55 protein-coding genes (1 of these 55 cut by a window edge) are annotated in these 56,192 nt (G+C 63.1%); 24 read left to right on the top strand and 31 right to left on the bottom strand.

Annotated features, from left to right (window positions below; translation table 11 throughout):
- Together D3242_RS14355 and carB are read left to right on the top strand one after the other, a co-directional pair.
- On the top strand, positions 1–21 hold the 3' end of the coding sequence (locus tag D3242_RS14355) for an SH3 domain-containing protein (RefSeq protein WP_081295861.1). The gene continues 981 nt to the left of window position 1, outside the view; the window shows 21 of its 1,002 coding nt (coding positions 982–1,002); the start codon falls outside the window, past its left edge; the stop codon is at positions 19–21.
- Between the two features lie 243 nt (positions 22–264).
- Positions 265–3,768, top strand: a complete 3,504-nt coding sequence (carB, locus tag D3242_RS14360) for a carbamoyl-phosphate synthase large subunit (RefSeq protein WP_064981626.1) — start codon at positions 265–267, stop codon at positions 3,766–3,768.
- A 107-nt stretch (positions 3,769–3,875) separates the two neighbouring features.
- Here carB and D3242_RS14365 read toward each other — a convergent pair whose 3' ends face one another.
- The 7 genes from D3242_RS14365 to D3242_RS14395 form a co-directional block, all read right to left on the bottom strand.
- Entirely contained in the window at positions 3,876–5,492 is a 1,617-nt protein-coding gene (locus D3242_RS14365) for an RNA-directed DNA polymerase (RefSeq protein ID WP_081295862.1), read from the bottom strand.
- A gap of 47 nt (positions 5,493–5,539) precedes the next feature.
- Positions 5,540–6,328, bottom strand: coding sequence for a type I restriction enzyme HsdR N-terminal domain-containing protein (locus D3242_RS14370; protein ID WP_064980514.1), 789 nt, complete (start codon positions 6,326–6,328; stop codon positions 5,540–5,542).
- Between the two features lie 162 nt (positions 6,329–6,490).
- Positions 6,491–6,883: a RidA family protein gene (locus tag D3242_RS14375; protein WP_064980515.1), complete on the bottom strand. Its 393-nt coding sequence runs from the start codon at positions 6,881–6,883 to the stop codon at positions 6,491–6,493.
- Positions 6,884–7,061: 178 nt separating this feature from the next.
- Positions 7,062–7,454, bottom strand: coding sequence for a Rid family hydrolase (locus D3242_RS14380; RefSeq protein ID WP_064980517.1), 393 nt, complete (start codon positions 7,452–7,454; stop codon positions 7,062–7,064).
- 252 nt (positions 7,455–7,706) lie between these two features.
- Positions 7,707–8,252: a DUF4142 domain-containing protein gene (locus D3242_RS14385; protein ID WP_064980519.1), complete on the bottom strand. Its 546-nt coding sequence runs from the start codon at positions 8,250–8,252 to the stop codon at positions 7,707–7,709.
- A gap of 124 nt (positions 8,253–8,376) precedes the next feature.
- The gene (locus D3242_RS14390) at positions 8,377–9,510 is read right to left on the bottom strand and encodes a YihY/virulence factor BrkB family protein (RefSeq protein ID WP_425374457.1); all 1,134 of its coding nucleotides are present in this window, start codon (positions 9,508–9,510) and stop codon (positions 8,377–8,379) included.
- A gap of 42 nt (positions 9,511–9,552) precedes the next feature.
- A complete protein-coding gene (locus D3242_RS14395) occupies positions 9,553–10,296 on the bottom strand; it encodes a DUF899 family protein (protein ID WP_064980521.1) in 744 nt (247 codons plus the stop codon).
- A gap of 176 nt (positions 10,297–10,472) precedes the next feature.
- Between D3242_RS14395 and D3242_RS14400 the strand changes: the two genes are divergently transcribed.
- Positions 10,473–10,811: a hypothetical protein gene (locus D3242_RS14400; protein ID WP_064980522.1), complete on the top strand. Its 339-nt coding sequence runs from the start codon at positions 10,473–10,475 to the stop codon at positions 10,809–10,811.
- Between the two features lie 250 nt (positions 10,812–11,061).
- On the opposite strand, the gene D3242_RS14405 is transcribed toward D3242_RS14400, so the two are convergent.
- Together D3242_RS14405 and D3242_RS14410 are read right to left on the bottom strand one after the other, a co-directional pair.
- Entirely contained in the window at positions 11,062–11,550 is a 489-nt protein-coding gene (locus tag D3242_RS14405; RefSeq protein WP_064980523.1) for a GNAT family N-acetyltransferase, read from the bottom strand.
- Positions 11,551–11,555: 5 nt separating this feature from the next.
- On the bottom strand, positions 11,556–12,494 hold the full coding sequence (locus tag D3242_RS14410; RefSeq protein WP_081295863.1) for a lytic transglycosylase domain-containing protein: 939 nt from the start codon (positions 12,492–12,494) through the stop codon (positions 11,556–11,558).
- Between the two features lie 181 nt (positions 12,495–12,675).
- Here D3242_RS14410 and D3242_RS14415 point away from each other — a divergent pair, with 181 nt between their 5' ends.
- Positions 12,676–13,245, top strand: a complete 570-nt coding sequence (locus tag D3242_RS14415; RefSeq protein ID WP_064981630.1) for a methylated-DNA--[protein]-cysteine S-methyltransferase — start codon at positions 12,676–12,678, stop codon at positions 13,243–13,245.
- Between the two features lie 37 nt (positions 13,246–13,282).
- On the opposite strand, the gene D3242_RS14420 is transcribed toward D3242_RS14415, so the two are convergent.
- Positions 13,283–13,612 carry a hypothetical protein gene (locus D3242_RS14420; protein WP_027047277.1) on the bottom strand — a complete coding sequence of 110 codons (330 nt, stop codon included), beginning with the start codon at positions 13,610–13,612 and terminating at the stop codon, positions 13,283–13,285.
- Positions 13,613–13,886: 274 nt separating this feature from the next.
- On the opposite strand from D3242_RS14420, the gene D3242_RS14425 reads away from it, so the two are divergent.
- Positions 13,887–14,099, top strand: coding sequence for a cold-shock protein (locus D3242_RS14425; RefSeq protein WP_010910991.1), 213 nt, complete (start codon positions 13,887–13,889; stop codon positions 14,097–14,099).
- A gap of 474 nt (positions 14,100–14,573) precedes the next feature.
- On the opposite strand, the gene D3242_RS14430 is transcribed toward D3242_RS14425, so the two are convergent.
- The 3 genes from D3242_RS14430 to D3242_RS14440 form a co-directional block, all read right to left on the bottom strand.
- Complete coding sequence (locus D3242_RS14430; RefSeq protein ID WP_038648957.1) at positions 14,574–15,182, bottom strand: glutathione S-transferase family protein; 609 nt, start codon at positions 15,180–15,182, stop codon at positions 14,574–14,576.
- A gap of 168 nt (positions 15,183–15,350) precedes the next feature.
- Positions 15,351–16,199, bottom strand: a complete 849-nt coding sequence (locus D3242_RS14435) for an EAL domain-containing protein (RefSeq protein WP_064980525.1) — start codon at positions 16,197–16,199, stop codon at positions 15,351–15,353.
- Positions 16,196–17,089 carry an EAL domain-containing protein gene (locus D3242_RS14440; protein WP_038648962.1) on the bottom strand — a complete coding sequence of 298 codons (894 nt, stop codon included), beginning with the start codon at positions 17,087–17,089 and terminating at the stop codon, positions 16,196–16,198. The genes D3242_RS14435 and D3242_RS14440 overlap by 4 nt, the downstream gene beginning before the upstream one ends.
- 221 nt (positions 17,090–17,310) lie before the next feature.
- Here D3242_RS14440 and D3242_RS14445 point away from each other — a divergent pair, with 221 nt between their 5' ends.
- On the top strand, positions 17,311–18,513 hold the full coding sequence (locus tag D3242_RS14445; protein ID WP_027047279.1) for a pyridoxal phosphate-dependent aminotransferase: 1,203 nt from the start codon (positions 17,311–17,313) through the stop codon (positions 18,511–18,513).
- A gap of 70 nt (positions 18,514–18,583) precedes the next feature.
- Here the strand turns inward: D3242_RS14445 and D3242_RS14450 are convergent, their stop codons facing one another.
- Positions 18,584–20,101 (bottom strand): MFS transporter, encoded by a 1,518-nt coding sequence (locus D3242_RS14450; RefSeq protein WP_064980526.1) that lies wholly within the window; start codon positions 20,099–20,101, stop codon positions 18,584–18,586.
- Positions 20,102–20,219: 118 nt separating this feature from the next.
- Here D3242_RS14450 and D3242_RS14455 point away from each other — a divergent pair, with 118 nt between their 5' ends.
- Positions 20,220–20,879 carry a TetR/AcrR family transcriptional regulator gene (locus tag D3242_RS14455; protein ID WP_081295864.1) on the top strand — a complete coding sequence of 220 codons (660 nt, stop codon included), beginning with the start codon at positions 20,220–20,222 and terminating at the stop codon, positions 20,877–20,879.
- A 26-nt stretch (positions 20,880–20,905) separates the two neighbouring features.
- Here D3242_RS14455 and D3242_RS14460 read toward each other — a convergent pair whose 3' ends face one another.
- On the bottom strand, positions 20,906–21,301 hold the full coding sequence (locus D3242_RS14460) for a (R)-mandelonitrile lyase (protein ID WP_019860539.1): 396 nt from the start codon (positions 21,299–21,301) through the stop codon (positions 20,906–20,908).
- Positions 21,302–21,548: 247 nt separating this feature from the next.
- On the opposite strand from D3242_RS14460, the gene D3242_RS14465 reads away from it, so the two are divergent.
- The 3 genes from D3242_RS14465 (at position 21,549) to D3242_RS14475 (ending at position 26,603) form a co-directional block, all read left to right on the top strand.
- Positions 21,549–23,078, top strand: coding sequence for a putative bifunctional diguanylate cyclase/phosphodiesterase (locus D3242_RS14465; RefSeq protein WP_038648967.1), 1,530 nt, complete (start codon positions 21,549–21,551; stop codon positions 23,076–23,078).
- Between the two features lie 203 nt (positions 23,079–23,281).
- On the top strand, positions 23,282–25,333 hold the full coding sequence (locus D3242_RS14470; protein ID WP_019860541.1) for an elongation factor G: 2,052 nt from the start codon (positions 23,282–23,284) through the stop codon (positions 25,331–25,333).
- 730 nt (positions 25,334–26,063) lie between these two features.
- Positions 26,064–26,603 (top strand): methyltransferase family protein, encoded by a 540-nt coding sequence (locus tag D3242_RS14475; RefSeq protein WP_064980527.1) that lies wholly within the window; start codon positions 26,064–26,066, stop codon positions 26,601–26,603.
- On the opposite strand, the gene D3242_RS14480 is transcribed toward D3242_RS14475, so the two are convergent.
- Together D3242_RS14480 and trxB are read right to left on the bottom strand one after the other, a co-directional pair.
- Positions 26,595–27,491, bottom strand: a complete 897-nt coding sequence (locus D3242_RS14480) for a LysR family transcriptional regulator (RefSeq protein WP_010911008.1) — start codon at positions 27,489–27,491, stop codon at positions 26,595–26,597. The genes D3242_RS14475 and D3242_RS14480 overlap by 9 nt on opposite strands.
- 89 nt (positions 27,492–27,580) lie before the next feature.
- On the bottom strand, positions 27,581–28,555 hold the full coding sequence (gene trxB, locus D3242_RS14485) for a thioredoxin-disulfide reductase (RefSeq protein ID WP_064980528.1): 975 nt from the start codon (positions 28,553–28,555) through the stop codon (positions 27,581–27,583).
- A gap of 247 nt (positions 28,556–28,802) precedes the next feature.
- On the opposite strand from trxB, the gene D3242_RS14490 reads away from it, so the two are divergent.
- Both D3242_RS14490 and D3242_RS14495 read left to right on the top strand, forming a co-directional pair.
- The gene (locus tag D3242_RS14490; protein ID WP_019860544.1) at positions 28,803–29,282 is read left to right on the top strand and encodes an Lrp/AsnC family transcriptional regulator; all 480 of its coding nucleotides are present in this window, start codon (positions 28,803–28,805) and stop codon (positions 29,280–29,282) included.
- A gap of 247 nt (positions 29,283–29,529) precedes the next feature.
- Complete coding sequence (locus D3242_RS14495) at positions 29,530–30,324, top strand: glycosyltransferase family 2 protein (protein WP_064980530.1); 795 nt, start codon at positions 29,530–29,532, stop codon at positions 30,322–30,324.
- A gap of 15 nt (positions 30,325–30,339) precedes the next feature.
- On the opposite strand, the gene gmhB is transcribed toward D3242_RS14495, so the two are convergent.
- From gmhB to D3242_RS14515, 4 genes are all read right to left on the bottom strand, one after another.
- Entirely contained in the window at positions 30,340–30,993 is a 654-nt protein-coding gene (gene gmhB, locus D3242_RS14500; protein ID WP_064980531.1) for a D-glycero-beta-D-manno-heptose 1,7-bisphosphate 7-phosphatase, read from the bottom strand.
- Entirely contained in the window at positions 30,986–31,558 is a 573-nt protein-coding gene (locus D3242_RS14505) for a D-sedoheptulose-7-phosphate isomerase (protein WP_064980533.1), read from the bottom strand. Before D3242_RS14505 ends, gmhB begins: the two co-directional genes overlap by 8 nt.
- Before the next feature lie 7 nt (positions 31,559–31,565).
- Positions 31,566–33,056: a D-glycero-beta-D-manno-heptose-7-phosphate kinase gene (rfaE1, locus tag D3242_RS14510; RefSeq protein WP_019860548.1), complete on the bottom strand. Its 1,491-nt coding sequence runs from the start codon at positions 33,054–33,056 to the stop codon at positions 31,566–31,568.
- Positions 33,057–33,170: 114 nt separating this feature from the next.
- Complete coding sequence (locus tag D3242_RS14515) at positions 33,171–33,803, bottom strand: LysE family translocator (RefSeq protein WP_064980535.1); 633 nt, start codon at positions 33,801–33,803, stop codon at positions 33,171–33,173.
- A 131-nt stretch (positions 33,804–33,934) separates the two neighbouring features.
- On the opposite strand from D3242_RS14515, the gene rfaD reads away from it, so the two are divergent.
- Genes rfaD through waaC form a run of 3 tightly spaced genes read left to right on the top strand, consistent with a single transcriptional unit; the run spans position 33,935 to position 36,836 of the window.
- A complete protein-coding gene (rfaD, locus tag D3242_RS14520; RefSeq protein ID WP_038648977.1) occupies positions 33,935–34,885 on the top strand; it encodes an ADP-glyceromanno-heptose 6-epimerase in 951 nt (316 codons plus the stop codon).
- On the top strand, positions 34,858–35,865 hold the full coding sequence (gene waaF, locus D3242_RS14525; RefSeq protein ID WP_064981633.1) for a lipopolysaccharide heptosyltransferase II: 1,008 nt from the start codon (positions 34,858–34,860) through the stop codon (positions 35,863–35,865). The genes rfaD and waaF overlap by 28 nt, the downstream gene beginning before the upstream one ends.
- The gene (gene waaC / locus D3242_RS14530; RefSeq protein ID WP_064980537.1) at positions 35,862–36,836 is read left to right on the top strand and encodes a lipopolysaccharide heptosyltransferase I; all 975 of its coding nucleotides are present in this window, start codon (positions 35,862–35,864) and stop codon (positions 36,834–36,836) included. Before waaF ends, waaC begins: the two co-directional genes overlap by 4 nt.
- A 139-nt stretch (positions 36,837–36,975) precedes the next feature.
- On the opposite strand, the gene greA is transcribed toward waaC, so the two are convergent.
- Both greA and D3242_RS14540 read right to left on the bottom strand, forming a co-directional pair.
- On the bottom strand, positions 36,976–37,449 hold the full coding sequence (greA, locus tag D3242_RS14535) for a transcription elongation factor GreA (RefSeq protein WP_008877613.1): 474 nt from the start codon (positions 37,447–37,449) through the stop codon (positions 36,976–36,978).
- 269 nt (positions 37,450–37,718) lie between these two features.
- Entirely contained in the window at positions 37,719–38,255 is a 537-nt protein-coding gene (locus tag D3242_RS14540; RefSeq protein WP_064980539.1) for a tetratricopeptide repeat protein, read from the bottom strand.
- 142 nt (positions 38,256–38,397) lie between these two features.
- Here D3242_RS14540 and D3242_RS14545 point away from each other — a divergent pair, with 142 nt between their 5' ends.
- The 3 genes from D3242_RS14545 to D3242_RS14555 all read left to right on the top strand — a co-directional run bounded on the left by D3242_RS14545 (position 38,398) and on the right by D3242_RS14555 (position 41,074).
- Positions 38,398–38,823, top strand: coding sequence for a DUF3775 domain-containing protein (locus tag D3242_RS14545; protein WP_019860553.1), 426 nt, complete (start codon positions 38,398–38,400; stop codon positions 38,821–38,823).
- 661 nt (positions 38,824–39,484) lie between these two features.
- Complete coding sequence (locus tag D3242_RS34475) at positions 39,485–40,072, top strand: extensin-like domain-containing protein (protein ID WP_394811837.1); 588 nt, start codon at positions 39,485–39,487, stop codon at positions 40,070–40,072.
- Positions 40,073–40,267: 195 nt separating this feature from the next.
- Positions 40,268–41,074, top strand: a complete 807-nt coding sequence (locus tag D3242_RS14555; protein ID WP_064980543.1) for an extensin-like domain-containing protein — start codon at positions 40,268–40,270, stop codon at positions 41,072–41,074.
- Between the two features lie 7 nt (positions 41,075–41,081).
- On the opposite strand, the gene D3242_RS14560 is transcribed toward D3242_RS14555, so the two are convergent.
- Positions 41,082–41,801, bottom strand: a complete 720-nt coding sequence (locus D3242_RS14560) for a gamma-glutamylcyclotransferase (protein WP_064980545.1) — start codon at positions 41,799–41,801, stop codon at positions 41,082–41,084.
- A 110-nt stretch (positions 41,802–41,911) separates the two neighbouring features.
- Here D3242_RS14560 and D3242_RS14565 point away from each other — a divergent pair, with 110 nt between their 5' ends.
- The gene (locus D3242_RS14565; RefSeq protein ID WP_038648990.1) at positions 41,912–42,619 is read left to right on the top strand and encodes an LssY C-terminal domain-containing protein; all 708 of its coding nucleotides are present in this window, start codon (positions 41,912–41,914) and stop codon (positions 42,617–42,619) included.
- 158 nt (positions 42,620–42,777) lie between these two features.
- Entirely contained in the window at positions 42,778–44,088 is a 1,311-nt protein-coding gene (locus tag D3242_RS14570; protein WP_019860558.1) for a hemolysin family protein, read from the top strand.
- Between the two features lie 71 nt (positions 44,089–44,159).
- On the opposite strand, the gene D3242_RS14575 is transcribed toward D3242_RS14570, so the two are convergent.
- From D3242_RS14575 to D3242_RS14590, 4 genes are all read right to left on the bottom strand, one after another.
- Positions 44,160–45,479 carry an HlyD family type I secretion periplasmic adaptor subunit gene (locus tag D3242_RS14575; RefSeq protein ID WP_064981635.1) on the bottom strand — a complete coding sequence of 440 codons (1,320 nt, stop codon included), beginning with the start codon at positions 45,477–45,479 and terminating at the stop codon, positions 44,160–44,162.
- Between the two features lie 3 nt (positions 45,480–45,482).
- Positions 45,483–47,228 (bottom strand): type I secretion system permease/ATPase, encoded by a 1,746-nt coding sequence (locus D3242_RS14580; protein WP_064980547.1) that lies wholly within the window; start codon positions 47,226–47,228, stop codon positions 45,483–45,485.
- A 35-nt stretch (positions 47,229–47,263) separates the two neighbouring features.
- On the bottom strand, positions 47,264–48,751 hold the full coding sequence (gene eglC / locus D3242_RS14585) for an endo-1,3-1,4-beta-glycanase EglC (protein WP_019860562.1): 1,488 nt from the start codon (positions 48,749–48,751) through the stop codon (positions 47,264–47,266).
- 332 nt (positions 48,752–49,083) lie between these two features.
- Complete coding sequence (locus D3242_RS14590; protein ID WP_064980549.1) at positions 49,084–50,031, bottom strand: DMT family transporter; 948 nt, start codon at positions 50,029–50,031, stop codon at positions 49,084–49,086.
- 234 nt (positions 50,032–50,265) lie between these two features.
- Between D3242_RS14590 and D3242_RS14595 the strand changes: the two genes are divergently transcribed.
- The 4 genes from D3242_RS14595 to D3242_RS14610 all read left to right on the top strand — a co-directional run bounded on the left by D3242_RS14595 (position 50,266) and on the right by D3242_RS14610 (position 52,756).
- Positions 50,266–50,595, top strand: a complete 330-nt coding sequence (locus D3242_RS14595) for a PadR family transcriptional regulator (RefSeq protein WP_019860564.1) — start codon at positions 50,266–50,268, stop codon at positions 50,593–50,595.
- A 2-nt stretch (positions 50,596–50,597) separates the two neighbouring features.
- Positions 50,598–50,963 (top strand): DUF1048 domain-containing protein, encoded by a 366-nt coding sequence (locus D3242_RS14600; protein ID WP_019860565.1) that lies wholly within the window; start codon positions 50,598–50,600, stop codon positions 50,961–50,963.
- A gap of 150 nt (positions 50,964–51,113) precedes the next feature.
- Positions 51,114–51,518 carry a YciI family protein gene (locus D3242_RS14605; RefSeq protein ID WP_064980551.1) on the top strand — a complete coding sequence of 135 codons (405 nt, stop codon included), beginning with the start codon at positions 51,114–51,116 and terminating at the stop codon, positions 51,516–51,518.
- Positions 51,515–52,756: an RNA polymerase sigma factor gene (locus D3242_RS14610; RefSeq protein ID WP_064980552.1), complete on the top strand. Its 1,242-nt coding sequence runs from the start codon at positions 51,515–51,517 to the stop codon at positions 52,754–52,756. Before D3242_RS14605 ends, D3242_RS14610 begins: the two co-directional genes overlap by 4 nt.
- 43 nt (positions 52,757–52,799) lie before the next feature.
- Here the strand turns inward: D3242_RS14610 and D3242_RS14615 are convergent, their stop codons facing one another.
- The 3 genes from D3242_RS14615 to D3242_RS14625 are packed head-to-tail and all read right to left on the bottom strand — an operon-like array spanning position 52,800 to position 56,012.
- Positions 52,800–54,356, bottom strand: a complete 1,557-nt coding sequence (locus D3242_RS14615) for a DHA2 family efflux MFS transporter permease subunit (RefSeq protein ID WP_019860569.1) — start codon at positions 54,354–54,356, stop codon at positions 52,800–52,802.
- Positions 54,357–54,363: 7 nt separating this feature from the next.
- Positions 54,364–55,467 (bottom strand): HlyD family secretion protein, encoded by a 1,104-nt coding sequence (locus D3242_RS14620; protein WP_064980553.1) that lies wholly within the window; start codon positions 55,465–55,467, stop codon positions 54,364–54,366.
- Positions 55,464–56,012, bottom strand: a complete 549-nt coding sequence (locus D3242_RS14625) for a winged helix-turn-helix transcriptional regulator (protein WP_064980554.1) — start codon at positions 56,010–56,012, stop codon at positions 55,464–55,466. Before D3242_RS14625 ends, D3242_RS14620 begins: the two co-directional genes overlap by 4 nt.
- Positions 56,013–56,192: the final 180 nt, after the last annotated feature.

Raw genomic sequence — 56,192 nt, forward strand, 5'->3', positions numbered from 1 at the left:
ACGGTGGCGTTTGGACGTTAGGGATTTGGCAGTAGGGAATAGGCAGCAGGGGCGTACGTCGAAGGCGCTTGAAAAGCCCTACTGCCTACTGCCCAATCCCTACTGCCTATTTCCTACTCCCCAATCCCGCATTTTCGGGGTTACATCCGCCAAAACTCTTCCCTATAAGGCCCACCTAGCCTGATACCAGAATCGCGAGCACAACCGGCCGGGTCTTCCCGTCCCGGTTTTTTGTGCAAGCCGCCCGCCGAACGGACCTATGACATGCCAAGACGCACTGACATCAAGTCGATCCTGATCATCGGGGCCGGCCCCATCGTCATTGGCCAGGCCTGCGAGTTCGACTATTCCGGAACCCAGGCCTGCAAGGCGCTGAAGGAGGAAGGCTTCCGCGTCATCCTGGTCAATTCCAACCCGGCCACCATCATGACCGACCCGGAACTGGCCGACGCCACCTATATCGAGCCGATCACGCCGGAGGTGGTCGCCAAGATCATCGCCAAGGAGCGGCCGGACGCGCTGCTGCCGACCATGGGCGGCCAGACCGCGCTCAACACCGCTTTGTCGCTGCGCCGCATGGGCGTGCTCGACCGCTACAATGTCGAGATGATCGGCGCCGACGCCACGGCCATCGACAAGGCCGAGGACCGCGCGCTATTCCGCGAGGCGATGAGCAAGATCGGGCTGGAAACGCCGAAGTCGATGCTGGCCAACGCCACCGACGTCAAGAACGCCGACCGCAAGACGCACGAGGCGGAGCGCGCCGCGCTCAAGGCCGAGAAGCCTGACAATCTCGACGCCGAACTCGACGCGCTGGAAACCCGCTGGAACCTCGGCGAAGGCGACCGCAAGCAGCGCTATATCAGCCATGCCATGGCGATCGCCGCCCAGGCGCTCGACCATGTCGGCCTGCCCGCCATCATCCGCCCCTCCTTCACCATGGGCGGCACAGGCGGCGGCATCGCCTACAACAGGGCCGAATTCTACGACATCGTCCAGTCCGGCCTCGACGCCTCGCCGACCACCGAAGTGCTGATCGAGGAGAGCGTGCTCGGCTGGAAGGAATACGAGATGGAGGTCGTCCGCGACAAGGCGGACAATTGCATCATCGTCTGCTCGATCGAGAACATCGACCCGATGGGCGTGCACACCGGGGACTCGATCACCGTCGCCCCTGCCCTCACGCTGACAGACAAAGAATACCAGATGATGCGCAACGCCTCGATCGCGGTGCTGCGCGAGATCGGCGTCGAGACCGGCGGCTCCAATGTGCAGTTTGCCGTCAATCCGGCCGATGGCCGCCTCGTCGTCATCGAGATGAACCCGCGCGTCTCGCGCTCGTCGGCGCTCGCCTCCAAGGCGACCGGCTTCCCGATCGCCAAGATCGCGGCCAAGCTCGCCGTCGGCTACACGCTGGACGAGCTGGAGAACGACATCACCGGCGGCGCCACGCCCGCCTCCTTCGAGCCGTCGATCGATTACGTGGTGACGAAGATCCCGCGCTTTGCCTTCGAGAAATTCCCCGGCGCTGAGCCGGTGCTGACGACAGCCATGAAGTCGGTCGGCGAGGTCATGGCCATTGGCCGCACCTTCCAGGAATCGCTGCAGAAGGCGCTGCGCGGCCTGGAAACCGGGCTCACCGGCCTCGACGAGATCGAGATCCCCGGCCTCGGCCATGGGGCGGCAGTTGCCAACCACGCCGACGACCGCAACGCGATCCGCGCGGCACTCGGCACGCCGACGCCGGACCGGCTGCGCATGGTGGCGCAGGCGATCCGCATGGGCACCTCGCTGGAAGACGTGCACGCAATGTGCAAGATCGACCCGTGGTTCCTCGAACAGATCGCCGGCATCCTGGCCATGGAAGCCCGCATCCGCGAGCACGGCATTCCGCAGGACGCCGTCAATCTGCGCATGCTGAAGGCCATGGGTTTCTCCGACGCTCGCCTGGCGTCGCTGACCAGGACCGATGCCGAAGTGGTCGCGAAAATCCGCGACAAGCTCGACGTTCATCCCGTCTACAAGCGCATCGACACGTGCGCGGCCGAGTTCGCCTCGCCCACCGCCTACATGTACTCGACCTACGAAGTGCCGTTTGCCGGCGCGCTCGCCAACGAGGCGCAGGTCTCGTCGCGCAAGAAGGTCGTCATCCTCGGCGGCGGCCCGAACCGCATCGGCCAGGGCATCGAGTTCGACTATTGCTGCTGCCATGCTGCCTTCGCACTGCGCGATGCCGGCTATGAAGCGATCATGATCAACTGCAACCCGGAGACGGTCTCGACCGACTACGACACGTCGGACCGGCTCTATTTCGATCCGCTGACGGCGGAGGACGTGCTGGAGATCCTGCGCGCCGAGCAGGCCTCGGGCGAACTGGTGGGCGTCATCGTCCAGTTCGGCGGCCAGACGCCGCTGAAGCTGGCCGACGCGCTGGAGAAGGCCGGCATCCCGATCCTCGGCACCTCGCCCGACATGATCGATCTGGCCGAAGACCGCGACCGCTTCCAGAAGCTCCTGCACAAGCTCGGCCTCAGCCAGCCGAAGAACGGCATCGCCTATTCGGTCGAGCAGGCCCGCCTCGTCGCCGGCGAGCTCGGTTTCCCCTTGGTGGTGCGCCCGTCCTATGTGCTCGGCGGCCGCGCCATGCAGATTATCCATGACGAGAGCATGCTGCAGTCCTACCTGCTCGACACCGTGCCCGGCCTGGTGCCGGAGGACATCAAGCAGAAATACCCCAACGACAAGACGGGCCAGATCAATACGCTCTTGGGCAAGAACCCGCTGCTGTTCGACACCTACCTGTCAGGCGCCATCGAGGTCGATGTCGACTGCCTCTGCGACGGCAAGGCGACCTTCGTCTCCGGCATCCTGGAGCACATCGAGGAGGCCGGCATCCATTCGGGCGACTCGGCCTGCTCGCTGCCGGTTCATTCACTGCCTTCGGAGCTGGTCGACGAGCTTGAACGCCAGACGGCGGCGCTTGCCCGCGCGCTCAATGTCGGCGGCTTGATGAACGTGCAGTACGCGATCAAGGACGGCACGGTCTATGTGCTGGAGGTCAACCCGCGCGCGTCGCGCACGGTCCCCTTCGTCGCCAAGACCATCGGTCGTCCCATCGCGAAAATCGCCGCCCGCATCATGGCCGGCGAGACGCTGGAAGACGCCTTCGCCCATTATGGCGCGATGCCCGACCCCAGAAATCCCGGCCACATCGCGGTCAAGGAAGCCGTCTTCCCCTTCGCCCGCTTCCCCGGCGTCGACATCCTTCTCGGCCCGGAAATGCGCTCGACCGGCGAGGTCATGGGCCTCGACCGCGATTTTGCCCTCGCCTTCGCCAAGAGCCAGCTCGGCGCCGGCGTCGACCTGCCGCGCTCCGGCACGCTGTTCGTCTCGGTGCGCGACGAGGACAAGAAAGGCATATTGCCGGCGGTCAAGCGCCTCGCCGGCCTCGGCTTCAAGGTGCTGGCGACGTCAGGCACGCAGCGCTTCCTCGCCGAAAACGGCGTGGTGGCCGAAAAGATCAACAAGGTGCTCGAAGGCCGCCCCCACATCGAGGACGCCATCCGCAACCGCCAGGTGCAGATCGTCTTCAACACGACGGACGGCCAGAAGGCGGTGTCGGATTCGAAGTCGCTGCGGCGGGCGACGCTGATGCAGAAGGTGCCGTATTACACGACGCTGTCGGGTGCGGCCGCAGTGGCCGAGGCGATTGCCGCGCTGAAGGCAGGGAGTTTGGAAGTCAGGCCGTTGCAGGAGTATTTTGCGTGAGGAGTTCCTGACTCCTCTTCCGCGATGCCTCCGCCATAGCGAAGCCGCTTTGCGAGGAAGACCGAGAGCATCCTCACCCAAGTAACAGCAGACTTGGACAAAACTACTTAGAAGTATTCGTCCCACCTACTGGTAATCCATCTAATCTTCCACAATTGCGCCGCAGCTTTCTTACGCTCAGATCGCGTAAACTTTACGTTTCGGTTTTCATCATAAAAATAAACAGATTTCTCAAGAAGCCTCCCAAAATTAGCGTCATTCTTCACATAATCTTTAGATACATTTGGAAGCCACCCCTTCTGCGCAATCTCGTAGGCGAAGAGCCACATACCTGAGCGTAACCCCTCAGCATCGGCAAAGGATTGCCAATATTTTAGATTTAATCCTTTCGGCAGAAGTCCCAAATTTTGCAAATCAATGACAATCAGCGCACACACGGGACTCGTCATATTTAGAACTGGTATCACTTCCTTGCCGCTCAGAGAAATCTTAAGAGCTTTGCACATAAATAAAGCCCAACTGACCTCGTAGTCAAAACCAAGAGGAGAATATTGTTTAATTATATCGATAACTAAAGATTTTGCCTTAGTCATATCAACGCCATGACCCCTAAGAGCCATATCATGATTTCTCTCGATAAGTATCTGAGCCACAGCCGCGAGGGAGTTAGAATTATATCGGGCGCAGCGATAAAGATAATTCTCATACTGCGCCCACTCGTCATCTTCTAAGGAAAATGACCGAGAACGCTTCACCGCATAAGTGAGGACGTTGTCCCTTTCATGATCCGAGGAAAGATAGAAAGCATTTTTGAAATAATCCTCTAGCGCCTCCAGTTTTCGCTTTGTTCCATGCGATATTCGATAATTTCTCAAAATTGACACCCACTCCGGGTGAAAACGTTCTCCTTTTCCAATCACCTTTGTCTTATCGATATTTATCTCTAGTCCAAATTCCGAAAAAGCCGAGGCAACATGGGAAACAAACTGCTCAGGATTGTCTGCAGTTCCAAGCCCGACGACGATATCGTCGACGTAACGAACTGCCTTAGACGAGAAAGATTTGATTTTCTCGGAGATACATTTCTCAATCGCGACGCAAATAATTTCAGAAAGGATTCGAGAGGTATCCGGGCCGATTGGCAGTCCAATGGAATGATTTTCTTGGCAATACCTCACCAACTTGTCTAGGCGATCACCCAAGCTTCCTTTGTAAGATTTGTGAAGATTCGTCTTAACGAACTTCTTTGTATAGAGAGCCCATCCTAGCGAATGGGTATAAACCGTAGGATAGAATCTGGAGATATCGACCCTGACGCACTTGTCGTGCAACGCTTGAAGTCCCGATATCTCTGCCTCCACGTGATCAAAATCTATCCCAAATAATGCACGAGGCCCAGAAATATCGAAAATAGGTCTAAACTCCGACGTGACCGACTGCCGAAGGAATTGCCGAATTTCGATCCAATGATCGCCCAGCTCTCTCGCCAAGAAGAAATAATTTATGGGATTTGGTATGCCGAGAGTTCGGCGAGCCGAATTGTGACGGGGGATCGAATATCGAGCATATGCGGAATGTTGTACATTCGGGTCGAGATTTTTTTTGAAATAAGATCGAAATTTCGCAAATTCTGAACTTACAAATGGCGGCGGTAGCTCCTCGGGTAGATACCCAGCCTCTAGGAGACGCTTTAGACGAATGTCTTTGTTCGGCAGCTTGGCCATACGAACCAATCCTAGGGTCGACAGCTATTGATCCCTTGGATTGAGGACTAGCTCGTAGCCTCAGCGATAACTACTTTAGCGGCCTTGCTCTTGGCCCTGTCCAACTTGTTCATGGCCTTTCGCATTCTGGCTACCGCCTCCTTCGCCTTGTCGCCTTCGATCGTATCCCGCTTGATTACTTCATTTTCAATCAACTGAGACAGGTTCTCGTTGCCGACCTTGATATCGGGAAACAGCTTCCGGATCTCGCGACGCACCACCGAAATTACAGCTTCGGACCTGATGATCGCCGAAACCGTAAACTTGTTGAACAACTGGGCCTGCTGATGAAAGGCATCCATCGCATCGGTTGTCAGCCCCTCCTTGGCGTATAGGAAAAGGCACTGCAGATGATCCTCTTTTTTGGGATTCATATCAGCGAGGACGATGCGGCAAACTTCTTCGTGGCTGATCTGATTTGCCACATAGATACGGACCAGTCTCCATTCGACTGCATTCGTCAGGATGACCCAGTGAATGCCTTGGTGAGCCCCGTAGTCGATAACTTGCCTCAGGTGATTATCAGCCAGGCTGCTGCCTGCTGATTTCACTTCGACAAGCAATCGCAGTTTTCCCGCGATCTTGATCGCGAGATCACAGTATGTCGCCTTGATCTGATGTTCCGACGTTAGTTCGTCATATTTATCGTAACCGAAAACGTCGGCCAAGATATCCTTGACCAACGTAACCGTGTCGGCCTCCGCGACATCGGATTTTTGCTGCGCCAGCGTGATCCGCTGATACTTCTTGAGACTCGACGCAACTCGCTCGATAAATTTCTTCGGTAATTTGTTCAATGACTCGCCCTCCCTATCCCGGAGAGAGTTGAGACGAGTTTACTTGAAAGACAAGCAAAAACTTATGTTAGGACGCACCGGCCCTACGCAGGCTCAGGGCATTCGAAGCTCTAAAAGCCAAGCAATTGGCCTTTCGTCCGCTGCGCGGACCGCCTCTCACCCTCACGCGACAGCCACACACTCGATCTCGATATCAAACTCCATCGGCCAGGACGCCACCGGCACAAACGTCCGCGATGGCGCGTTTTCGGGGAAATGCCTGGCATAGACCCGGTTGATGGCGTTGTAGAAGCCGGCATTGACGGCGTAGATGCGCACCATCACCACATTGTCCAGCGAGGTGCCGGCCGCTTCCAGGCAGTGTTTCAGCGCCTTGAGCGACGCCTCGGTCTGTACCTCGATGTCGCCCTTGACCAGCTTGCCGGTCAAAAGATCGAGCGGTGGCATGCCGGAGACGAAGACCAGCCCGGCAGCCCTGGTCACCAGCGACAATGGCACGCCGAGAGCGCGCACCGCCGCCGACAGCACCGGCACTTCGACGATTTCCTTGGTCATGACGATCTCCCTGTGGTTGCCGCGAGCTTATCGCGCTCCAGGCTGAACGCCAGCGCCCGGCATTGTCGCCCGGAAGCCGCCGCTCAATGGAAACCACGCGTCAGCATGAAGCGGCGTTTTTTGCAGACCCAAAATTTCAGGAAACAACCAGCAGGGATGCTGGTTCGCGAAGGAAAACTCACGCCACCGCTACACACTCGATCTCGATATCGAACTCCATCGGCCAGGACGCCACCGGCACGAAACTCCGCGCCGGCGGGTTGGTGGAGAAATACCTGGCGTATACCCGGTTGATGGCATTGTAGAAGCCGGAATTGACGGCGTAGATGCGCACCATCACCACATTGTCGAGCGAGGTGCCGGCCGCTTCCAGGCAATGTTTCAGCGCCTTCAGCGACGCCTCGGTCTGCACCTCGATGTCGCCGCGCACCATCTCGCCGGTCACCATGTCCACCGGCGGCGTCGCCGAGATGAAGACGAAGCCATTGGCCTTCACCGCTGTCGAACAAGGCAGGCCGAGTGCGCGCACCTTGTCCGACATGACAGGCACTTCGATGACTTGTTTTTTCATGGTGATGCTCCCTGGGTTAGGGGGAGCTTATCGTGGCGGCCAGCGAACGCCAGCGTCGTTCTTCCCTTCTCCCCTTGTGGGGTGAGCAGCCGGTTCGCGAAGCGAATTCATCGTGCCAGTGGCACGATGAAAGGCCGGCGAACGCCGGGACGCTCCGAAGCAGCGGGGACCCGGCAGGTGGATCAGCCTCCCCCGGCCCTTCGCGTGGCTCAGGGCGTTCGAAGCTCGAAAAGCCAAGGGTCAAGCCGCGCCCTAATGCACCGCCGCCAAATCCTTCAAATGCATCTCGTGCATCTTCAGCGTTTCCAGCGTCTTCTTGGCGAATTCCTTCAGCGCCGGGTCGTCGCCGGATTGCGCATAGGTGGAAACCATCGCCACGGCCTGCTTGTGTGCCTGCGTCTGCAAGGTGATGTATTTGGCCTGGAAGGCGTCGCCGTCGAGCGCCTTGAGCTGGTCGAGCATCGCCTGGTCGTTCGGCTCCAACGGCGGGCCTTGCGGGGTGACGGACGCCGTGGTCTGGCTCTTATCAAGCGCCGCCTTGAAATCTTCGCCGGCCTTGGTGTGATCCTTGACCATCAGTGCGGCGAAATCCTTCACATCGGCCGCGACGGCTTTTTTCTCGGCCAGCTTGCCGCTTTCGATCTCGAAGCGGTTGGCGCTGGCCAGGGTCCTGGTGAAGGTTTCGGTGTCGACCTTGTTCTCAGAAACGGGCGGCACGTCGCTGGACGGCTGTTGGGAAAAGGCTGAAGGCGTTCCGGCGAGAAGGGCCAGCATGGCGGTGGCGAGATGCGGTTTCATCGAAGCGCTCCGTGAGAGATGTCCTCGAAGGCCCAACGCGGCAGAGGCGGTGAGGTTGCCGACGCGCCGCTTCTCCAGTCCGAAGGATGAAAAGCGGCCTCACGATTGCAGCCTGACCCCTGCTCTACGGGCGACGAGGCCCCAGCAGGAAGGCCGTCATCGTTGCGCTCACGCACGCCACCGCCAACAACGCAACGACGCCCGAAGCTCCGGTCCTGCGGCGAATTGAAACAAGGTTTTCTGAAGCGGGAGCATTGTGAACCAGTCCGTACAAGTCGGACCTGCTGCCATGCCGAACGGAATAGGCGCGGGTCAACTCCGCACCGAGTAGAAAGATTTCTGATGAATAGTAGACCCAGAGCAGTATGACGAGCAGCCCCCCGGCCGCGCCATATGAGGAAGCGATTGCACTTGTGCCGATATACCAACCGATAAGCGACTTCCCCAACGTGAACAGAGCGGCGGTGACGACAGCGCCGATCCAGACATCCCGCCATTCCAAGGCACGGTCCGGCAGGACTTTGTAGATCGCGGCAAACATCACGGTGATCAGGGAAAAGGATATCAGGGTGTTGATCGCGCTCAGAACAAATTCGCCGAACGGCAATTGAGCGCTGATCAAATTGCCCAAAGCCGAGATCGCCGCGCTCGCCACCAAAGAGACCAGCAACATAAAGCCGAGGGCGGCGACCAGGCCAAGACTTGCCGCACGGGCGCGCAAGAGCCGCGACAGCGAACTCCCTTTCGCTTCAACCTTCCATATTGCATTCAGGGCCTGCTGCATCTCGCCGAACACCGCGGAGGCGGTGACGAGCAAAGTGGCCGTGCCGATGATGGCCGCCAAGGCCCCCGATGATTTGCTGGATGCCCCTTCGAGCGCGGTTTGAAGGACCGCCGCGCTGTCTGAACCCATCAGCCCCGAGATCTGAGCAGACAAAGCCAACTGCGCTGCGTCATGCCCAAACGCAATGCCTGCTATCGCGACGACAATTATCAGAACCGGGGCCAGCGACGTGGCGGCATAAAAGGCCATCGCCGCGCCGTGGCTAAGGGCATTGTCGTTGACAAAGCCAACCAGGCTTTCTCGCACCAAGTCCCACAGGCTGCTGACTGTTGTCGGTCGCATTTCGAATCCGTGAAGGGGGTCGAAACCGTCTCCTATCAATGCGGCGGGCCTTCCGATGTTCCGGCCGAAGCAGGCACCAGCCCCGCCTGGCGCGTCGAGCAGGTGGGATAGCGACCACTTGCCGAAAGCCATTCCAAGCTGAAGCGCGGCGACTGAAGCCGAAACGTCCTGATGTCAGTGACAGCACGCCTCGCCATACTGCAGCTGCTCATTCCAATCCGGCCGGCCCTCCGGCGTGAAATCCATCAGGTTCCACAGGATCTCGCAGGTGCCGATGGCGCGCGGGTCCTGGCCGGGCTCCGGCGGCGCGAAGCCGAGCTCGGACGACCAGAAATGGCGGATAGCGTCGCCGTCACGGTGAAACACCGACAGCAGCGGGATCTGCGCGCCGCCGGCATCCTCGGCATTGTAGTCGCGCTTGAAGCTGTTGGCGGCCGACGACACCAGCCGCATGTTCTTCCAGCCACGATCGCGGCTGAGCGTAACGAGATTTTCCAGCGCGGTTTTCGCCACAACCGCAAAATTGAAGCCGGCGGCTTCGAGATGGCCGACGGCCCCGTCCCACTGGTCGAGCAGCGCCGTGCAGGACGGGCATGGCTGGTCCGGCCGGGCGAGCTTGGCCGTGCCGCCGCTCGCCGCCACGTCGCGCGTTTCCTGGGGATGGCGCGGAAACATCATCTGGTAGAGGATGAGTGAATCCTTGCCCGGCGCGAACAGTTCCGACAGTTTTGTCTTCGCCGGCCTGCCGTCGGCACCGAGCGCATCGAAGACATAGTCCTGGCGGATCAGCCCGCCCGGCGGCAGCGCGCGCCGCGCCTCGGCCACGGCTTCCATGGCGCGGCGCAGCTCGATTTCCTTCTTCAGAAGCTTTTCGCGGGCGGTGCGATATTTCGCGGATTCGTTGGGAAAGGTGATCATGATCGGCTCCCTTAAGTCGGCGCCGGCGTCCCGGCGCTGTTGTTCTGCGACCCAAGGACGTTTGGCGACGACCGGTTCCCGACATTTCTTCGGATGGCGCGGCGATTCATTGCAAGGGAACCTCCCAGGCTTCCCGGCATTCTCACGGCAAGGTAAAGCGAGCCGTGGGGGACAAAATGCACGAAGCCGACGAGATTGACCTGCGCTGCCCGCAAGTGGTGGCCGACAATGCGGCCAAGGGCTTGCGGCTGCGCGGAGAGTTCGGCCGTGGCGGCACCGAGATCGGCGTGGCGCGGGTGACCGAAATGAAGAACCGCGAGAAGCTCGCCCCCTCCATCATCCGCCGCATGGTCAGCTACTTTGCCCGCCACGAGGTCGACAAGCGCGGCAAGAATTACGGCAATGAGGACAACCCGTCGGCCGGCTATATCGCCTGGCTGCTGTGGGGTGGCGATGAGGGCCGCGCCTGGGCGCTGGAGATCAAGCAGAAGATCGGCAACGCGCCGGATATTTAGGGAGAAGATCGCGCATGAAGGCAGGCCCCGAAACCCCAGCGCGGGACCTGCCTTGGAGGCGCCGACACATGCCGGTGCGGCTTCCTCCTGTGCCCAGCTGATCGACGATCCAGATCAGCCGTTTGGCGTCATGACGCTTCGTTAGCATGGACCGACGGCCGCTTATGTGAAGCTGTTCACATTGCGCCGGGTTTTCCGCTCGGCGGCGGGAAAATCGGCCGGCACCAACCGGCAGGAAGCGATCGGCCCTTTAGCCTTCCCAGGCTACCGGCATCATCCCCAGCCGCTCGTAGAGCCGCACGGCGGCGGCATTCTCGACCGTGTTGGTCTTGAGGTCGACATGGGCCGCAGCACGGTCGCGAAAAGTGGCGAAGGCTTGCCACATCAGCGCCTCGCCGATGCCCTTGCCGCGTGCCTCGGGGTGAACGGCGAGATCCTTGATGAAAGCAGACGTCCAGCACAGCGCCGCTGCCGCCAGCCGGCCCTTGCCGTCGATGACGAGGAAGCACAGCGCCGGGTCGAATTCGGGATCATCCGATATGCGTGGCCACCATTCGTCGAACGGGCCGTCGGCGCCGTCGTCGAACACCTCGCTCAGCAGCGCATGAAGGGGTCGTGCGTCGCCTGGCTCGAAGCAGCGCATGGCAAAACCTTCCGGCCAGTGCGGTGCAACGAGCGTCTCGTCGAGGATCTTGCGCAGCCGGATGTCGTTGAGGGCCGGCGGGCGCGGTTCAGGCATCGCGCTCAGGCGTCGGGCTGCGGACGTCGCTTGCGGTCGACACCGAGGCCGGTCGCCTCGAGCAGGCCCTTGCGCTTGGCGTCGAAATAATAGCCGGTCTGGTAGAGCCAGTCGGCCTTCTTGGCGTTGCCGCCGGCCACCAGCCAGGCGCCGCGCAGATATTTGACCGCGTATTTCAGATTGGTCTCGGCGTCGAACAGGCCCTTGGCCGGCCCGTCATAGCCCATGCCGCGCGCCGTCGCGTGCTTGATCTGCATCAGCCCCCAATGGCCATTGTTGTAAGCCTTGGGATTGAAGGTGCTCTCGCGGTTGACGACATGGCGCACCAGATCCACCGGCACCTGGTAGAGCGCGGCGTATTTGACGATCAGACGGTCGACATCGCCACGCATGCCCGTGTGCTCTTCCTGCGCCGGACCAACCGGCGCGGAGGGGAACTGCACCAGGGAAGCCGGGTTCTGCGGCACCACATAGCCGACCTGTTGCACCCCGGGCAGTTTCTGGCCGCCGCCGGCGACCGCCGGCACAATGAGCCCGGCGGTGGTGTAGGTCTCAGCCGTTTGAGCCGCCTTGACGGGCTTACCCGCCCTGGCCGGCGGCGGCGCCTGCCAGGCGTTGGCGGTCATGACAGCGGGCACGGCGGGTGCGGCCGGCGTGGAGCCGGCAAAGGCGGCGGTCGCCATGGCCGGCTGGGCGGCGGGATCAAGCGCCGGCGCGGTCGCCGGCGTCAATTCGGCGGTCTGGACGGGCGGAATACCCGAGGATTGCGGCAGCACCGAAACCGTCTCAGGCAGCGGTATGGTGAAGCCGGCATCGCTGCCGGCAACGGTCGCGGTTTCGGTCAGGGACGGCGCAGGCTTCATCTGCGAGGTCGAGGTGCAGCCGCTGATGCCGGCTGCTGCCACGATCACGCCGATCGCGATAAGGGTTTGTTTTGCTGGCAAGCCGCGCTCGGGTCCGGTTCGTCGGGGTGTTAAGAAATCCCTTACACCAGCGATTCCAGGGTAGCAATCGGGGCCATCTGGTGGTTTTCGGGTGGCGAGACGCGGGCGGTGATGCCATATTGTTCCTGATATGTACCGGCAGGAATCCCGGATTTCGCCACTTTGCGGAAAGGAGCGCATCATGGAAACGACACCGTCGATCACAGCTGGCCACGCAGTGTTAGAAACAGTGATCGGTTTCATGGGCATCGCCTGGAGCGAAAAGGGCCTGATCCGGCTCTGCCTGCCCGAACGCAGCCGTGAATCAGTGGAGCGGCGGCTGATGCGCCATAGCGGTGTTTCCGCCTCCACGGCGCAGCCGCCATGGGTGGTCGAGCTGATCGCCTCGATCAAGGCATACGCCGCCGGCGAGGACGTCGATTTCTCCGACGTTCCGGTCGATCTCGACGGCGTCGACGATTTCCGCCTGGCCATTTACGACGCGGCACGCAAACTCAGCTATGGCGAGACCACCACCTATGGCGAACTCGCCAAGCGCGCCGGCCATGCCGGCCTGCCACGCGAAACCGGCGCCGCCCTCGGCGCCAACCCCGTGCCGCTGGTCATCCCCTGCCACCGCATCCTGGCGGCCGGCGGCAAGATCGGCGGCTTCTCGGCGCCAGGCGGCTCCGTCACCAAGGAGAAGATGCTGGCCATGGAAGGCGTGCGCGTCGGCCCGCCGCCACCGGCGCAGGTATCCTTCGGCTTCTGAGCCGCCGGCGCGGACGCTGCCCCTACTTGGCGTCGCCCTAATTGTTGTGGAAAAATCGCCGGCGGAAATGCCGGTCATTGTCCGGCCGCTTGCAGTTGTAGACCGGGCAGGAACTGGTGTCGGCGCTCGGCACATAGGCGCGCGTCCGCACCTCGCCCATGGTGCAGAATTGCTGGCTCTGCACATAGCGGTCGTAGAGCGGCAGCCCGGGCACGCGTTTCGACTGGTAGCGCAGGATGACCGCGCCTTGCCTGGCGATCGTCGACTGCACCTTGCCGCAGCTCATATGCGTCGGGTCATAGCGCGAGATCGCCTGCGCCTCGGCGGCCACCAGCGTCAGACAGGCGGCAAGCACTATGGTTTTCATGGTTTCCTCCCCTGATCCGCCGCCCACGGACAGCGCGATCTGCCGCGACGGTTCCACCAGATTGGGGCGGCCGTTGGGCAGGCCTTCAATCACAGCTTTCTCACGCAGTCTTGTTTTTGGAACGAAAGCAGCCTATATCAGCCCCATTGATATTTCGGCCGATCGATCCGGGCCTCGCGATCTTCGCGTTTGCTGACGTCTATCTCCAAAATCTCGATGCACACCGGCTGGACTTCGGTCCGGTCAAACCAAAGCAAATGCAAGGACTATTTTTATGGCAACTGGAACGGTCAAGTGGTTCAACGCCACCAAGGGCTTCGGCTTCATCCAGCCTGACGCGGGCGGCGCGGACGTTTTCGTCCACATCTCCGCTGTCGAGCGCGCTGGACTGTCGACCCTGGTCGAAGGCCAGAAGATCAACTTCGAGATCGAGCAGGACCGCCGCACTGGCAAGTCGTCCGCTGGATCTCTGAGCAAGGCAGCCTGATTTTGCGAATGGCGCGCGCCGGGCGAGAGCTCGGGGCGCGCGGCAAGTCACGGATGTACTGACGGTCGCGCGAGAAGCGGGCCCGGAGCGGAAAGACCCGACAAGCTGGAACAGCAGATAGCTGCCAGCCCGGACCGGACGCTCCCAATCAGGCTACCAAGCATGGGAAGGCGGGATTTATCCCGCCTTTTTGTTTGTCTGGGTTCAGCCATTTAACTTTGCAACCCCGATGATCGAGGCCGATGCAAAGGCAGGTCGACTGGACGAGTTTGCCAAAAAGGCGTTGGCCGAAGTTCGAGCCGGAAACTTTCGACGTCTTTAGCCGCAGCGCCGAGGCCTTTTCAAGAATTCGCTCTGGCGAGTCAGATAGCGTGGTTTTCGAAAACGGGGGCGGAGCGTACGTTTAAGACGTGAGCACCGGAAGCGCAGAAAACCGCGCTAGGTGGCCGCCGGAGTAGAATAATTGAGAAGGTCTCAACCCACCCACTCGATTGGCACGTGCCCCGGATCCGCCTCGACGCGGCCAAGCCAGGCCACGACAGCCGGATAGGCGTCGAGCTGGAAGCCGCCCTGCTCGGCCGTGTGCGTGTAGGCATAGAGCGCGATGTCGGCGACGCTGAAGGCAGTGCCGGCGAAGAAGGCGTTGTTCTCCAGATATCTGTTCATCACGCCGAGCGCCTTGTGGCCGCGCTCCAGCGTCATCGCCAGCCGCTCGGGCGTCGCATCCCTGGCGCGTTCGGGAAAGGTCAGGAGGGCCTTGCGCACGGCGATATAGGGCTCGTGGCTGTATTGCTCGAAGAACAGCCATTGATAGGCGAGCCCACGTTCATACTTGTCCGCCGGCAGGAAGCGCGTGCCTTCGGCGAGATAGAGCAGGATGGCGTTGGACTCGGCCAGCCGGCGGCCGTCGTCGAGTTCGAGCAGCGGCACCATGGCATTCGGGTTCTTGGCAACGAAATCGGCTTTGCGCGTGTCGCCGGTATGCGAACTCACCTCGATCGTGGTGAAGGCGAGGCCAAGCTTGGCCATCAGCAGGCGCGGCTTGTAGCAATTGCCGCTGTCGATCATGCTGTAGAGTATCATGGATCGGTCCCCAGAGCTGCCCTGACCAGGCGATTATCGCAGCCGCCGTGCCTTCAACCAATGATTTGTTTTGGTGGGACAATCAGCGGCGCTGATGAGAGCATCCTTCTCCCCGTAGAACGGGGAGAAGGACGCTGTGGCACCGCTTTCGCCAGTCGCCGAAGTCGCTTAGCCGAACAGCGGCACGACATTGTTCTCCCTGCCCAGCAGCGCATCGATAACGAGCGGTTCTTCGTTGAAGATGGTGCCGGCCAGCGCCGGCCGTGCGAGAAGATAGCCCTGCAGCAGGTCGACGCCGCCGTCGAGCGCGACGCGCAGATGGACGGGCTGCTCGATGCCTTCGACAAGCACCCTGGCGCCGCGGTCATGCAGGCTGGAGACCAGCGGGCGGAAGAAGCGTTCGGCGGCGGCATGGCGGCAGAATTCCGCGAACCAGCCGCCATCGATCTTGACGATGTCGGGCTGAAGCAGGCTCACCCGCTCCTCGGTCGAATGGCCGGTACCGAAATCGTCGATGGCGATGCGGATGCCGTCGCGCCGCATTTCACGCACCAGGTGGGCCAGAAGCGCTTCGTCCGCCGCCTGTTCGGTGATTTCGCAGACCAGCATGCCGGGGGCGAGGCCGAGTTCGCCGAGATGCCGGCTCATCAGCCTGATCTCGGCCAGCGCCCGCCCGGAATGGTCGTTGACCATCGGATTGTAGTTGAAGAACAGATCGAGCCCGTCGACGCCGATATTGTGGAAATTCCTGAGATGCAGCACCCGGCACATGGTCTCGACAAACACCCGGTCCTCCGGGGCAACGCTTTCGAAGAACGCCCGCGCCGACCCTGCCCTGCCGGCGCGGTGCGGCTCGATCAGGCCCTCGACCGCCACTGCGTGCAGCGAACGCCCAAGCGGCGCGAAGATCGGCTGGTAGGCGCTGCGCAGGCGGAACTCGCCATGGACGCCGTATTCGATGCCGATCTCGTCAACGAAGATCGCCTCGCCGACATTGCGCCGCCGCTCGATCCTCATGGCGCGACCCTGCGCCCGAAGGCTTTTGCCGGCCGCGCCGTACGCGGAGCGACGGTGGAGGCAGTGGACGCATCACTTGCGGCGGCAACCGGGTCCGGAGTTTTCCCGAAAACACGGAAACTCGTCGGCGCCAGTTCCGGCCGCGCCAGCACGAAACCTTGGACCATGGAAGCGCCGGACTTTTCGGCGAGCTCCAGCTGCCACCCTTCCTCGATGCCCTCGAACACCGTGCGGATGCCCTGTTCTTCGAAGCTTTTGACCATCGTCGTCAACAGCGCGAAGCCGGCGCCGGACTCCATCAGCTGCGTGATCCAGGTGGCGTCGAACTTGACGATGTCGGGCCGCAACTCCTTGATGCGGTTGATGTCGGAATCGTCGGCGCCATAGTCATCGACGGCGATGCGAAACCCGTTGCCCTTGAGTGCGGCGACGAAGCTGTGCAGGGTCTCCTGCGATGCCGATCTCTGCTCGGTCACCTCGCACACGACACGGCCCGGATCGATGCCGGCCTCGTGCAGCACCAGCCGCATTTCGCGCAGGGCATTGTCGGCGATCGACCGCTCGGTGAACACCGACGGGTCGAAATTGACGAAGATCGACGCCTCCTGCGGCAGGCAGGCGCCGGCATTGAGCAGATGCAATGTCCTGGTCAGCGCCTCGACATGCAGGCGGTCGGCGGCCGGACAGGTCGAGAAGAAGGCCATCGGCGATTGCGGCTCGCCGTCGCGAAACGGCCGGATCAGCCCTTCGAAGGCGGCAACCGACAGCTTGCCCTCCTTGAACGCGAAGATCGGCTGGAAGGCGCTTTGCAGCGTGTAGATGCCCCAGACACCTGACGAGGTGCCGTCATCATGACGGATGATATGGGCAAGCCCGATGCTGCGCGACAAGGGTTCCCTCGCTCCGCGAAATGGCGGAATGGATTGCGATCCTGCCACTCAAGCCCTTACCGCCCGTTAATGAATTTTTTGTTGCCGCCTACAGGTGGCAATCACGGCTCGGTGAGGCCTGGATCAGCCGACAATGCTTGCACTGAGCGAAATCATGCGACATGAGAAGCGCCGCGGCCGCTCCTGGCCGCGCCGATCTTCCCAAGGAGAGATATCTGGTCATGGCCTTTCTTGCCGACACCCTTTCCCGCGTAAAGCCTTCCGCCACCATCGCGGTGACGCAGAAAGCGCGCGAGCTGAAAAATGCCGGCCGTGACATTATCGGCCTCGGCGCCGGCGAACCGGATTTCGACACGCCCGACAACATCAAGAATGCGGCGATCGAAGCCATCCGCCGTGGCGAAACCAAGTACCCGCCGGTTTCGGGCATTGTGCCGCTGCGCGAGGCGATCGCAAAAAAATTCAAGCGCGAGAACAATCTCGACTACAAGCCCGAGCAGACCATTGTCGGCACCGGCGGCAAGCAGATCCTGTTCAACGCCTTCATGGCGACGCTGAACCCCGGCGACGAGGTCATCATCCCCCGCCCCTACTGGGTCAGCTACCCCGAAATGGTGGCGATCTGCGGCGGCACGTCGGTGTTCGCCGACACCTCGATCGACAATGGCTTCAAGCTGACGGCCGAAGTGCTGGAGAAGGCGATCACGCCGAAGACCAAATGGCTGCTGATGAACTCGCCGTCCAACCCGTCGGGCGCGGCCTACACGCAAGCCGAACTGCGCGCGCTGGCCGACGTGCTGTTGAAGCATCCGCATGTCTGGACGCTGACCGACGACATGTACGAGCACCTGACCTATGGCGACTTCGTCTTCAAGACCATCGCCGAAGTCGAGCCGAAGCTCTATGAGCGCACGCTGACCATGAACGGCGTGTCGAAAGCCTATGCCATGACCGGCTGGCGCATCGGCTATGCAGCCGGTCCGGTCCAGCTGATCAAGGCGATGGACATGATCCAGGGCCAGCAGACCTCGGGCGCCTGCACCATCGCCCAATGGGCTTCCGTCGAGGCGCTCAACGGCCCACAGGACTTCATCGCGAAGAACAAGGCGATCTTCCAGGGGCGGCGCGACCTCGTCGTCTCGATGCTCAACCAGGCCCGCGGCATCACGTGCCCGTCGCCGGAAGGCGCCTTCTATGTCTATCCGTCCTGTGCCCAGCTGATCGGCAAGAAGACCAAGGCCGGCAAGGTGATCGACACCGACGAGGCCTTCTGTTCGGAACTGCTCGAGGCGGAAGGTGTTGCGGTGGTGTTCGGCTCGGCCTTCGGCCTCGGCCCCAACTTCCGCATCTCCTATGCGACCTCGGAGTCGCTGCTGGAGGAAGCCTGCACGCGCATCCAGCGCTTCACGGCATCGCTGACCTGATCGGATCGATCTGGCGACAAAAGAAACCCGGCGCCATCATCGCCGGGTTTTTGTTGGGAGGCGAGGCTGCTTACGCCTGTTGCTTTGCTTGCCTGGCCGAACGCGCCTCGGCCGGCGCTAGGACCATGATCAGCAGAGCGGCGGTGAGGAAGGCGGCAATCGCCGCCGTCAGCATCGCGGCGTGGAAGCCGCCGGCATAGGCGGTGGCGAACAGCCGATGCACGCCACCCGCGCCGATTGCCGCGTCGGTTGCGAAATCATGCCGTGATATGGCGGCACGAGCCACCGCTTCGGCATTGCCGACACCGGCATCGCGGAGATATCCGGTCAACAGGCTCGTCGCCCGCATGCTCATCAAGGCGCCAAGCAGCGCGATGCCGATGGCCAGCCCGCTCTGGCGGGTGGCGTTGATGACGGCCGACACCATTCCGGAGCGCTCGCGTGGCGCGTAGGACATGGCGGCGGCACTGCCGGTCGGGATCGCCAGCGAATTGCCGAGACCGTTGATGATGAACAGGGCGCAGAGCAACGCGTATGGCGTCGACGGCCCGGCCCAGCACATGCCGAGCATAGAAAGCCCGATCAGCACATAGCCCGCCGTCATCAAGAGCGAATGCCCATAGCGGCCGCTCAGCCGGCCGATCCAGGGTGACACGACAATCTGGACAAGGAAGGCCGGCGCCATGCGCAGGCCGGTCTGCGTCGGCGACCAGCCCTGCACCTGCTGCAGGAACATCGAGAAGAAGAAGACGCAGCTGTAGGAGGTGAAGCCGAGTGCGAACGAGGCGACGTTGGCGACGGCAAAGCGCACGTCGCGGAACAGGCCGAGCGGCAGCATGGGCCGTGGCGTGCGCGCCTCGAAGCCAAGGAAGGCCGCCAGGCCAACGACACCGGCAATGATGGCCGTGATGGTCCAGGCATCGCCCCAGCCGTTCTCGCCGGCAGAGATCAGGCCGAAGGTCAGCGCGCCGAGCCACAGGATCGAGAGCGCCAAGCCGACAAGGTCGAGATGGGCATGTTCGGGATGCGCCGTCTCCTCGATCGACACGGCGCCCAGCGTGATGGTGAAAAGGCCGAGCGGCAGATTGATCAGGAAGATGCTCTGCCAGCCGACTGTCTGCACCAGAATGCCGCCCAGCACCGGGCCGACGACCAGAGAAACGGCGGCGAACGCGGCCCAGCCGCCGATGACGCCGGCCCGCTCGCGTGGATCGGAAAAAGCCTGCGTCAGGATCGACAGCGCGCCAGGAATAAGCAGCGAGCCGGCAATGCCTTGCACCACGCGGCCGGCGAGCAGCGCCGGCAAATTGGGCGCGACGGCACAGATCAGCGAACCGGCAACGAAGATGCCGACGCCCGCCAGCCATGAGCGCTTGCGGCCATAGCGGTCACCGATCAGCCCCGACGACAGCATGAAGGCCGACAGGCACAGCGTGTAGGAATCGACCACCCATTGCATGCCGCCGAAATCGGTGTGCAGCGCCTGTTGGATGGTCGGCAGCGCGACATTGACGATGCTGACGTCGAGCAAGGCGACAAACGTGCCGAGATAGACGGCGGCGACGAGCGGCAGGCGGTTCTTCGGCATGGTCTATCCCAACATGAAACATGCAGCCATCTATGCCACTGACCGACGGTCAGTCAATATGGATAAGTTACTTTGGAATCATTATAAAAAGCTTGTCTCGACCGTTAGAAGCAGGTTAATGAAAATCGATAAGCCAGTGCTGCGGAAAGACCCGAACGGTGAGCCGAACCCTATGCCTGTCATTGCCAGGAAGGCACTGAAACCACGCACCAAGCCAGCCGAGGTGCGCCGTGACGATATCTTGCGGGCCGCCACGTCGCTGTTCGTTGCCAAGGGCGTCGGCACCACGACGATCGACGAGATCGCCACCAGGGCCGAAGTCGCCAAAGGCACCTTCTATCTCTACTTCACCTCCAAGGAGGATGTCGTTGCCGCCCTGCGCGAGCGGTTCGTGGCGGGGTTTCGCGCCCGCATCCTGAGCGCCATGGAGGCCTGCCCGACTGATGACTGGACCGGGCGCCTGAAGAGCTTCGTCAGCGCCGGCATCGAGGCCTATCTCGATGACCATCGGCTGCACGACGTCGTCTTCCACGACCATCGCCCCGACCAGCGGCAGATGAAAGGCGACAACCCGCTGCTCGGCGATCTCTCTGCCTTGCTGGCGGCCGGCACGAAAGCCGGCGCCTGGTCCGTCGACGACCAGGACCTCGCCGCGATCGTCCTGTTCAACGGGCTGCACGGCGCAGTCGATCACGCCATCGAAGGTGGCGTGCGCGACGGCAGCGAACTCGCGGCAAACCTTTCCGCGCTGTTCCTGAGCATGGTGCGACCCAAATAGGCCCGCCGTCCGCGGCTGGTCAGGTCTTAGCTGCCATATTGCTCGCCGGAAACCGCCTCCAGCCAGTCGGCATGGACGCCGTCGAGCGCTTCCTGCATGGCAATATGCGCCATCGCCGTCTTCGGCCCGGCACCATGCCAGTGCTTCTCACCGGGCGCGAACCAGATCACGTCGCCTGCCCTGATCTCCTGGACCGGGCCGCCCCATGTCTGGGCAAGCCCGGCGCCCGAGGTGACATAAAGCGTCTGGCCGAGCGGATGTGTGTGCCAGTGGGTGCGCGCCCCCGGTTCGAAGCTGACCAGTGTCGCTCTCAGCCGCGCCGGCGCCTCCGCCTCGATGATCGGCGTCTGCAGAACCCGGCCGGTGAAGTATTTCTCCGGCGCTATGATGGTCGGCACGCTGCCGCAAGCAATGATCTTCATCGTCTGATCCTGAAACTGGTGGTGAAGCGACCGGCGGTAAACGCCGCTGCTCGTCGAGGCAAAAGCATTGTCCGCCGATATCGCCCGAGGCGCAACCGGCCGTTTCGGCTGTCTGGAGGAAGAAGCGGTTTTCTCTCCTTAACCATGAACCTTTCGCGCATGACGGCACGGGGCGAAGCAACGGCGAATTCAATGTCTTCTTAACGGCTCGCCACTAGCCGTGAGCCTGCATTGCGGGGGCCGTCGGATGAGCATACTGGCGACGATCAAGGACCATAGCGGCCGGATCTATCGCGGCATCCAGGCCCTGCTTTTGCTGAGCATCGGCGCCGCCGCATTCGGCGCTTTCGACATCTCGCGCAACCTGCCCTCGGGCGGCGCCTTCGCCGTCTCGAGCCTGGCCACCGGCCTTGCCTTGCTGGCACTGATGTACATGCGCAGCAGCGTCGTCCATCGCTTGCGCTCGGCGGAAGCGGCGGAAGCAGAAAAACATCATTTCCTGACCAGGGACGCCATGACCGGGGCGATGACCAGGCGCTACTTTCTCGAAGCGCTGCGCGATAGCTTGGGCACCATGCGCGACCGGCGCGAGGCGACTTTGCTGTTGATCGATGTCGATCATTTCAAGCAGCTCAACGACACGTTCGGGCACCAGTTCGGTGACCTGGCCCTGGTGCACCTGGTCAAGACGTCGGAACGCGTCTTTGCCGGTGGCATGGTCGGACGGTTGGGCGGCGACGAATTCGGCGTCATCATTCCGCATGGCGACCTCGCCGCCATCAACAAGGACATCAGGCAATTGCTCGATACGATGCGGGCCGGCAAATCGCATGAAGGCAAGACCATTCCGCTCTCCATCTCGGTCGGCGTGGCACTGGCGCCGGCTCATGCCTCCAACACGGCGGAACTGATGCTGGTTGCCGACCTGGCGCTCTACGAAAGCAAGGCGGCCGGCCGTGGCCGCGTCACCGTATTCGATGAGGAGATGCTGTCCGACAAGCGCTACCGGCGCCTGGTCGAGCGGGAGTTGCGCGCGGCGGTCTATCTGGGCGAACTCGAACTGCACTACCAGCCGATCGTCAATCCGGACGGGTCCGCTTATGCTCTCGAAGGGCTGATCCGCTGGCGTCATCCGGTTCGCGGGCTGATCTCGCCGGCCGAGTTCATCCCCATCGCCGAACGCTCGACCCTGATCGACATGCTCGGCGAATGGGTGTTTAAGCGGGCTTGCACCGATGTCGGCCATTTCCCCGGGCGCCGCATCTCCATCAATGTTTCGGGCGAGCAACTGAAGCGCGACGAGATCGTCACCATGTGCGACCGCGTGCTGAAGGAAACCGGTTGCTCGGCGACGCAGTTCATCATCGAGATCACCGAGACCGTGGCGACCGCCGCCACGCCCGAAATCCTGCGGCGCCTCGAAGTGTTGCGCGGCCTCGGCTTCCACATTGCGCTCGACGATTTCGGCACCGGCCATTGCGGCTTCAACTATCTGAAAACCCTGCCCATCGACAGCATCAAGATCGACCGCTCCTACATACACAGCCTTGCCCATGACCAAGTGGCGCAGATCTTCGTTTCGGCGCTGGCGCAGATCGCGCGCATCCAGGACGTCACCATCGTGGCGGAAGGTGTCGAGACGCAGGAAGAGTTCGCGCTGGCCAAGGCCGCCGGCTGCAACCGTTTCCAGGGCTACTTCTTCGGCAGGCCGGCGCCCCGCGACAAGGTGGCGCCCTTGCGCGCCATCGATGCCGAACCCTTGGCGCTGAGCGCCTGAGACCCCCACCGCACGGCAGCGGATTTCTATTTCCCTTGCCCTGCCGGCAAACAAGTGGGACGATGCTTCAGGGCAGGTGGCAACAGGAAAAGAACCCCGCCCGCGACGGTCGAACAGGCCGGCCGCCGCTCAGGACCGATTGACCACGCCTGAACCATGCATGCCAGTCGGTCCCTAGGGAAACGCCTGAGTGGAGGTCAGCCATGGGTACTCGCGCCGGAGGACGACGCACGGGACCGAAATGCATTGCCATAGTCGGTCCCTTTGCAAGCGGTAAGACGACACTTCTCGAAGCCATATTGGCCCGTACGGGCGCCATCCCCCGACAAAATCCCGTCTCATCAGGCAGCACCGTCTCGGATCATTCGCCGGAGGCGCGCGCCCACGCCATGAGCGTCGAGGCGACGATCGCAACCACCGAATTCATGGGCGAGCAGATCACCTTCGTCGATTGTCCCGGCTCGATCGAATTCTCCTTCGAGGCCGAGCCGGTGCTGGCCGCCTGCGACCTCGCGGTGGTCGTGGCCGAGGCGGACGAAAAGAAGATTCCTGCCCTGCAGCTCATCATGCGCAAGCTCGACGATCTCGGCGTGCCGCGCATCCTCTTCCTCAACAAGGTCGACAAGGCGATATCAGGCGTGCGCGACACGCTGAAGATGCTGCAACCGGCAAGCTCGGTGCCGCTCCTGCTGCGCCAGATTCCGCTGCGCAAGGACGGCGTCGTCATCGGCTCGATCGACCTGGCGCTGGAGCGTGCCTACATCTACCGCGAATATGCCGAAAGCGAAGTGGCTCAGATACCGGGCGACGACAAGGCGCGGGAACTGGAAGCGCGCTTCTCGATGCTGGAAACCCTGGCCGACCATGACGACCAGTTGATGGAACAGTTGCTCGAGGAGATCGAGCCGCCGAAGGACGCGATCTTCGATGATCTCGCCGCTGACCTGCGCGAAGGCGTGGTGACGCCGGTGCTGATCGGCACCGCCGAGAGGGGCAACGGCGTGCTGCGCCTCTTGAAGGCGATCCGCCACGACGCGCCCGACATCGAGGCGACCCGCAAGCGGCTTGGTGCCTCGGACGGCGGCGCCACCGTGGTCCAGGTGATGAAGACCATCCACACCCCGCATGGCGGCAAGCTGTCGGTGTCGCGCATCCTGTCCGGCCAGGTCGCAGACGGCTCCGAGCTGTGGCTGCCCGGCGGCGACACCGCCAAGGTTTCCGGCATCTACAAGATGCTCGGCAAGGATCAGTTCAAGCTCGCCGCCGCCAAGGCCGGTGACACGGTGGCGCTGGGCAAGCTGGACGAGGTCAAGACCGGCCAGACGCTGACCTCGGCCAAGGGCGGCACCAAGCAGCTGTTTACGTTCGAGCCGCCGCAGCCTGTCTTCGCCTTCGCGCTGCGGCCGAAGGAACGCAAGGACGAGGTCAAGATGTCGGCCGCCATCCAGCGGCTGGCCGAGGAAGATCCCTCGCTCAGCCTGCGCCACAACCAGGACTCGGCAGAGACGGTGCTGTCAGGCCACGGCGAAATGCATCTGCGCGTCGTGCGCGAGCGGCTGGAGGGCAAGAACCAGATCCCGGTCGAAGGCCACGCGCCGGCGGTGCCCTATCGCGAGACGATCCGCAAATCGGCGCAGCAGCGCGGCCGCCACAAGAAGCAGTCGGGCGGACATGGCCAGTTCGGCGATGTGGTGATCGAGATCAAGCCGCTGCCGCGCGGCTCCGGCTTCCAGTTCACCGACACCATCACCGGCGGCGTCGTGCCGAAGACCTACATCCAGTCGGTCGAGACAGGCATACGCGATTACCTGAAGAACGGCCCGCTCGGCTTCCCCGTTGTCGACGTCGCCGTCAACCTGTCGGACGGCTCCTACCATGCGGTGGATTCCTCCGACATGGCCTTCCAGATGGCGGCCAAGCTCGCGATGAAGGAAGGCATGGCCGCCTGCTCGCCGGTGCTGCTGGAGCCGGTGATGAAGGTCGAGATCGTCACGCCGTCCGACGCGACGTCGAAGATCATCGCGCTGATCCCGCAGCGGCGCGGGCAGATCCTCGGCTATGATGCGCGGCCGGGATGGCCGGGATGGGATGTCGTCGAGGCGACCATGCCGCAGGCCGAGATCGGCGACCTGATCATCGAACTGCGCTCGGCGACCGCGGGCGTCGCCAGCTATCGCGCCGTCTTCGACCATATGGCCGAACTCACCGGCCGTCTCGCCGACGAAGCGATGAATACCAACGGCAAGGCAGCCTGATCCTGATCTTGACGCACCATCCCCTCGAACCCTTGTTCGAGGGGACAAAAACCAAAAACGACGCCCGGGAAGCCGGACGCCGTTTTGTTTGCGGACCGTTTTCTTGGGAGGGGAAACGGCAGGTCCGCCGCATGTACAGTCGCCGCTTTCGGCGGAAAGGGGTTGGGACGCGGTAGCCGCCTGAGCCCGGGCCGTACGAGTGATGCCCCCATCTCCCGTTCGAACCACACCGCGTCCTGCGCCCTTCATAGCAGCAGAAGCCATCGTTGTCATGTTACCAGAGGTTACATGACACTGTTACGCGGCAACTCTCGTGAAATTCTCAGCCATCCCGGCAGGGTCCGGGCAACAAAAAAGCCGGATCAATGAAGATCCGGCTGAGTTTGATTGGAAGTGCCTGTTAAGGCTAACCTCCAGAGGGGAACACTCGAGGGCGCTAATGGGAGGAGAACGCGCCCAGGAGATGATCTATATATGTGCTCAACATGCCCAAGAAACAAGCATCTATTTTGCAACACACGCATGCAAAAAGACATAGGCTGTGGTCCAACCCACTCCAGAAGCCAATAGGACCAGCAGAATCTTCAAAAATGGGGCGCTCAACCACGCAATCGTCACTACAGAAGCGTGAATCGCGGCCGGTTTTCGCCCCAAGCCACCAAAACTACGCAATGATGTCGAAGCAGGCAGCAGACGTTCATTTCTGAGGCAATCGGAGAGAAAGCAGCCAATGCGGACGTTTTCGGCGATTGCCGGCAGCATGGCCTTCTTCATCGTGGCACCCGGCGTGGTCGCCGGGCTGATTCCCTGGCTGCTCAGCGATCATTATCGCTTGCCCTGGTCCACCGTGCCGGGCTTTGTTCCTGCCGGCGGCGTCCTCATCGCCGCTGCTGCCGCCGTTCTGCTGCATGCTTTCGCCCGTTTCGCGCTCGAGGGGCTGGGCACGCCGGCCCCGGTCGCGCCGACAGAGAAGCTCGTGATCGGCGGCATCTACCGCCATGTCCGCAATCCCATGTATGTCGCCGTGCTGTCGATCATCCTCGGCCAGGCGCTGCTGTTCTCGAGCTGGACGCTTGTCGCCTATGCCGTCATCGGCGCTGTTGTCATGGGCTCCTTTGTCAGGTTCTACGAGGAGCCGACGCTCGCCCGCCGCTACGGCGCCGACTATGAAACCTACCGCCGCAACGTCCCCGGCTGGCTGCCGCGCCTGACGCCCTGGCGGGGCGAACAGATCACCAGTGCCGCCGATCGTCCGCTAGGGCTAGAATGACCAACTGCGCGCTTTCGCTATAATGAAGTCACGGAACACGTGCAGCTTGGCCTGGTTCTTCATCGCATCGGGATAGGCGAAATAGGTGTCGAAGGACGGCACCTCGGTTTCCGGCAAAAGCTGCACCAGGCCGGAGTCCTTGTTGATGACATAGTCGGGCAGCATGGCGATGCCGGCGCCACCCTGCACGGCGCGCTTGATCGACAAGATGTCGTTGATCTGCAGCGACGGCACGCGCTGGCCGCCTTCGAAATCGCCGACCGTCTCCAGCCAGTTCAACTCCGACAGATGCGACGGCACCGGCAGGCCGAAGGTGACGATGCGATGGTTTCTCAGCTCCGAGACCGAGGCCGGCTTGCCATGCTTGGCGACATAGGAAGGGGCCGCATAGAGATGGAAATGCACGGTGAACAGGCGGCGCTGGATCAGGTCCGGCTGCTGTGGCTGGCGCAGCCGGATGGCGCAATCGGCCTGACGCATGGTGAGGTCGAGTTCCTCATTGGCGAGGATCAGCTGCAGGCTGATTTCCGGATAAAGCTCGATGAACTCCTGCACCCGTTCGGTCAGCCAGCCGGCGCCGAGGCCAACGGTCGTCGTCACGCGAAGCACGCCGGAGGGCCGGTCCTTGGTCTCGGTCAGGCGCGATTTGATGGTCTCGAGCTTCATCAGCACGTCATGCGCCGTGCGGAACAGCATCTCGCCCTGTTCGGTCAGCACCAGGCCGCGCGCATGGCGGTTGAACAGCGGCACGCCGACATCGTGCTCGAGCGCACTGACCTGCCGCGAGATCGCCGATTGCGACAGGTGCAATGTCTCGGCCGCGTGCGTAAACGACCCCGCTTCCGCCGCAGCGTGAAACACGCGTAGCTTGTCCCAGTCCAACGCCATGATTCCCCTCGTTCTGTTGGCGTCTGAATGAAAAATCAGGCTTTTACACGGCGTTTCTAAGCCGTTTTTTTAACAGTTCAAAGCGGCCGCTATTCGGCTGCTTCGCGATGCACCTCGATGCCGGCCAGATACTTTTCCGCCTCGAGTGCCGCCATGCAGCCGAGCCCCGCCGCCGTCACCGCCTGGCGGTAGACATCGTCGGTCACGTCGCCGGCCGCGAACACGCCAGGCACGTCGGTGCGGGTCGAATTCGGGGCCGTCCACAAGTAACCGTTCGGCTTCTGCTTCAGCTTGCCCACGAACAGCTCGACCGCCGGCGCATGGCCGATCGCCACGAACACGCCGTCGACCTTGAGATGGCTTTCGACACCGGTCACCGCATGCTTGAGCTTCAGCCCTTCGACCGACGGCGGCAGCGGCGCCTTGCCGGGGCGACCGGTGATCTCGTCGACCACGGTGTCCCAGATGACGCGGACATTGTCCTTCTGCAGCAGCCGCTCACGCAGGATGCGCTCGGCGCGGAAGTCGCTGCGCCGATGGATGACCGTGACGCTCTTCGCGAGGTTCGACAGATAGAGCGCCTCCTCCACCGCCGAATTGCCGCCGCCCACCACCGCGACATCCTTGCCGCGATAGAAGAAGCCGTCACAGGTGGCGCAGGCCGAGACACCGAAGCCCATGAAATCCTGCTCGGTCGGAATGCCCAGCCACTTGGCCTGCGCGCCGGTGGCGATGATCAGCGCGTCGGCGGTGTAGGTTGTGCCGGAATCGCCCTTGGCGCGGAACGGCCGCACGTTGAGGTCGACCTCGGTGATGATGTCGTTAATGATGTCGGTGCCGACATGCTCGGCCTGCTTCAGCATCTGTTCCATCAGCCACGGTCCCTGGATGGGATCGGCGAAGCCGGGATAGTTTTCGACATCGGTGGTGATCATCAGCTGGCCGCCCTGCTGCAGGCCGGCAACCAGCATCGGCTTCAGCATGGCGCGAGCGGCGTAGACCGCCGCAGTATAGCCGGCGGGGCCGGAACCGATGATGAGAACGGGCGCGTGCTTGGTGGTCATCTAAAACCTCTGCGGGGCAGACAGTGCCGTGGGAAAAGACTTGGAATTCGCGCTTAATGTAAGGGTTGCCAACCACGCCAGCAAGACGAACGGGCCGTCGTCCCCGGAAAGCTTCGGCCCAAGCGGTTATTCGCGTCATTGCCGCTTTCGTTACCGTTCAAAAATCGCGTTGATGAGGGCTGGCGCCAACACAAAAGTCGTTTAATTACAAAATCGCGAAAGATTCTTGCGCCGAGCTGAGACCGCCATGCCCCTGAAAGCCGACCTCGACGCCATCGACTGGAAGATCCTGCGCGAGTTGCAGGCGGATGGGCGCATGACCAATGTCGAGCTGTCGAACCGCGTCGGCATTTCGGCCCCACCCTGTCTGCGCAGGGTAAAGCGGCTGGAGGAGGCCGGCATCATCCGCGGCTACCGCGCGCTGCTCAATGCCCCGGCGCTTGGCCTCGATGTCGTCGCCTTCTGCCTGGTCGGCCTGCATCACCAGGCCGATGCCGAACTGCGCACCTTCGCCGAGCGCACGCGCGGCTGGCCGATCGTGCGCGATGCCTGGATGGTCTCGGGCGAATCCGATTTCCTGCTGCACTGCGTGGCAAGCGACCTCGGCGCCTTCCAGACCTTCGTCATCGAGGAGCTGACCTCGACCCCTAATGTCGACACGGTGCGGACCGCGCTCACCATCCGCAGGGTCAAGGATGAAGGCCTGGTTTCCTTCGAGCGTCCCTGAGGTCTGACGAACGCCTGCGCGCCGGTGAATTCCTGGCCTTCGCCACATCGACACCGCGTTGGTATTCGACAGACGCTGATGTACAAGGCTGGACGGCTCTGCCGGACTTCGTCGCTTGACTGACCGCTTGATTGGTTTCTCAAGCGATTCCAGGAAAAGTGTGTAACGGTTTTCCGCGCGGATTTGCTTGGGTACAGATGGCGAAAGCAGCGTTGCTCTGGGGGCGGCCCGCCATGGGAAGGGGACCATGACTCGATTTGCAAGCCCGGTCTCGGCGCTTATCATCTGTGTGAACGAGGCCGATATGATCGGCCCGTGCCTGGAAAGCATCGACTTCTGCGCCGAGATCATCGTCGTCGATTCCGGTTCGACGGATGGCACGATTGAATGCGTGAAAAGCTATATCGCCAAGGGCTACCCGATAAGGCTCTTGCACAATGACTGGCCGGGTTTTCCCCGTCAGCGGCAATTCTCGCTCGACCACGCGACCCAGCCCTGGTGCCTTTCGATCGACCCGGACGAGCGCGTCGACGACCAGTTGCGGCAGTCGATCGTGGCCATCACTCAGGCCGCCGACGACAAGATCCGCGGCTGGTACATCCGCCGCCGCGATTGGCTGAAGGGCTACGGCTATGCGCACCGCTGGGTGCTGCACAACAGGCTGATGCGGCTTTTCCGCCGGGAAGGCGCCACCATCGATCTCACCGCGCGGGTGCACGAAGCCTTCCAGGTGCCCGACGAGACCGGCACGATCGAAGAGGGTGTCCTGCTGCATCGCCGTGAAATATCGGTCGAGGAGGATCTTGCCCGGGCCAACGCCTATTCCAGCCTCAAGGCCGTCACGCTGGTCGAGAAGGGCAAGAAGCCCGGCCTGGTGCGGCTGGTGCTGTCGCCGTTCGGCAACTTCCTGAAATTCTACCTGGCCAAGCGCTATTTCCTGTGCGGCCGGCATGGCTTCGTCTACTCGATGTCGGTGATGATCTATTCCTTCGCCACGGAGGCAAAGCTCTACGAAGCCTCGGAACGCAACGATCCCGTGTGAGCAGTCAGGCCTGGATCAGGACCTGTTGTCCCGGCCTTGCGTTTCAATGGCTGCGAGCAGGTCACCGAGGTCGCTGCTGTCCCGCAAGGGCCTGATGGCGAAGCCGGGCTGGACCGCCGCCTCGCCGTCGACCAGCCAGCCCCGTGCCAGACCGGCGCGCTCTCCCGCCTGCATGTCGGCTGGCTTGTCGCCGACGATCAGCGAGCGCTGGAGATCGAGAGCAAGGCGTTTGCCCGCCTCGATCAGCATGCCCGGATTGGGCTTGCGCATCGGATGATCGGGAATGGCAAGTGGTCCGACACCGGCCTCGTGGTAGGCGCAGGCAAGCACCATGTCGACGAACATGCCCTGATCGCGCAACAGGTCGAGCACGCGGCCATTCACCGCCGCAAAGACGCTCCAGCCGAAATAGCCGCGCGCAATGCCGGACTGGTTGGTGACCACGACAACCGGGATTCCCGCCCGGTTGGCGGCCGCGATCGCCGGCAGCATCTGCGGCCTGAGCTCGATCTCGGCCGGGTCGCTGGGATAGTCGGTATCGACGTTGATGGTGCCGTCGCGGTCGAGGAACAGCGCCGGCAGATGCGGTGGGAAAACCCGGTCTCCAATCCGCTCGATCCACACGCCCGGCTCGGTCAGCGGATGTGGCGTGGCCGTCCTGTCAGCCATTGCTGAGACGCGCTTCGACCACTTCGCAGAGATGATGGTAGAGGCACAGATGCCCTTGCTGGATGACCGGCGTCGAGGTCGAGGGCACGTTGAGCAGGATGTCGCACAGCGGCTTGAGCTTGCCGCCGGTGTCGCCGGTCAGGCCGATCACCGTCATGTCCATCATCCGCGCCTGTTCGGCGGCGGCCAGGATGCTCGGCGAATTGCCGCTGGTCGAGATCGCCAGAAGCACGCCTCCGGCCGCGCCATGCGCCTCGACCTGGCGTGAGAACACCGTGTCGAAGCCGTAATCATTGCCCCAGGCCGTCAGCACCGCTGCATTGGCCGGCAGCGCGATGACATTGTAGGCCTTGCGCTCCTTGAGGAAGCGGCCGACCAGTTCGCCGGCTATGTGGATGGCGTCGCTCGCCGAACCGCCATTGCCGGCGATCAACAAGGCCTTGCCCGACGAGAGCGCCGTCACCACGGCGTTCGCCGCCCGCTCCATCTCGCCGGTCAGGTCACGCTCGACCATCGCCGTGATCGCGGCCGCCGAGCGGACCAGATAGTCGTTCAGTTCAGACATCAAAACCTCAGCTTGTAGAGCCGGCGCGCAATTTGCCGATGGTGCCGGTGGTGCTCTTGCCGGCGACGAGATCGACCAGCACGACGCGCCCGCCGGCCTTTTGCACCACATCGGCGCCGACCACGGTGTCGATCGTATAATCCGCGCCCTTGACCAGGATGTCGGGCAGCAGCGCCTCGATCAGCGCCAGCGGCGTGTCCTCCTCGAAGACAACGACGGCATCGACCGAGGCAAGGGCGGCAAGCACGCAGGCGCGGTCATGCTGGTCGTTGACCGGGCGGCCCTGCCCTTTCAGCCGCCGCACCGAAGCATCGCTGTTGAGGCCGAGCACCAGCCGGTCGCACTGGCTGCGCGCCGCGTGCAGCAGGCTGACATGGCCGGCATGCAGAATATCGAAGCAGCCATTGGTGAAGCCGACGCTCAGGCCCTCTTCCTTCCAGGCCGCCACCATGCGCGCGGCCGACGAGGCATCGAGGATGGCATCCTTGTGGGCGGTCGGTCCGTGCGAGCGAAACAGCGCGCCCGTAAGCTCCTCGACCGTCAGCCGCGCGGTGCCGCGCTTTCCCACCACGACGCCGCCGGCTGCATTGGCGATCGAGGCCGCCGCGACCGGATCAGCCCCCGATGCAAGCGCCAGCGCGAACGTCGCGATCACCGTATCGCCGGCGCCCGAGACATCGAACACTTCGCGCGCCTGGGTAGCGATATGGCGCGCCTCGTCCGGGCCCACCACGCTCATGCCCTTTTCGCTGCGCGTGGCGACGACGAAGTCGAAACCATGCGCCGAAATCAGTTCGCGCGCCGCAGCCACGATCTCGTCATCGGCGAACACCGCATGGCCGACGGCCTCGCCAAGCTCCTTGCGGTTGGGGGTGATGGCGGTCGCGCCGGCATAGCGCGCATAGTCGCGGCCCTTGGGATCGACCAGCACCGGCTTGCCGGCCTGGCGGCAGATGGCGATGAGTTCGGCGGCGACGCCGTCGAGCAGGATGCCCTTGCCGTAATCGGACAGGATGACGATGTCGGCCCCCGTCAGTGCCGCGCGGAAATGCCGGATCAGCCCTGTCCGCTCTGTCTCGTGCAGCGGCTTGATCTCTTCCTCGTCGAAGCGCAGCACCTGCTGGTTGAGCGCGCTGAAGCGGCTCTTCGACGAGGTCATGCGGCCGCGCTGCTGCGAAAGTCCCGCTGTCTCGGCGCCAAGCTCGCCGAGCATGCGCACCAGGCTGTCGCCGGCGGTGTCCGTGCCGATCACCGAAACCGGGATGGCCCGCGCGCCAAGCGAGACGATGTTGGCCACGACATTGCCGGCGCCGCCCATGGCCGAGGTCTCGCCGCGCCCATGCAGCACGGGAATCGGCGCCTCCGGCGAAATCCGCTCGATGACGCCGTTGACGAAGCGGTCGAGGATAAGGTCGCCGACCACCAGCACGGTGACGCCGCCAAAGCGGGCAATGGCTCGATGCAAGGGTTCGGGAGAAGGCGGATTGTGCTTGATCATATCACTGGCAACGCGCGGGGAAAAACAGTCGCTGAAACATATAGGGTGTCGGCTGGCGGTCGTTCATGCCTGCCGATATACCGCAATTCGAACCGGCGCAACGGCGGCGCCGCGTCAGCTCTTCTGCAGGGCAACGTGGACGCCGAGCCCGACCAGCACGGCCCCACCAGCCCGCTGCATCAGCCGCTGCGCCCGGCTCGATCGCCGCAGCCGGCCGATGACGAGGCCGGCCAGGAACACGCAGACGATGTCGGCCGAGGAGAACATCAGGTTGACGATGGTGCCCAGAACCACGAATTGCAGCCACACCGGCAAGGCCGCCGAGGCATCGATGAACTGCGGCAGGAACGCCATGAAGAAGATCGCGGTTTTCGGATTGAGCACCTCGACGGTGATGCTCTCGAAAAAGGCGCGGCGGGCCGATTTGCGCTCGATGGCGGGCAGCGCCACGTCGCCCTCAACACGCTTGCGAAACAGCGAGACACCGAGCCAGATCAGATAAAGCGCGCCGACCAGCTTGACCGCCATGTAGAGCGGCGGCACGGCATGGAACAGCACCGACAGGCCCGCGGCGGCGGCAAAGACATGGACATAACCGCCGAGATGGATGCCAAGTGCCGCCGTCAGGCCCGACCAGCGCCCGCGCGCCATCGTCTGCGCCGCCGCATAAAGCATGGCCGGACCGGGGATGTAGGCGAAGATCGCCGTGGTGGCGAAGAACGCGATGAGCAGTTCGGTCGACGGCATTTTTGTCCCTCATGATCGGTGCTGACTGAGCGGAAGCTTTGCGGCGCCACTGTGACGCCTGCACCTGCTTTGTCGACAGCCCGGCTGGCCTCCCTTATAAGGACCGGAATCGCAAGCAACCAGAGGCCTTCATGATCATCGTCACGGGCGGCGCCGGCATGATCGGCTCCAACATCGTCGCCGCGCTCAATGCCGAAGGCCATGACGACATCCTCGTCGTCGACGATCTCACCGACGGCCACAAGATCGCCAATCTCGCCGATTTGAAAATAGCCGACTATCTCGACAAGGATGACTTCCTGCCGCGCATCGAGGCCGGGTCGCTCGGCCGCGTCGAGGCCGTGTTCCACCAAGGTGCTTGCTCGACCACCACCGAGTGGAACGGCAAGTTCATGATGGAGGTGAATTTTGCTTATTCGAAGCGGCTGCTGCATGCCTGCCAGGCGTTGCGCGTGCCTTTCCTCTACGCCTCCTCGGCTTCCGTCTATGGCGGCGGTTCCGAGTTTCGCGAGGATCCGGCGCTGGAGCGGCCGCTCAATGTCTATGCCTATTCGAAGAAACTGTTCGACGACTATGTCAGGCGCACCGTCTTCGACACCGATCATTCGCAGGTCGCCGGCCTGCGCTATTTCAACGTCTATGGCCCGCGCGAGGCGCACAAGGGCGTCATGGCCTCGGTCGCTTTCCATCTGTTCAACCAGGTCGAGCGCGGCGAGAATCCGAAACTGTTCGGCGCCTATGACGGTTTCGGCCCCGGCGAACAGAGCCGCGACTTCATCCATGTCGGCGATGTCGCCGACGTCAATCTGTGGCTGTGGAAGCGAGGCGCGAACGGCATCTTCAACTGCGGCACCGGCCACGCCCAGCCGTTCCGCGCTATCGCCGAAACCGTCATCGACACGTTGGGCAAGGGCGAGATCGAGTTCATCCCCTTTCCCGACCACCTCAAGGGCAGCTACCAGAGCTTCACGCAAGCTGATATGTCCCGTTTGCGCGCGGCCGGTTACAACGGCCAGTTCCGGACAGTGGAAACCGGTGTCAGAGACTATGTCGAATGGCTGAAAGCCCAACGATCCTCGTGATCGGCCCACGCTGGGTGGGCGACATGGTGATGGCGCAGTGCCTGTTTTCGGCGCTGAAAGAGCTCCATCCCAACGCCGCGATCGACGTGCTGGCGCCGGCCTGGGCGGCACCGCTGGTCAAGCGCATGCCCGAGATCCGCCAGCAGATCGATTTCCCGCTGAAGCCCGGCGCGCTCGAATTCACCCATCGCCGCCGCTTCGGCCGCCTGCTGCGCGGCCGCTACGACATGGCTTATATCCTGCCCGGCAGCTGGAAATCGGCGCTGATCCCCTTCTTTGCCCGCATTCCGCGCCGTGTCGGCCATCTGCGCGAGATGCGCTATGGCCTTTTGACCGACATCGTGCCGCTGCCGGATGCCGTGAAACGGCGCACCGCGCAGGCCTATTTCAGCCTCGCCAAGGGCGGCAGTTTCCGCGCGCCGCATCTGACCGTGGATGCCGGCAACCAGGCCGCCTTGCTCGACCGTTTCGGGCTGGCGCCGCAGAAATTCGCGGCCCTGATGCCTGGCGCCGAATTCGGCCCGGCCAAGCGCTGGCCGAGCGAAAGCTATGCCGGCCTTGCCCGCGAATTCATGGATAAGGGATTGAAGGTCGCCCTGTTCGGTTCGAAGAACGACCGCGACGTCACCGCCGAGATCGCGGCCCTTGCTCGCGGCGTCGTCGACCTCGCCGGCCAGACGCGTCTGGAGGATGCCATCGACCTGATCGCAGCGGCAAGGCTGGCGGTCTCCAACGACAGCGGGCTGATGCATGTCGCGGCGGGCGTCGGCACGCCGATCGTCGCCGTCTACGGCTCGACCTCGCCCGAAAACACGCCGCCGCTGGCGGAGCGGCGCGAGCTGGTCTGGTTGCACCTCTCCTGCTCGCCCTGCCACCAGAAAATCTGCCCACTCGGCCATCGCAACTGCCTGAAGACATTGGAAGTAGGCCAGGTCGCGGCGGCGGCGTGGCGGCTGCTGGAATTCCCGGCCGCGGCATGAAGGTTCTGATCGTCAAGACATCGTCCATGGGCGATGTCATCCATACCTTTCCGGCCGTCGAGGATGCCAGCCTGCACCGGCCCGACGTATCCTTCGACTGGTGCGTCGAGGAGGCGTTTACCGGCATCGTCGCCCTGCACCCGGCGATCGGCAGGATCCACACGGCGGCCATCCGGCGCTGGCGCAAGGCGCTGTTGAAGGGCAGCACCTGGCGCGAGGCTGCCGCGCTGCGCCGAACCTTGCGCGAATGCCGCTATGATCTGGTCATCGACGCACAGGGCCTGTTGAAATCGGCCCTGGTGGCGCGCCAGGCGCGCGCACCGATCGCCGGCTTCGACCGGTCGAGCGCGCGCGAACCCTCGGCCACGCTGTTCTACGACGTCACCTACGGCGTGCCGCGCGACCTGCACGCCATCGAACGGACGCGGCGGCTGTTCGGACTGGCAATGGGCTACCAGCCCGATCTGTCGACGCTCGCTTCAGGCATCGTGCCGCCACCCGGTGCTCTCGCCGCCATCACCGGAAAGACCGCCTTCCTGCTGCACGGCACCAGCCGCGAGGACAAGAAATGGCCTGTAGAAGACTGGATCGGAACCGCCCGCCTGCTGATCAAGCGCGGCATGACACCGGTCACCACCTGGTCGAACGAACGTGAGAAGTCTGTTGCCGAAGCCATCGCCAGGGCCGTGCCGTCCACGGTCGTGGTGCCGAAATCGCCGCTGGCCGACATCGCCGCCATCCTTGGCCGCTCGACGCTGGTCATCGGCGCCGACACCGGCCTGACCCACCTGGCCAGCGCCTTCGGCCTGCCGACGGTCGCGGTGTTTTTGGCGACGGAGCCGGGTTTGACAGGCCCGCGCGGGCAGTTTGCCATGACACTGCTGGCCGCGCCTGGTGAGCGTCTGACGCCGGCTGAGGTAGTGGCGGAGGCGGACAGGCTGCTTAATCTTAAATTACAAGCGCCAGCCTAGGACCTTTTCAGAATTCGCTCTGGTGAGCCGAATAGCGGGGTTTTCGAGAACCGGAGCGGAGCGTACTTTAAAGTACGTGAGCACCGGAAGCTCAGAAAACCGCGCTAGTCGGCCGCCAGAGTAGAATTATCAAAAGGTCCTAAATAAACTGCACCTGGACGATCTCATACCCCCTGGCACCGCCGGGCGCATTGACCTCAATGGCGTCGCCGACTTCCTTGCCGATCAATGCGCGCGCGATCGGCGAGGAGATCGAGATGCGGCCGGACTTCACGTCGGCTTCCTGGTCGCCGACGATCTGGTAGGTCTTCTTTTCCTCGGTGTCCTCGTCGACCAGCACGACGGTGGCGCCGAACTTGACCTTGTCGCCGCTGAGCTTGGTGACGTCGATCACCTCGGCGCGCGCGATCAGGTCCTCAAGTTCGTTGACACGGCCCTCATTGAGGCTCTGCGCCTCCTTGGCGGCGTGGTATTCGGCATTTTCGGACAGGTCGCCATGCGAGCGCGCCTCGGAGATCGCCTCGATGATGCGCGGCCGCTCTTCCTGCTGGCGCCAACGCAGTTCTTCCTTCAATGACGCGAACCCCTCGCCTGTCATCGGGACCTTGTTCATGATGCCTGACCTTTCCTGCCGCCGCCCCCGCGTTTCGGGGGAGGCCTTGTCGTTGGGTACAAAAAGAAAACGGTCCGGCAGCCTCGGGCTAACGGAACCGTTTCACCGCAATTTGCCCTAATATAGCAATCTTCGCGGGTTTTTCACGCCCAAAAATCGGTTTTGCAAAAATCATCCCCGCCTTCACCTGAGGAAGCGGCTGACGAGGCGGGAGGCGACAAAACGGCCGCGATCGCTCGCGGCCGCTTCGGTAACTCTTTTGAGGCTGATCAGCTCCGCATGAAATGCTCGATCTGTTCGGACAGCATGTCGTATTCGCGCGAACCCTTGCCCGTGCGCTTCTCGATTTCCATCAGTTGCTGCTGGGCGCCGGCCAGGTCGCCGATCTGCAGATGCGCCTCGCCGAGATATTCGCGCACCAGCGTGTAGTTCGGGTCGATGCGCAACGCTTCCTCGTAGTAGCCGAGGCCGACGGTGACACGTCCGGAATGGCGGTGCGAATAGCCGAGATAGTTGAGAATGCGCGGATCCTGCTTGTTGGCGGCAAGGGTGAGCACCGAGATCGCCTCGTCATAGCGTCCGGCCATCGCCAGCGCATGGCCGGCATCATAGATGCTGTCGTCATCCAGCATGCCTTCCTGGGGTGCGACGCACTTTTTCTTCTTCTTGTCCCAGACCTCTCCCTTCTTGCACTGGGTGACAGTCTGGTCGCTGCCACCGCTACTGCCCGCCGCGAATACCGGGACAGCGAAGAACTGCAGCGCGACAAGGGCAGTCGCGGCCTGGATCAGCATTCTTTTGTGCATCGAAGCCTCCTTGAGGGGTGAGAATGCAACACTAACGCTAAGCGTCCCGCGTTTCATCCCGGAAAAATTCACGTGGAGAACATCAGGTGACGGATGCCTGAAATCCGCTATCATCCGGGCAAACGACTGACGGAGACGGCCCGTGCAGCGGCGGCTTGAAAAAGACTGGGAACTCTCGATCGGCCCCGACACCGTGCGCCTGTTCATCCTCAAGGCCAAGGCGCTGAGTGCCGCCGTCAACGAGGACTATGCCGACGGCGCCGAACACGAGATCGAGTTCGACGGCGATACGCACGACAATCATCACCATGACGGCCTTGCCGAGGAAAGCTCGGAAAACCTGACCGAAGAGGAACTGCGCGAGCTGATCAACGACCTCAATGTCGATGAAGCCGCCGAACTGGTCGCGCTCGCCTGGGTCGGCCGCGGCGACTACGACGCCTCGGAATGGGTGGATGCCGTGACGGCGGCGCGCGAACGTGCCAACAAGCGCACGGCCAAGTACCTGCTTGGCATGCCGCTGCTCGCCGACTGGCTGGAGGAAGGCCTCGAAGCGATCGGCGCGTAACGCCGCGGTAACCGATTGTGATCGACGGAAAGCGTCCGTCCAGGCAACTTCAGCATGCCGGCACCGTTTCGGAGCGATGGCAACGCTGAGCTTTTCCCGACTTTGCACCTTGGCGCTGCCTCTGGCGGCCGCGGTTCTGCTGGCAGCGCCGGCCGACGCCAGACATCGTCACAGGCATTACCAGCCGCTGTCCCCTCGGATGGATCAATCGTTGACGCAGCGTCTGGACCAGCCATTGAGGCCGAAAAGCAAGCACCGCGGCAGATCACGCGGAAAGCAGCAGATCGCGCCAAAGCAGACGCCGCAGGAAACGCAGGAGCAGCAGGCCTCGCCCGCCCAGGTGCCAGTGCCCGAGCCGCGTCCCACGGACGCGCCAAAGGCCGACGCCGCACCGGCGCAAGGGCAAAAGACGGAAGTTCCAAGGGCCCCGGACGCCTCCAACCAGCTCAATGAGGAAAAGTCTCGTCAGGCAAAGCAGGCACATACCGAGCCGTCAGCCCCCGAACCTTCGTCCCGAGAGCCGTCAACGGAAAGCGAGCCGGAGCCGCCAGCCGAGGTGCCGATCCCGACACAAAGGCCCGAAACTACGGAACCAGAGGTTGGGCCTCCTGCCGTAGCCCCGCAGCCGCCGCCAAAACCGGCGGATGCCGGCGATGAGAAAATGCTTCCCGATCCGCGCTCGGCCGACCGGCCCGGAGAAAAGATGCCCGCCGAGGAAGTCGCCTGCCGCGATCGGCTGAAGGCGCTCGGCGTCGAATTCGAGGAGCACAGTGCGGAAAGCAATCCCGAAATCGGCTGCTCCATCCCCTACCCCCTGGTGCTGAAGAGCCTTGGCAAGTCGATCGCCATCGCCCCCGGCACCGAGCTCAACTGCCCGATGGCCGAAGCGGCGGCGCGGTTTGCCGCCGACGTCATCCAGCCGGCGGCGAAAACCGAATTCGGCGCCGACCTCAAATCGATCGGCCAGGCATCGGCCTTCGTCTGCCGTCCGCGCCACGGCACCAGGAAACTGTCCGAGCACGCCTTCGGCAATGCGCTCGACATCGCCAGCTTCACCTTGTCCGACGGCAGGAAGGTCGAGGTCGGCCCAACGCCGCCTGAAAAGGACGCCAAATTCCTCAACGCGGTGCGCAAGGCCGCCTGCGGTCCATTCAAGACCGTGCTCGGACCAGGTGCCGACGCCGACCACGCCTTGCACTTCCACCTCGATCTCGAGCCGCGCAGGCATGGCGGCACATTCTGCCAGTAGGCCCCTCAAGGAATCTCGGCCGCAATTCCGCCGCAGGCATGAACGCGGGCACTGAGTTTTCCTTTACCCTTGATCGTTAAAATGCCGGATATCCGACCATGATCCCGAAAAGTGGAAACCGGTTTTCGGAAAAGATCATGGCCAGGCAAAAGGTAGAACCTGATCGGGATCAGGTTCGGGGACAGGATTCCGCCAATGGCCGGCAAATTTCGCGCCGTGTTTTTCGCCACCGCGCGCCGATCGAAACCCGCGGCGCTGCTGGCCGCCGGCCTTACCCTCGCGGCGGTTTCGGCCTGCAACACCGGCAGCGTGCTGTCGCTGCAGCCGGCGGTCGATGTCGGCGCGCAAACCGCGGCCGTGCCGCAATATACCGGCATGCAGCGGCTTGTTCCGTCCAATCCCTACATGACGCAGGCCGCGTATCCGCGCATGGATGAGCCGATGTCGCCGGTCGAGCAGATACCGGCCAGCGAAGTCGACTGCCGCCAGCAGTTGAAGCGCCTCGATGTCGCCTATACCGACCTCGCGCCGATCCGTGAAGGCCAGTGCGGCATCGACTATCCCGTAAAAGTCACGGCCATCGGCAGTGTCGAGATGAAGCCCGCCGCGACGCTGACCTGCGACATGGCCGCCACCTTCGCCGCCTGGACGAAGAACGAACTCGTTCCCTCCGCCCGCTGGCGCTACTTCTCCGGCGTCAAGACCATCCACCAGGGCTCGAGCTATTCCTGCCGCAACATCGCCGGCGAAGGTGTTTTGTCCGAGCACGGCAAGGGCAACGCGCTCGACGTGATGAGCATCGAGCTCAACAATGGCGACGACATCGACGTGCGCAAGCCCGGCCTGTTCGCCTTCCGCACGCGCGGTTTCCTCAACAATGTGCGCGCCGACGGCTGCCAGTATTTCACCACCGTGCTCGGCCCCGGCTACAATTACGACCACCGCAACCATTTCCACTTCGACATCAAGAACCGCAGGAACGGTTACCGCGCCTGTCGCTAGCAGATGATCAGTCAGGCCCGGCGCCAGCGGTGGTAGCGATGATGTGCCGTGCCACCAGATCCTGGACGCGCCAGAGATTCCGGTCGTGGATACCGCTTTCCTCCAGCTTGGCGACGGTCCTGAACAGATATTGCGCCGACGAGCCCCAATGTCCGGCGGCCCGCGCCAGCGTATCCGCAACCTGCTCCGGCGGCAGCCGTCCCGCATAGGCTCTGCCATCTGGCGCGGCGACGAAGGCCAGGGCGCGCAGCGGACCGTCCCTCGTCCGGACCTTGATCCAGCGCGGCACGTTGGTTGGCGGGTTGGCATCGATCTCGCGGCGCATCAACTGGCCGAGTTGCCCGAAATGATCTTCCACCGGCAGCCGGTAAACAATGCCGTTGCAACTGCCACCGCGGTCGAGAGCCAGCATCAAGGCAGGCAATTCGCGGGTCCCACGCCAGCGGGTCAGTTTCAGACAGAATGAACGGTGCCACCCTGGCGCCGTGGCCGGGCGCTGCTCGACAGGAACGAATTCAGGATTCCAGATCAGCGAGCCGTAGGCAAACACCCACAGCGCCTCAGGCCGGTATTGCGACAGGAGTTGCTCGACAAGGCCGTCGAACTCCACGTCGGTATGCTCGGCTGTTCCAGGCTCGGGGCCGGGATCCGGTTCGATGCGCTCGACCCTCGCGACAAGGTCGGCGGTCAACGCCATCGGTCCGCGGCTTGTCGGTTTCCCCTTCATTCCTGCCCCCGCGCAAAAACGATGGCTGACAATAGACCGGCTGCGCATTCCTGGCCATTGATTTCCAAGGGCTGTCAGGCAACAGATACCGTACGGATCGAGCCTTCTTCATGAGCCAACGAAGCCTTCGGCGACGCGCGACAATCTGGCTGGCGTCCTTGCTGGCCGCTTATCTGGCGCTTGCCTATGTCGCGGCGCCGGAATTCTGGACGTTCCGGGAGCGCGGCTTTCGCGACCAGCGCTTCGAAATGGTGACGCACACGCCGCAAGGCATTCCTGGCGACCCGATCAATGTCGGCCTTGTCGGCACCGAGAGGGAGGTGGTCCATGCCTTCGCCATTGCCGGTTGGGACACTGCTGACGCCGTCACCTTGAGAACGGCGATCGACATCGGCGAAAGTGTGTTGTTTTCCCGCCCCTATCCCGATGCGCCGATGAGCCGCCTGCTGTTCGAGGGACGCGCCCAGGATCTCGCTTTCGAAAAGCCGGTGGGCGACAGCGCCGACCGGCGCCATCACGTCCGTTTCTGGCAGACCGATACGGTCGGCGACGATGGCCGCCCGCTCTGGCTGGGTGCCGCCAGCTTCGATCGCGGCGTCGGCCTCAGCCACGACACTGGCGCCATCACCCATCATATCGGTCCCGATATCGACGCCGAACGCGACTTCCTGATCGGCGACCTCAAGGCTGCCGGCCAGCTGGCATCGACCAGCGACATGGCCGGGATCGGCGCCACCAGGACCGGCCGCAACGGCGGCGGCGACCCCTATTTCACCGACGGCAAGGCAATCATCGGCGTGCTGAAGCAGCCGCAGTGAAATGTACCTTAAGAGAGGGCCGTGGTCGGAAGCGGTCTAACAATGCATGGTCCGTGCGACGCCGCGTAACCGTACCGCTTCATCAGCCCGAACTGTCATTTTCTAAAAATGCTGCCGGACTATTTTCGAGCGACCCGTCGCAATGCTATTGAGCCCTCATGCTATACGTCGAAATCGCTATCGTGGTCGTCCTCATTTGTGTGAACGGCCTTCTGGCAATGTCCGAACTCGCCATCGTTTCATCGCGCCCGGCACGGCTCAAGGCGATGATCGACCGTGGTGTCAACGGCGCCGGCCGGGCGCTGGATCTTGGCTCCAATCCCGGCAAGTTCCTTTCCTCGGTGCAGATCGGCATCACGCTGGTCGGCGTGCTTTCCGGCGCCTTTTCCGGCGCCACGCTGGGCGACCGGCTGTCCGTGTTCCTGGCCACGACCGGCATGCGCGAAAGTGTCGCCGATCCGCTCGGCGTCGGCATCGTCGTTGCCATCATCACCTATTTCTCGCTGATCGTCGGCGAACTGGTGCCCAAGCAGATCGCGCTACGCGATCCCGAGCGCGTCGCCGCCCGCGCTGCCCCAGCCATGACCATCCTCGCCACCGTCTCGGCGCCCCTGGTGTTCCTGCTCGACATTTCCGGCCGCGCCATATTGTGGCTGCTCGGCCAGCGCGGCGAAAGCGAGGAGAAGGTCACCGACGAGGAAATCAAGATGCTGGTCGCCGAGGCCGAGCATCACGGCACCATCGAATCCGACGAGCGGCGCATGATCGCCGGGGTCATGCGGCTTGGCGACCGCGCCGTGCGCGCGGTGATGACGCCGCGCACCGAGGTCGACTGGATCAACCTGCAGTCCGACGACACGACGATCCGCAAGCTCCTCATGGAAACCCAGCATTCGCGCCTGCCGGCGGGTGACGGCGGCGTAGATGTGATGGTCGGCGTCGTCCAGACGCGCGACGTGCTGGCCGCGATCCTTGCCGGCCGCACGCTCGACCCGCGCAAGCATGTGCGCGCCGCGCCCATCGTCTACGACCAGGCCGACGCGCTCGACGTGCTGCACAAACTCAAGGAATCCGACGTGCCGATGGCGCTGGTGCATGACGAATACGGCCATTTCGAAGGCATCGTCACGCCGGCCGATATTCTCGAAGCCATCACCGGCGTGTTCCGCGCCGACCTCGATGCCGGTGACGAGGAAAACGCCGTCAAGCGCGAGGACGGCTCATGGCTGCTCGCCGGCTATATGCAGGCCGACGAGATGGCCGAGATTCTGGGCTTCGACCTGCCCGAAAACCGCGACTACGAGACCGTTGCCGGCTATGTGCTGTCGCATATGCACCACCTGCCGGCGACAGGCGAATGCGTCGACGCGCAAGGCTGGCGCTTCGAGGTGGTCGACCTCGACGGCCGCCGCATCGACAAGCTGATCGCCACCCGCCTGCCCGGCACCCACCGCGAGGCGGTGCGGTGATTGTCTGAATGTCGGCTTTGCACCATGGCGGTCATTGACGGTTGGCCGGCGGATTGCGCGGCCGGCTACAACTACCGCTCCGTGAACGCGCGAGCGAAGGAATCGAGCATCGGCCGCGCCAGATACTCGAAGAAAGTCCGGTCGCCAGTGCTAATGAACGCCTCGACCGGTGTTCCGGGATAAAGCTGCTCGGGCTTCACGCCGGGCGGCAGGTCGGCGGCAATCCTGAGTTTGACGCGGAAATAGGGCTCGTGCGTCGCCTCGTCGACGAGCCGGTCCGCGGAAATTTGCGCCACGGTGGCTGAAACCTCGGGGGTGAGCCGCATGTTCAAGGCGGACAATCGCAGTTTCGCCGGCTGGCCGACACGGACCTGATCGACGTCTTTCGGCCGCAGCCTTGCATCGACAATCAGACCCGGTGCCGTAGGCAGGATCTCCATGATCTTTTCACCGCGGGCAATCACGCTGCCCTTGGCATTGTAGGTCGAGGACACCACGATGCCCGCGGCCGGTGCCTTGATCGTCGTCCGCCGCAGCACCGCCTCGGCCGCCCTGATCTGTTCCTCGATGTCGGCCAGGTTGGAACGAACCTCGTCCAGCTTCGTCAGCGCCTCCTCCACGCGTTGCGTGGTCAGGCGCTCGATCTGCTCCTGGGCTTCGACGATCTGGGTGTTGACCGCCGCCAGATTGGCTTCCAGCGCCCCGGCCTGCCCGACGAGATCGGCCTCGCTGCGCAAAAGCTGCGAGTATTCGGTACGATTGGTGAGGCCCTTGTCCAGCAGGCTTGTCTTGATGCCGAGTTCCTTCTTAACGATTTCGGCTTGTTGCCGAACGGCCTCTTTCTGGGACTGCAATCCCACCACGGACTGCCGATGCATGGCCAGTCGTTGGGCGAGGATCGATTGTTCCGATCGGAAGCGGGCGAGTCTGGCGTCGAATTCCTTTTGCTGTTCTCGGATCAGGGCTTCGAAATCGGCCTGGAGCGATGCCGGCGCCGGTTTGGTGATCGGCGCGAGCCTGTCCAACCCGTCGCGTTCCGCCTCCAGCCGCGCCGCAGCCGCCCTGAGCGCGATCGACTGTCTCGTCAGCCGGTTGAGCTCGGCCTGCGCGGCTGTCGGATCCAGCACGATCAGATCCTGGGCCTGTTGCACGCGATCGCCGTCATGGACCAGCAACGCCTCGATGATGCCGCCGTCGGGATGCTGGATCAGTATGTTGCCGCCGGTCGCCGAGATCGTGCCTTGCGTCATCACCGCTCCGGATAAGGGTGCGCTGACGGCCCAATAGCCAAAGCAACCCACCAACAGCGCCGTTGCCGCGTATCCGGCGAATGCCACGCGTCTTATGTTGGTACGCGGGCTGCCCTCCCAGGCGAGGCTCTGCACCACCATCATCTACGACCCAAAACGGATGTTATGCGTGCGGATCGTCGTGGCGAACGACCCTGTCACCACTGTATTCGGCTGCGCGGGAAGGCCCTTGCCAACGACCGAATGCCGCAGCACCTCGCTGCTTGGGCCGAAGGCTTCGATCGCGCCGCCGCGCAGAAGCATCACGCGGTCGCAGGACGCGGCAATCGAAGGGCGATGCGTGATCACGACCATCGTGACGCCGGCCGCCTTCGCGGCGGCGAGTACCGCCTCGAGCGCCGCCTCGCCGGTGCCGTCGAGATGAGTGCTGGGCTCGTCCAGGACGAGAATTCTGGGATTGCCGTAGAAGGCGCGCGCCAGCCCGATCCTCTGGCGTTCACCGCCCGACAGCGTTCTGTCCGACGGGCCTATCAATGTCTGGTAGCCGTCCCGCTGCGCCAGGATCAGTTCATGCGCCTCAGCCCGCCTTGCTGCCTCGATGATCGCGGCGTCATCCGCATCGGGGTCGAAGCGGGCGACGTTTTGCGCGATCGATCCTGGAAAGAGCTCGACTACCTGCGCGAGGTAGCCGACATGCTTTCCGAGCTGGTTTTCGTCCCAGGTCCTGAGGTCGGCGCCGTCGATCCTGACGGCACCGCCGGTCGGCCGGGCAGCACCGACAAGCAACCGCGCCAGCGTCGATTTGCCGGCGCCGCTCGGGCCGACGATGGCCAACGCTTCGCCGGCGCCGATTTGGAAGTTCAGCCGCTTGAGGATGGGTTCGGTGCCGGGCTGCGCATTCGGCGCCATGAAGAAGACGTCCTGCACGGAAATCGCGCCTGCCGGATCGGGCAGGAGCAGTTTGCGCGCTTCAGCCGGACGCGCCGCAAACGCCGTCTCAAGCCGTTTCCACGCCCGCCGGGCGTCGGCGATCTGCCGCCAGGCGCCGATCAACTGGTCGAGCGGCTGCAGCGCGCGCGACGACACCAGCGAGGAGGCGAAGATCATGCCTGCCGTCATCTGCCCCTTGAGCACCAGCCATGCGCCGGCGCCCAGGATCGCCAGTTGCAGCATCATGCGCAGCGCCCGCGAGGCGCCGCTGAAGATCGCATTGGCACTCGAGGAACGGTCATGCAAGGTGAGCGCTGCCGCCACGTGCCGTCCCCAGACCCGCGCGGCGTTCTCCACCATGCCCATGGCGCGCAGCGTCTCCGCATTGCGGGCAAATGCCTGTTCCGCCTGGCTGGCCAAGGCCGAACGCTCCGCGGACAAAGCGTCGTTCCTGCCGATGGCAAGCTGGTTGGCCACGACCAGCAATAGCAGAAGCGCCGCGCCGGCGACCGTCACCCAGAACAGCACCGGATGGATGAGATAGAGCAAGGCGAGGAAGACAGGGGCGAAAGGCAGGTCGAACAACACCGCCACGCCGCGCGACCTGATGAAGGCGCAGACCGAGGCGAGGTCGCGCAGCGGCGACAGGCCGCCGGCATATTTCGCGCCAAGCGAAACGGCGAATGTGCTGGCGCCCAGTTTCTGGTCGAGGGTCGCCGCAACGCGTTGCGTGTAAACGGCGCGGATCGCGTCCAGAAGCCCGAGGAAAGCGAGCGTGAGAACCGCAATGGCCGAAAGATAGACAAGCGTCTCGACGCTGGAGGACGGTAGCACGCGGTCATAGACCTGCAGCAGGTAGAGCGGAATCACCAACAGCAGGACGTTGATCAACAGCGAGAAGACGCCGACATCGGCGATGGCGCGCATGAAGACCGGACGCAGGCCAGCCGGTCCCGTCATTTCCACATTCCCCGACACTGCATGTTCCCGAGACCTTACGCGTGGCCCCCGAACTCGGAGCCGCCGTGCGCCAAGCTGTTGCTGTGCGTTGCAGTGCTGTGCTGGGCGGTGCTGGTGATGTTCAGGGCGTTTGCCGGCGCATTGTCCAGCGTATAGGCGCGGACATAGTCGATCTTCATCTCGGCCGGCGTGGCCAGATGATCCGGAGGGGTGCCGGCCAAGCCGCCGACCGCAAGATCGACCAGCATGTACATGGGCTTGTTCATGTCGGACGGCGTCGCCGTTTCCGCGACCTGCACGCCGTCATAGGTCCAGACGAGCTTGTCCGGCGTCCAGAGCAGGCCATAGGTGTGGAAGCCGTCGGGGTTCGAGACACTAACTATCGACGTGACCTTGGTGTGCGTCCCCGTTTCATTCGAGTGCGCCGTCATGATCAATGAGTTCGGGGCCTGGCCGATCGTCTCCACGACATCGAGTTCCGGCGGCCACGAACCGTCTTCCGGAAGCAGCCAGAAGGCCGGCCAAGCGCCGGCATGCTCTGGCAGGTCGGCCCGTATTTCGAAATAGCCATAGGTCTGCGAGAAGGAATCGTGGGTCGTCAGGATGCCGGAGGTGTATTCGTAATTGTTGATCAGCGGCTTGATGTCCGCCGGCGCCTGGGCGGCGGTGATGGTGAGCACGCCGTTGTTCACGCTGAACGGATGGACGGAACTCGTCGGTGCGTAGTTGGCGTCGATATACCATTGCAGCTCGTTGTTGCTGCTCAAGGTGCTGCCATTCGGCGCTCCCCACCAGAAGTTGGAATCCCACGTGCCGCCCTGGCTATTGTGAAGGTTCAGCGTGTTGAAATCGTCGCTGAAGGAGAGCTGCATCCCGGATTTGTCGATCGGCAATTCGAACTGGCTGGGCTGCAGCTTGTCGATGGTCGTGTCCTTGAACGCGAGGATCTCGCCGGACCCGAGGTTCAACAGCACGTTCGATCCCGCCTGGATCATGCTTGAGTGGATGGCGTCGAACGATGTGAACCCATAGCCATTAAGGCGGACCGTATCGGTGGCGGCAAAATTCGCTATCAGGTCGCTTCCGTTGCCTTTCGAGACGATGAAAGTGTCGTAACCGCCGCCGCCATCGATCAGCACATCGTTTCCCGCGCCGCCGTCCAGAGTCTGGTGCCCGGCCTTGGCGGTGATGATGTTGTCCAACCCATTTCCGAAAGCATAGTTGTTGGCGTTTGTGACGACGAGATTCTCGACGTTGTCGGGGAGCTTATAGCTCATCCATGTGCTGATCGTGTCGATGCCTGCCCCAGCGGCTTCCGCCACCTTGTTGCCCGCCGCATAGAGGTAATAGATGTCATCGCCTGTGCCTCCGTGCATGGTGACGTTGACACCGGATGCTCCGTAGAATGAGTCGTTTCCGGAGCTGCCATACAGGTCCGGCCCGGACCCTGCCGCAGAGTACCAATGGTTGGAAGCGCCGCTATAGGGAAGAGGAACGCCTAGGGCATTGACGAAGAAGCTCATCGGATAAATCCTCCTCGTGATGCCTGGCCTGCTCGGATCGCTCGATACGAGTTCCAGGCGACCGCATCCGGACCAAAATTGCCATGCACGATACCGTTCCAGGAACTTGCCACATAGTTCACCATGACATCGACCGTTGAGTGACGTTTTCCGGGACTGGAAGCACAACAACCCGACGAATGGTCTACAGGCCGTAATTCGACCGGCGAAATATTTAATAAAATTTTACAATAGGCGCGGATCTACTTGCAAAAGCGCTCCCTGCTTTTGACAGGGTCGTGCGATTTCCGCTTTGGCAACAATGCGACGACACGCCGGGATGGCACTTCCCCTCAAACCGCGACTTCGATCGGCTCGGCAAGTCTGGGATTGGAGCGCGCGGCGATCAGGCAGCTGGCCACGATGAGGCCGGCTCCCGCCAGCGTGGTCCAGGTCACCGCCTCGTCGAAGAAGAACCAACCGAGCGCTATCGCCCAGATGAAGGCCGAATATTCGGTCGGGATCAGATATTGCGCTTCGGCCCGCGCATAGGCCCAGCTCATCAGGAATTGGCCGGCGAGCGACAGAGCCGTCACCCCGGCAAGCGGAAGCCAAAGATTGCTGGGCAGCGCAATAGCGAGCCAGGGCGCGGCAAGACCAAGCATGACCGCGACACAAAGGTTCTGGAACAGCATGATCTCGATTGGCTTGGCCAGCATCGCCTGTCGCCGCGCGAGGATCAGATTGTAGGCATAGAACACCGTCGAGACCAGCACCGCAGCGGTGCCGAGCAGCGCATCGCCGGCATAGGTCTTCTGCCCGAACTGGCCCGCCACGATGATTGCGACGCCCGCAATGCCGGCGAGCGACGCCCAGATCGCCTTGCGCTGTATCCTTTCGCCCAGAAGCAGCGCGGCCAGCAGGAGCGCGAACAGCGGCGCCACGAAACTGAGCCCGACCGCCTCCGCCAGCGGCAGCCTTACAAGCCCCCAGAAGAATGACAGCAGGACAATACCGACAACCACCGCGCGCAGCGCATGCAGCCTCAGCACCGAGGCGGCGGGAAGCGAGCGCGGTCCCGCCAGCCAGCCAGTGCCGGCGACCAATGTCGCCAGCATGCTGCGCCACAGCACCGTGTTGTAAACGCCGACCGCGATGACCAGCACCTTCATCGCCGCATCCATGCCGGACAGAAGGAAGATGCCGAAGGCGCAGACGAGCACCGGGATCGTGGGGGAAACGGCGCCGGCCAGGCTGGATGATTTCACGCGGGCTTTCTCGATGACGGATGCAGCTGACATATCAGGGCAAAAGGACGGGGCCAGATGGCAGCCCCGCCCATATGGCGGTCCAACCGGTCACCCAAGGCAGCCCTTTCAACTTGTCCGGTCCTGCCGCCGGCTCCGACCGGTCGAGCCGCAAGTGAACATGCCGACATCCTGCTTTGTCATTGTCGTTGCAGGGCTTGACGATCACTAATAAGCGATGCTAAGTACCAGTACTCATCAACACTGAGTAGCATGAAGAGGTATTCCATGGGCAAGCAGATGACGGAGATGCTCAAGGGCACGCTGGAGGGGATCATTCTCGCGATCCTGTCCGCGCGGCGCGCCTATGGCTACGAGATCACGGCGCTGTTGCGAAATCAGGGCTTCTCGGACATCGCCGAAGGCACCGTCTACGCCCTGCTCGTCAGGATCGAGCAAAAGGGCCTCGTCGACGTGGAGAAGATCCCGTCCGAGAAGGGCCCGCCCCGCAAGGTGTACTCGATCAACGCCCGGGGACGGGACTACCTCGAAGAGTTCTGGAGGACGTGGACCTTCCTCGCGGAACGGCTCGAACAGCTCAACACGGAAAGGAAATAGACATGGTCACAGGATGGATCGAGAAGATCACAGGGTCGATCGAGCAGAAGAAGCGCTACCGGCAGTACAAGGCGCGCACGGAAAAGCTTCCGGCGAACTATCGCGCGGCGATCGAGGCGCTGGACCGGTACCTCATGTATTTCGGGGCGATCACGGACGGGGACACCATGGTGTCGATGCTGGAGGATCTCGCCGACCTCTTCGAGCAGAGCGCGGCGCACGGAACCCCGATCCGCGCGATCGTCGGCGACAACCCCGTCGAGTTTGTCGAAACGTTTCTCCAGAACTACGCGGAGGGCCAGTGGATAAACAAGGAGCGGAAACGGCTGATCGACGCCATTGACCGCATCGCCGACAATGCGCCGTGACGGACATCCGCCAACGAGAGGCCGGGGAGCCGAAGCCCCGGAGCGTCTTCGGCCGACGATCAGGGATTCGAACTTTTCTTCGCACCCCTGTCGATTCCGCCGCCCTTCGTTCGTCGTATCATCGAACCAACCCAACCAAGGAGAGAGACCATGCGGTTCATGATGCTGATGATCCCCGGCGGCTACGCAGAGGCGGCGCCGGACGTCAGGCCCGACGCCAAGGGGGTGGAGGGGATGATGAGATACAATGAGGAGCTCAAGAAGGCCGGCGTGTTGCTGGCGCTCGATGGGCTGCATCCGCCGTCATCGGGCGCGCGGGTCAGCTTCAAGGGCGGCAAGCCCGTCGTCACCGACGGGCCGTTCGCTGAGGTCAAGGAAGTGCTGGGGGGCTATTGGGTCATCGACGTGCGCTCACGTGAGGAAGCCATCGAATGGGCCCGCCGCTGCCCCGCAGGGGAAAATGAGGTGATCGAGGTTCGACGCGTCTTTGAGATGAGCGATTTCCCCGAGGACGTCCAGAAGGTGGTGGAAGGCTTCAGCGAGCTGAAGGGTTGACGGCCAATAGTGCCATCGAAGCGGTTTGGCGCATCGAGCAGCCGAAGCTCACCGCCAGGCTTGCCCGCTATCTCAGGGATATCGGGCTGGCCGAGGAGGTCGCCGGCGATGCCTTCCTGCTGGCGCTGGAGCGCTGGCCCCGGGACGGCATCCCGCGCAACCCGGCGGCCTGGCTGACTGAGGTCGCCAGGAACCGGGCGCTCGACCGGCTGCGCCGCACCACCATGATCGACGGCAAGCACCGCGAACTCGCCATCGACCTCGCCGAGCTGGAGCGCGAGATGCCCGACATCGAGGCGGCGCTCGACGAGGATATCGACGATGACCTTTTGCGGCTGATCTTCACCGCTTGCCATCCCGTACTGCCGGCCGAGCAGCGCGCAGCCCTCGCCCTGCGCCTGTTGGGCGGGCTGTCGACGCTTGAGATCGCCCGCGCCTTCCTGGTGCCCGAAGCCACCGCCGCCCAGCGCATCGTGCGCGCCAAGCGGGCACTTCGCGATGCCGCCATCGCGTTCGAGACGCCGCGCGGGCAAGAGCGGCGCGAACGCCTCGCCGCGGTCCTGGAGGTGGTCTATCTCATCTTCAACGAAGGCTATGTGGCGACCGCTGGACCGGACTGGCTGCGTGCCGATCTCTGTGGCGAGGCGCTGCGCCTTGGTCGTTCCCTGGCGGCGCTGATGCCTGATGAGCCCGAGGTGCAGGGGGTGGTGTCGCTGATGGAACTCAACGCCTCGCGTTTCCCTGCCCGCACCGGCCGGGCGGGTGAGCCGATCCTGCTGCTCGACCAGGACCGCACGCGCTGGAACTGGTCGCTTATCCGGCGCGGCCTCGACGGCCTGAACCGCGCCATGACCCTGACATCGACACCAGGCCCTTATCTCTTGCAGGCGATGATCGCCGCCTGCCATGCCCGCGCCGCGACACCAGCCGACACCGACTGGATTGCAATATCAGCCTATTATCAGGCCCTTGCCTTGGCGACCCCCTCGCCCATCGTCGAAATCAACCGGGCGGTGGCCGTCGGCATGGCGTTCGGGCCTGCGCAGGGCCTCGCCATCGTCGAGGCGCTGAAGGACGAGCCGCGCCTGAAGGACTCGCATCTTCTGCCCACGGTGCGCGGCGATCTTCTGGAGAAACTCGGACATCAGGCGGAAGCCCGTGCCGCGTTCCGCCAGGCTGCAGAATTGACCGGCAATGACAGGGAGCGCGCGCTGCTGCTCGCCCGCGCGGGCGACTAGCTCATAGGCCTGCATCCACCGCAAGCCGGTGCGGTGGTCCACCTCAATGGGCGTCCGGCGGCGGTGCCTTCGGCGTGACGTTACGCAGGAACGGCACCAGCGCGGTCGCGATGACGAAGGCGGCCATGATCACCAGGAATGCATCGGCATAGGCCATGGTCGATGCCTCGCGATAGGCGAGCGCCCACAGCTGCTTCAGCGAGGCGGTATGGCCATCGGCGACAGCGCCGGGTAGTTGGCCATAGCGCAGCGCGACGTTGTCGACGAGCCGCATCGCGGCCTCGTTCTGCGGCGTCAGATGCGAGGCGATCGTCAGGAAATGGAAGTTGGTGCGGTCGTTCAGGATCGCGCCGCAAATGGCGATGCCGACCGCGCCGCCGAGATTGCGCATCGTGTTGAACAGGCCGCTGGCGTATTTCAGCCGCTCGGGCGGCAGGCTGCCGAGGCCGAGATTGACGCTCGGCGCCACCGCGAAGACCTGCGGGAAGCCACGGAACAGTTGCGGGATCAGCAGTTCGGCCGCGCCCCACTGGCTGGTGATGGCACTGAAACTCCACATCGACGCGCCGAAGGAGGCCAGACCGAACATCATCAGCCAGCGCGTATCGAAGCGCTTGGCGAGAAAGATGTAGACGGGAACGCCGATCATCGAGGCGACGCCGGTGGAGAACACGGCGAGCCCGGTCTGCAAGGCGTCGTAGCCCCTGACATAGCCAAGGAACAGCGGTGTCAGATAGATCGTGGCGAAGATGCCGATGCCGGTGACGAAAGACAGGAAACAGCCGATGGCGAAATTGCGGTTGCCGAAGGCGCGGAAATCGACCACCGGCTGCGAATAGGTCAGGCTGCGGATGACGAACAGAACCATGGTGATGCCGGCGACGATAGCGCCATTGCGGATGGTCGCGTCGTCGAACCAGTTCCAGCGCGAGCCCTCCTCCAGGACGTATTCCGCCGTGCCCAGGCTGACCGCCATCAGCACGATGCCGATATAGTCCGCGCCCTTCAGCAGCGACGGATCGGCCTTGTCGATCTTGACCAGAGCCGCAACCAGGATGGTGATGATGGTGCCCGGAATGACGTTGACATAGAACAGCCAGTGCCAGTTGAGCGTATCGGTGATCCAGCCGCCGATGACGGGCCCGAGCGTCGGCGCGATCGAGGCGATGCTGCCGACCACCGCGGCCGCATAGACCCGCCTCGGCCCCTGGAAATAGTGAAACGACGAGGTGAACACGGTTGGGATCATCGACGCGCCGAGCAGCCCCTGCAGCGCGCGGAACACGATCATGCTTTCGATGCTCCAGGCGAAGCCGCACAGCATGCTTGCCAGCGTGAAGCCGGCCGCCGAGATGGTGAACAGCCAGCGTGTCGAGAACACCCGTGTCAACCAGCCCGACAGCGGGATGACGATGATCTCCGCCACCAGATAGGAGGTCTGCACCCAGCCGATCTGGTCCTGCGCCGCCGACAGGCCGCCGCCAATGTCCTGCAGCGACGACGCGACGATCTGGATGTCGAGCAGCGCGATGAACATCCCCACGCACATCACCATGAACGGCAGGATGCTGGCGAAGAAGGATTGCGGGCGCTCCGACATGATGCCCTCAGTGCGCGCCGGTATCGACCGTCACGACGGTGGAGAGGCCCGGCCGCAGCGCGACCTTGTGCGCCTGGTCCGGGTCGATGGTGATGCGGACGGGAACACGCTGGACGATCTTGGTGAAATTGCCGGTCGCGTTCTGCGCCGGGATCACGCTGAAGATCGCGCCCGTCGCCGGCCCCAGGCTGCTGACATGGCCCTTGAGCGGCTGGTCGGGCGCGATGTCGGTATAGACCGTCGCCGCCTGTCCATCCGCCATGCGCCGCAACTGGTCTTCCTTGAAATTGGCGTCGACCCACAGTCCGCTCTCCGGGACGATCGTCAGCAGATAGCTGCCCGGCGAGACATAGGTGCCGACCTGCGCCAGCCGGTTGCCAACGAGGCCGTCGATGGGAGCGCGGATCTGCGTGAAGCCGAGATCGAGCTCAGCCGTATCGAGATCGGCCTTGGCAGCCAGAACCGCGGCGGTCGCTTCCGATATCTGCGTGTTGAGCACGTCGAGCTGTTGCCTGGCGGCGGCAAGCCCGGCACGCGAGGCGAAAACGGAAGCCTTGGCCTGACCATCGGCGGCAAGGCTTCTCTGGGCGTCCTGCTGCGAGCCGGCCCTGGTGCTGGCCAGCACCTCATAGCGCTTGGCGTCCTGTGCGGTGAACGTCGCGGCGGCACTCTTGGCCTCCAGATCGGCCTGCGCCTGTTCGATCAGCGAATTCTGCAGCGAAACCTGGGCGCGAAGATTGTCGAGCGCCGATTGCTGCTGCTGGACGGAAGCCCCCGCACGCTCCACCGCCGCCTTGAACGGCCGGTCATCGATGCGGATGATGAGCTGGCCGGCGTCGACATGCTGGTTGTCCTCGACGAGGATCTGATCGATATGCCCGGCAACGCGTGGCGCCAGCGGCGTGACATTGCCGCCCACATAGGCATCGTCGGTCGACATCAGGAACCGGCTGGCCTGCCACCACTGAAAGCCATACCAGCCGGCGACGCCGATGGCGATCGCGGCGCCCAGCATGACGAACGGCTTGCGGCGGCTTTTGGCGGGCGCGGGGATCTGGACGGCGGATGGCTGCGCCGGCTGCAACTCGGCGGCGGAGAGAACCTTGTTCATTTGCCCCGCGCCTCTTCACGGCTTTGATCGACATTGTCGATGAGCGGCAGGCCCGAACCCTCCGTGCTGAAGCGATAACGCTGCCGCATGCGGTCGGTGGCCCGGGGGGCTGTCGCCATGGTGAAGCCCTCGCCGTCGACTTCCCTGCCGGTCTGGCGGTCGACCAGCACAGGCTCGGCCCAGCGCCCGTCAGCCTTGTCCACCACCACAAGGCTCGGGCCTTCGGGCGCCAGATGCTTATTGCCCCAGACGAGCAGGGAAAGCAGAACCGGGCGGAAATCGCGCGCCTTGGCGGTCAGCACATATTCATGGCGCAGTGGCCGCTCGCAGTAGGCGCGCTTTTCGAACAGGCCGCGCTCGACCAGGCTGTTCAGCCGGCGCGTGAGAATGTTGGGAGCGATCTCCAGGCTCTTCTGAAACTGGTCGAAGCGCGTCAGCCCCTGGAACGCGTCCCTGAGCAACAGGATGCTCCACCATTCGCCCACATCGTCGAGACTACGCGCTATGGGGCACGGGCGGGTTTCGAAGCTTGTCTTTGCAACCATGGCCGGAAGTCTCTTTCAAAATGAAAGTGACACATAGCCAAGTTAGTTGCATTATGCAAGTCACTCGGGCGTGATCGGAGGAACGAGTGCAGATCGGGGAAATGAGATAGGCCCAAGGAGTAGTGGCGCCGCCGCCAAATCATGGCTGCGGCGCTGGAGAACGCAGCGCGACGTGCCGTC

Source organism: Mesorhizobium jarvisii (assembly GCF_003601985.1).
In the GTDB taxonomy this organism is placed as follows: Bacteria; Pseudomonadota; Alphaproteobacteria; order Rhizobiales; family Rhizobiaceae; genus Mesorhizobium; species Mesorhizobium jarvisii.

Bases quoted from the DNA above. Each gene is read 5' to 3' on its own strand.
- D3242_RS34475 (WP_394811837.1), top strand. From the start codon at position 39,485: ATGCTTCCCGATCCGCGCTCGGCCGACCGGCCCGGAGAAAAGATGCCC.
- D3242_RS14595 (WP_019860564.1), top strand. From the start codon at position 50,266: ATGGGCAAGCAGATGACGGAGATGCTCAAGGGCACGCTGGAGGGGATC.
- D3242_RS14460 (WP_019860539.1), bottom strand. From the start codon at position 21,301: ATGAAGATCATTGCTTGCGGCAGCGTGCCGACCATCATAGCGCCGGAG.
- D3242_RS14380 (WP_064980517.1), bottom strand. From the start codon at position 7,454: ATGAAAAAACAAGTCATCGAAGTGCCTGTCATGTCGGACAAGGTGCGC.
- D3242_RS14480 (WP_010911008.1), bottom strand. From the start codon at position 27,491: ATGGCGTTGGACTGGGACAAGCTACGCGTGTTTCACGCTGCGGCGGAA.
- D3242_RS14450 (WP_064980526.1), bottom strand. From the start codon at position 20,101: ATGCCGAAGAACCGCCTGCCGCTCGTCGCCGCCGTCTATCTCGGCACG.
- D3242_RS14615 (WP_019860569.1), bottom strand. From the start codon at position 54,356: ATGTCGGAGCGCCCGCAATCCTTCTTCGCCAGCATCCTGCCGTTCATG.
- D3242_RS14465 (WP_038648967.1), top strand. From the start codon at position 21,549: ATGAGCATACTGGCGACGATCAAGGACCATAGCGGCCGGATCTATCGC.
- D3242_RS14420 (WP_027047277.1), bottom strand. From the start codon at position 13,612: ATGAAAACCATAGTGCTTGCCGCCTGTCTGACGCTGGTGGCCGCCGAG.
- trxB (WP_064980528.1), bottom strand. From the start codon at position 28,555: ATGACCACCAAGCACGCGCCCGTTCTCATCATCGGTTCCGGCCCCGCC.
- D3242_RS14495 (WP_064980530.1), top strand. From the start codon at position 29,530: ATGACTCGATTTGCAAGCCCGGTCTCGGCGCTTATCATCTGTGTGAAC.
- D3242_RS14430 (WP_038648957.1), bottom strand. From the start codon at position 15,182: ATGATACTCTACAGCATGATCGACAGCGGCAATTGCTACAAGCCGCGC.
- D3242_RS14600 (WP_019860565.1), top strand. From the start codon at position 50,598: ATGGTCACAGGATGGATCGAGAAGATCACAGGGTCGATCGAGCAGAAG.
- D3242_RS14575 (WP_064981635.1), bottom strand. From the start codon at position 45,479: ATGGTGGTGCAGAGCCTCGCCTGGGAGGGCAGCCCGCGTACCAACATA.
- D3242_RS14455 (WP_081295864.1), top strand. From the start codon at position 20,220: ATGAAAATCGATAAGCCAGTGCTGCGGAAAGACCCGAACGGTGAGCCG.
- greA (WP_008877613.1), bottom strand. From the start codon at position 37,449: ATGAACAAGGTCCCGATGACAGGCGAGGGGTTCGCGTCATTGAAGGAA.
- D3242_RS14605 (WP_064980551.1), top strand. From the start codon at position 51,114: ATGCGGTTCATGATGCTGATGATCCCCGGCGGCTACGCAGAGGCGGCG.
- D3242_RS14470 (WP_019860541.1), top strand. From the start codon at position 23,282: ATGGGTACTCGCGCCGGAGGACGACGCACGGGACCGAAATGCATTGCC.
- D3242_RS14390 (WP_425374457.1), bottom strand. From the start codon at position 9,510: ATGGCTTTCGGCAAGTGGTCGCTATCCCACCTGCTCGACGCGCCAGGC.
- D3242_RS14540 (WP_064980539.1), bottom strand. From the start codon at position 38,255: ATGCACAAAAGAATGCTGATCCAGGCCGCGACTGCCCTTGTCGCGCTG.
- D3242_RS14475 (WP_064980527.1), top strand. From the start codon at position 26,064: ATGCGGACGTTTTCGGCGATTGCCGGCAGCATGGCCTTCTTCATCGTG.
- D3242_RS14400 (WP_064980522.1), top strand. From the start codon at position 10,473: ATGCACGAAGCCGACGAGATTGACCTGCGCTGCCCGCAAGTGGTGGCC.
- D3242_RS14405 (WP_064980523.1), bottom strand. From the start codon at position 11,550: ATGCCTGAACCGCGCCCGCCGGCCCTCAACGACATCCGGCTGCGCAAG.
- D3242_RS14365 (WP_081295862.1), bottom strand. From the start codon at position 5,492: ATGGCCAAGCTGCCGAACAAAGACATTCGTCTAAAGCGTCTCCTAGAG.
- D3242_RS14395 (WP_064980521.1), bottom strand. From the start codon at position 10,296: ATGATCACCTTTCCCAACGAATCCGCGAAATATCGCACCGCCCGCGAA.
- D3242_RS14565 (WP_038648990.1), top strand. From the start codon at position 41,912: ATGAGCCAACGAAGCCTTCGGCGACGCGCGACAATCTGGCTGGCGTCC.
- D3242_RS14515 (WP_064980535.1), bottom strand. From the start codon at position 33,803: ATGCCGTCGACCGAACTGCTCATCGCGTTCTTCGCCACCACGGCGATC.
- D3242_RS14435 (WP_064980525.1), bottom strand. From the start codon at position 16,199: ATGAGGATCGAGCGGCGGCGCAATGTCGGCGAGGCGATCTTCGTTGAC.
- waaF (WP_064981633.1), top strand. From the start codon at position 34,858: ATGGCTGAAAGCCCAACGATCCTCGTGATCGGCCCACGCTGGGTGGGC.
- D3242_RS14375 (WP_064980515.1), bottom strand. From the start codon at position 6,883: ATGACCAAGGAAATCGTCGAAGTGCCGGTGCTGTCGGCGGCGGTGCGC.
- D3242_RS14580 (WP_064980547.1), bottom strand. From the start codon at position 47,228: ATGACGGGACCGGCTGGCCTGCGTCCGGTCTTCATGCGCGCCATCGCC.
- D3242_RS14560 (WP_064980545.1), bottom strand. From the start codon at position 41,801: ATGAAGGGGAAACCGACAAGCCGCGGACCGATGGCGTTGACCGCCGAC.
- D3242_RS14625 (WP_064980554.1), bottom strand. From the start codon at position 56,012: ATGGTTGCAAAGACAAGCTTCGAAACCCGCCCGTGCCCCATAGCGCGT.
- D3242_RS14505 (WP_064980533.1), bottom strand. From the start codon at position 31,558: ATGTCTGAACTGAACGACTATCTGGTCCGCTCGGCGGCCGCGATCACG.
- rfaD (WP_038648977.1), top strand. From the start codon at position 33,935: ATGATCATCGTCACGGGCGGCGCCGGCATGATCGGCTCCAACATCGTC.
- gmhB (WP_064980531.1), bottom strand. From the start codon at position 30,993: ATGGCTGACAGGACGGCCACGCCACATCCGCTGACCGAGCCGGGCGTG.
- waaC (WP_064980537.1), top strand. From the start codon at position 35,862: ATGAAGGTTCTGATCGTCAAGACATCGTCCATGGGCGATGTCATCCAT.
- D3242_RS14620 (WP_064980553.1), bottom strand. From the start codon at position 55,467: ATGAACAAGGTTCTCTCCGCCGCCGAGTTGCAGCCGGCGCAGCCATCC.
- D3242_RS14570 (WP_019860558.1), top strand. From the start codon at position 42,778: ATGCTATACGTCGAAATCGCTATCGTGGTCGTCCTCATTTGTGTGAAC.
- rfaE1 (WP_019860548.1), bottom strand. From the start codon at position 33,056: ATGATCAAGCACAATCCGCCTTCTCCCGAACCCTTGCATCGAGCCATT.
- D3242_RS14415 (WP_064981630.1), top strand. From the start codon at position 12,676: ATGGAAACGACACCGTCGATCACAGCTGGCCACGCAGTGTTAGAAACA.
- D3242_RS14590 (WP_064980549.1), bottom strand. From the start codon at position 50,031: ATGTCAGCTGCATCCGTCATCGAGAAAGCCCGCGTGAAATCATCCAGC.
- D3242_RS14385 (WP_064980519.1), bottom strand. From the start codon at position 8,252: ATGAAACCGCATCTCGCCACCGCCATGCTGGCCCTTCTCGCCGGAACG.
- D3242_RS14425 (WP_010910991.1), top strand. From the start codon at position 13,887: ATGGCAACTGGAACGGTCAAGTGGTTCAACGCCACCAAGGGCTTCGGC.
- carB (WP_064981626.1), top strand. From the start codon at position 265: ATGCCAAGACGCACTGACATCAAGTCGATCCTGATCATCGGGGCCGGC.
- eglC (WP_019860562.1), bottom strand. From the start codon at position 48,751: ATGAGCTTCTTCGTCAATGCCCTAGGCGTTCCTCTTCCCTATAGCGGC.
- D3242_RS14555 (WP_064980543.1), top strand. From the start codon at position 40,268: ATGGCCGGCAAATTTCGCGCCGTGTTTTTCGCCACCGCGCGCCGATCG.
- D3242_RS14445 (WP_027047279.1), top strand. From the start codon at position 17,311: ATGGCCTTTCTTGCCGACACCCTTTCCCGCGTAAAGCCTTCCGCCACC.
- D3242_RS14490 (WP_019860544.1), top strand. From the start codon at position 28,803: ATGCCCCTGAAAGCCGACCTCGACGCCATCGACTGGAAGATCCTGCGC.